The organism is Streptomyces sp. SCPE 10 (assembly GCF_051980735.1).
GTDB classification, from domain to species: Bacteria; Actinomycetota; Actinomycetes; order Streptomycetales; family Streptomycetaceae; genus Streptomyces; species Streptomyces misionensis.
This window is the reverse complement of record NZ_CP197069.1, coordinates 2,029,961-2,086,443: the sequence shown is the minus strand read 5'-3', so window position 1 is coordinate 2,086,443 and position 56,483 is coordinate 2,029,961. Positions and strand designations below refer to the sequence as shown.

At 71.8% G+C, this 56,483-nt stretch carries 52 protein-coding genes and 1 pseudogene (2 of these 53 running past the window's edge); 28 read left to right on the top strand and 25 right to left on the bottom strand.

The window, feature by feature from the left end:
- Positions 1-199: the beginning of a glutamate synthase subunit beta gene (locus ACSP97_RS09835; RefSeq protein WP_355530919.1), read on the bottom strand. It extends 1,289 nt beyond the left edge of the window; only the first 199 of its 1,488 coding nucleotides appear in the window; it begins with the start codon at positions 197-199; its stop codon lies beyond the left edge, outside the window.
- A 173-nt stretch (positions 200-372) separates the two neighbouring features.
- A complete protein-coding gene (locus ACSP97_RS09830) occupies positions 373-1,119 on the bottom strand; it encodes a DUF2293 domain-containing protein (RefSeq protein ID WP_440557165.1) in 747 nt (248 codons plus the stop codon).
- Positions 1,120-1,187: 68 nt separating this feature from the next.
- On the opposite strand from ACSP97_RS09830, the gene ACSP97_RS09825 reads away from it, so the two are divergent.
- Complete coding sequence (locus tag ACSP97_RS09825) at positions 1,188-1,820, top strand: uridine kinase (RefSeq protein WP_440557164.1); 633 nt, start codon at positions 1,188-1,190, stop codon at positions 1,818-1,820.
- Positions 1,821-1,869: 49 nt separating this feature from the next.
- On the opposite strand, the gene corA is transcribed toward ACSP97_RS09825, so the two are convergent.
- Positions 1,870-2,997, bottom strand: a complete 1,128-nt coding sequence (gene corA / locus ACSP97_RS09820) for a magnesium/cobalt transporter CorA (protein ID WP_355143654.1) — start codon at positions 2,995-2,997, stop codon at positions 1,870-1,872.
- A gap of 202 nt (positions 2,998-3,199) precedes the next feature.
- Between corA and ACSP97_RS09815 the strand changes: the two genes are divergently transcribed.
- Positions 3,200-3,994, top strand: coding sequence for a class I SAM-dependent methyltransferase (locus tag ACSP97_RS09815; protein WP_440557163.1), 795 nt, complete (start codon positions 3,200-3,202; stop codon positions 3,992-3,994).
- Positions 3,995-4,195: 201 nt separating this feature from the next.
- Here ACSP97_RS09815 and ACSP97_RS09810 read toward each other — a convergent pair whose 3' ends face one another.
- From ACSP97_RS09810 to ACSP97_RS09795, 4 genes are all read right to left on the bottom strand, one after another.
- On the bottom strand, positions 4,196-5,173 hold the full coding sequence (locus ACSP97_RS09810; protein WP_440557161.1) for a carbohydrate kinase family protein: 978 nt from the start codon (positions 5,171-5,173) through the stop codon (positions 4,196-4,198).
- Entirely contained in the window at positions 5,170-6,078 is a 909-nt protein-coding gene (locus tag ACSP97_RS09805) for a pseudouridine-5'-phosphate glycosidase (RefSeq protein WP_440557160.1), read from the bottom strand. Before ACSP97_RS09805 ends, ACSP97_RS09810 begins: the two co-directional genes overlap by 4 nt.
- A 154-nt stretch (positions 6,079-6,232) precedes the next feature.
- Complete coding sequence (locus tag ACSP97_RS09800) at positions 6,233-6,787, bottom strand: methylated-DNA--[protein]-cysteine S-methyltransferase (RefSeq protein WP_355323314.1); 555 nt, start codon at positions 6,785-6,787, stop codon at positions 6,233-6,235.
- 81 nt (positions 6,788-6,868) lie between these two features.
- Positions 6,869-7,738 carry a glycerophosphodiester phosphodiesterase gene (locus tag ACSP97_RS09795; RefSeq protein ID WP_440557158.1) on the bottom strand — a complete coding sequence of 290 codons (870 nt, stop codon included), beginning with the start codon at positions 7,736-7,738 and terminating at the stop codon, positions 6,869-6,871.
- Between the two features lie 277 nt (positions 7,739-8,015).
- On the opposite strand from ACSP97_RS09795, the gene ACSP97_RS09790 reads away from it, so the two are divergent.
- The 6 genes and pseudogenes from ACSP97_RS09790 (at position 8,016) to ACSP97_RS09765 (ending at position 14,708) form a co-directional block, all read left to right on the top strand.
- A complete protein-coding gene (locus tag ACSP97_RS09790) occupies positions 8,016-8,882 on the top strand; it encodes an MHYT domain-containing protein (RefSeq protein ID WP_355143642.1) in 867 nt (288 codons plus the stop codon).
- Between the two features lie 40 nt (positions 8,883-8,922).
- Positions 8,923-11,064: an excinuclease ABC subunit UvrB gene (gene uvrB, locus ACSP97_RS09785; protein WP_358273311.1), complete on the top strand. Its 2,142-nt coding sequence runs from the start codon at positions 8,923-8,925 to the stop codon at positions 11,062-11,064.
- A 157-nt stretch (positions 11,065-11,221) separates the two neighbouring features.
- Positions 11,222-11,800: a TerD family protein gene (locus ACSP97_RS09780; RefSeq protein ID WP_355143638.1), complete on the top strand. Its 579-nt coding sequence runs from the start codon at positions 11,222-11,224 to the stop codon at positions 11,798-11,800.
- A gap of 54 nt (positions 11,801-11,854) precedes the next feature.
- Positions 11,855-12,049, top strand: a pseudogene (locus tag ACSP97_RS09775) (TerD family protein); the annotation flags it as partial.
- Positions 12,050-12,472: 423 nt separating this feature from the next.
- Positions 12,473-13,471, top strand: a complete 999-nt coding sequence (locus tag ACSP97_RS09770; RefSeq protein ID WP_440557156.1) for a TerC family protein — start codon at positions 12,473-12,475, stop codon at positions 13,469-13,471.
- A gap of 136 nt (positions 13,472-13,607) precedes the next feature.
- On the top strand, positions 13,608-14,708 hold the full coding sequence (locus ACSP97_RS09765) for a calcium:proton antiporter (protein WP_355323300.1): 1,101 nt from the start codon (positions 13,608-13,610) through the stop codon (positions 14,706-14,708).
- Here ACSP97_RS09765 and ACSP97_RS09760 read toward each other — a convergent pair.
- The gene (locus ACSP97_RS09760; RefSeq protein WP_355323297.1) at positions 14,698-15,291 is read right to left on the bottom strand and encodes a TetR/AcrR family transcriptional regulator; all 594 of its coding nucleotides are present in this window, start codon (positions 15,289-15,291) and stop codon (positions 14,698-14,700) included. The two genes, ACSP97_RS09765 and ACSP97_RS09760, sit on opposite strands and share 11 nt — an antisense overlap.
- Before the next feature lie 89 nt (positions 15,292-15,380).
- Here ACSP97_RS09760 and ACSP97_RS09755 point away from each other — a divergent pair, with 89 nt between their 5' ends.
- Positions 15,381-16,301 (top strand): NADP-dependent oxidoreductase, encoded by a 921-nt coding sequence (locus ACSP97_RS09755; RefSeq protein WP_358273306.1) that lies wholly within the window; start codon positions 15,381-15,383, stop codon positions 16,299-16,301.
- A 125-nt stretch (positions 16,302-16,426) separates the two neighbouring features.
- Here ACSP97_RS09755 and ACSP97_RS09750 read toward each other — a convergent pair whose 3' ends face one another.
- The gene (locus ACSP97_RS09750) at positions 16,427-17,731 is read right to left on the bottom strand and encodes an MFS transporter (protein WP_355323291.1); all 1,305 of its coding nucleotides are present in this window, start codon (positions 17,729-17,731) and stop codon (positions 16,427-16,429) included.
- Positions 17,732-17,906: 175 nt separating this feature from the next.
- Here ACSP97_RS09750 and aroQ point away from each other — a divergent pair, with 175 nt between their 5' ends.
- Entirely contained in the window at positions 17,907-18,368 is a 462-nt protein-coding gene (aroQ, locus tag ACSP97_RS09745) for a type II 3-dehydroquinate dehydratase (protein ID WP_355143627.1), read from the top strand.
- A 12-nt stretch (positions 18,369-18,380) separates the two neighbouring features.
- Here the strand turns inward: aroQ and ACSP97_RS09740 are convergent, their stop codons facing one another.
- The 4 genes from ACSP97_RS09740 to ACSP97_RS09725 all read right to left on the bottom strand — a co-directional run bounded on the left by ACSP97_RS09740 (position 18,381) and on the right by ACSP97_RS09725 (position 21,730).
- The gene (locus tag ACSP97_RS09740) at positions 18,381-19,109 is read right to left on the bottom strand and encodes an amino acid ABC transporter ATP-binding protein (protein WP_355323930.1); all 729 of its coding nucleotides are present in this window, start codon (positions 19,107-19,109) and stop codon (positions 18,381-18,383) included.
- Positions 19,110-19,129: 20 nt separating this feature from the next.
- The gene (locus ACSP97_RS09735; RefSeq protein ID WP_440557153.1) at positions 19,130-20,041 is read right to left on the bottom strand and encodes an amino acid ABC transporter permease; all 912 of its coding nucleotides are present in this window, start codon (positions 20,039-20,041) and stop codon (positions 19,130-19,132) included.
- Positions 20,038-20,922, bottom strand: coding sequence for an ABC transporter substrate-binding protein (locus tag ACSP97_RS09730; protein WP_382008058.1), 885 nt, complete (start codon positions 20,920-20,922; stop codon positions 20,038-20,040). Before ACSP97_RS09730 ends, ACSP97_RS09735 begins: the two co-directional genes overlap by 4 nt.
- A gap of 427 nt (positions 20,923-21,349) precedes the next feature.
- Positions 21,350-21,730: a winged helix-turn-helix transcriptional regulator gene (locus ACSP97_RS09725; RefSeq protein ID WP_355143621.1), complete on the bottom strand. Its 381-nt coding sequence runs from the start codon at positions 21,728-21,730 to the stop codon at positions 21,350-21,352.
- A 90-nt stretch (positions 21,731-21,820) separates the two neighbouring features.
- On the opposite strand from ACSP97_RS09725, the gene ACSP97_RS09720 reads away from it, so the two are divergent.
- Positions 21,821-22,750, top strand: coding sequence for an NADP-dependent oxidoreductase (locus tag ACSP97_RS09720; protein ID WP_440557151.1), 930 nt, complete (start codon positions 21,821-21,823; stop codon positions 22,748-22,750).
- 53 nt (positions 22,751-22,803) lie between these two features.
- Here the strand turns inward: ACSP97_RS09720 and ACSP97_RS09715 are convergent, their stop codons facing one another.
- Positions 22,804-23,820, bottom strand: coding sequence for a DMT family transporter (locus ACSP97_RS09715; protein ID WP_440558389.1), 1,017 nt, complete (start codon positions 23,818-23,820; stop codon positions 22,804-22,806).
- Between the two features lie 80 nt (positions 23,821-23,900).
- Here ACSP97_RS09715 and ACSP97_RS09710 point away from each other — a divergent pair, with 80 nt between their 5' ends.
- Positions 23,901-24,806, top strand: a complete 906-nt coding sequence (locus ACSP97_RS09710; protein WP_440557149.1) for a LysR family transcriptional regulator — start codon at positions 23,901-23,903, stop codon at positions 24,804-24,806.
- A 120-nt stretch (positions 24,807-24,926) separates the two neighbouring features.
- Here the strand turns inward: ACSP97_RS09710 and ACSP97_RS09705 are convergent, their stop codons facing one another.
- Both ACSP97_RS09705 and ACSP97_RS09700 read right to left on the bottom strand, forming a co-directional pair.
- The gene (locus ACSP97_RS09705; protein ID WP_355143615.1) at positions 24,927-25,583 is read right to left on the bottom strand and encodes an MBL fold metallo-hydrolase; all 657 of its coding nucleotides are present in this window, start codon (positions 25,581-25,583) and stop codon (positions 24,927-24,929) included.
- Between the two features lie 60 nt (positions 25,584-25,643).
- Positions 25,644-26,330, bottom strand: a complete 687-nt coding sequence (locus tag ACSP97_RS09700) for a maleylpyruvate isomerase family mycothiol-dependent enzyme (RefSeq protein ID WP_355530947.1) — start codon at positions 26,328-26,330, stop codon at positions 25,644-25,646.
- Positions 26,331-26,552: 222 nt separating this feature from the next.
- Here ACSP97_RS09700 and uvrA point away from each other — a divergent pair, with 222 nt between their 5' ends.
- Positions 26,553-29,585, top strand: a complete 3,033-nt coding sequence (gene uvrA / locus ACSP97_RS09695; protein ID WP_355530949.1) for an excinuclease ABC subunit UvrA — start codon at positions 26,553-26,555, stop codon at positions 29,583-29,585.
- Positions 29,586-29,766: 181 nt separating this feature from the next.
- Here uvrA and ACSP97_RS09690 read toward each other — a convergent pair whose 3' ends face one another.
- Both ACSP97_RS09690 and ACSP97_RS09685 read right to left on the bottom strand, forming a co-directional pair.
- Positions 29,767-30,675, bottom strand: a complete 909-nt coding sequence (locus ACSP97_RS09690; protein ID WP_440557147.1) for a carbohydrate kinase family protein — start codon at positions 30,673-30,675, stop codon at positions 29,767-29,769.
- On the bottom strand, positions 30,672-31,793 hold the full coding sequence (locus ACSP97_RS09685) for a LacI family DNA-binding transcriptional regulator (protein ID WP_391869898.1): 1,122 nt from the start codon (positions 31,791-31,793) through the stop codon (positions 30,672-30,674). The genes ACSP97_RS09690 and ACSP97_RS09685 overlap by 4 nt, the downstream gene beginning before the upstream one ends.
- 261 nt (positions 31,794-32,054) lie before the next feature.
- Here ACSP97_RS09685 and ACSP97_RS09680 point away from each other — a divergent pair, with 261 nt between their 5' ends.
- Positions 32,055-32,483, top strand: a complete 429-nt coding sequence (locus ACSP97_RS09680) for a Rieske (2Fe-2S) protein (protein WP_355143605.1) — start codon at positions 32,055-32,057, stop codon at positions 32,481-32,483.
- 70 nt (positions 32,484-32,553) lie between these two features.
- Here ACSP97_RS09680 and ACSP97_RS09675 read toward each other — a convergent pair whose 3' ends face one another.
- Positions 32,554-33,504, bottom strand: coding sequence for a hypothetical protein (locus ACSP97_RS09675; RefSeq protein WP_355323265.1), 951 nt, complete (start codon positions 33,502-33,504; stop codon positions 32,554-32,556).
- 346 nt (positions 33,505-33,850) lie between these two features.
- Between ACSP97_RS09675 and uvrC the strand changes: the two genes are divergently transcribed.
- From uvrC to pgi, 10 genes are all read left to right on the top strand, one after another.
- Positions 33,851-36,112 (top strand): excinuclease ABC subunit UvrC, encoded by a 2,262-nt coding sequence (gene uvrC, locus ACSP97_RS09670; RefSeq protein WP_355530955.1) that lies wholly within the window; start codon positions 33,851-33,853, stop codon positions 36,110-36,112.
- Complete coding sequence (rapZ, locus tag ACSP97_RS09665) at positions 36,109-37,152, top strand: RNase adapter RapZ (protein WP_440557145.1); 1,044 nt, start codon at positions 36,109-36,111, stop codon at positions 37,150-37,152. The genes uvrC and rapZ overlap by 4 nt, the downstream gene beginning before the upstream one ends.
- Entirely contained in the window at positions 37,149-38,240 is a 1,092-nt protein-coding gene (locus ACSP97_RS09660; RefSeq protein ID WP_440557143.1) for a gluconeogenesis factor YvcK family protein, read from the top strand. Before rapZ ends, ACSP97_RS09660 begins: the two co-directional genes overlap by 4 nt.
- Positions 38,231-39,220 (top strand): DNA-binding protein WhiA, encoded by a 990-nt coding sequence (gene whiA, locus ACSP97_RS09655; protein ID WP_030642347.1) that lies wholly within the window; start codon positions 38,231-38,233, stop codon positions 39,218-39,220. The genes ACSP97_RS09660 and whiA overlap by 10 nt, the downstream gene beginning before the upstream one ends.
- Positions 39,221-39,629: 409 nt before the next feature.
- Entirely contained in the window at positions 39,630-40,637 is a 1,008-nt protein-coding gene (gene gap, locus ACSP97_RS09650) for a type I glyceraldehyde-3-phosphate dehydrogenase (protein ID WP_355143595.1), read from the top strand.
- Positions 40,638-40,781: 144 nt separating this feature from the next.
- Entirely contained in the window at positions 40,782-41,993 is a 1,212-nt protein-coding gene (locus tag ACSP97_RS09645) for a phosphoglycerate kinase (RefSeq protein WP_355143593.1), read from the top strand.
- 6 nt (positions 41,994-41,999) lie between these two features.
- Positions 42,000-42,776 (top strand): triose-phosphate isomerase, encoded by a 777-nt coding sequence (gene tpiA / locus ACSP97_RS09640; RefSeq protein ID WP_355143591.1) that lies wholly within the window; start codon positions 42,000-42,002, stop codon positions 42,774-42,776.
- A gap of 125 nt (positions 42,777-42,901) precedes the next feature.
- A complete protein-coding gene (gene secG, locus ACSP97_RS09635) occupies positions 42,902-43,132 on the top strand; it encodes a preprotein translocase subunit SecG (RefSeq protein ID WP_037662719.1) in 231 nt (76 codons plus the stop codon).
- 260 nt (positions 43,133-43,392) lie between these two features.
- Entirely contained in the window at positions 43,393-43,680 is a 288-nt protein-coding gene (locus ACSP97_RS09630) for an RNA polymerase-binding protein RbpA (protein WP_004002138.1), read from the top strand.
- Between the two features lie 649 nt (positions 43,681-44,329).
- Positions 44,330-45,982, top strand: coding sequence for a glucose-6-phosphate isomerase (gene pgi, locus ACSP97_RS09625; protein ID WP_440557141.1), 1,653 nt, complete (start codon positions 44,330-44,332; stop codon positions 45,980-45,982).
- Positions 45,983-46,340: 358 nt separating this feature from the next.
- Here the strand turns inward: pgi and pgl are convergent, their stop codons facing one another.
- The 5 genes from pgl to tkt are packed head-to-tail and all read right to left on the bottom strand — an operon-like array spanning position 46,341 to position 53,068.
- Positions 46,341-47,123: a 6-phosphogluconolactonase gene (gene pgl / locus ACSP97_RS09620; RefSeq protein ID WP_355143587.1), complete on the bottom strand. Its 783-nt coding sequence runs from the start codon at positions 47,121-47,123 to the stop codon at positions 46,341-46,343.
- Positions 47,120-48,277, bottom strand: coding sequence for a glucose-6-phosphate dehydrogenase assembly protein OpcA (gene opcA / locus ACSP97_RS09615; protein WP_440557139.1), 1,158 nt, complete (start codon positions 48,275-48,277; stop codon positions 47,120-47,122). Before opcA ends, pgl begins: the two co-directional genes overlap by 4 nt.
- Entirely contained in the window at positions 48,274-49,812 is a 1,539-nt protein-coding gene (gene zwf, locus ACSP97_RS09610; RefSeq protein ID WP_355143583.1) for a glucose-6-phosphate dehydrogenase, read from the bottom strand. The genes opcA and zwf overlap by 4 nt, the downstream gene beginning before the upstream one ends.
- A gap of 1 nt (position 49,813) precedes the next feature.
- The gene (gene tal / locus ACSP97_RS09605) at positions 49,814-50,932 is read right to left on the bottom strand and encodes a transaldolase (RefSeq protein WP_355143581.1); all 1,119 of its coding nucleotides are present in this window, start codon (positions 50,930-50,932) and stop codon (positions 49,814-49,816) included.
- A 33-nt stretch (positions 50,933-50,965) separates the two neighbouring features.
- Positions 50,966-53,068, bottom strand: coding sequence for a transketolase (tkt, locus tag ACSP97_RS09600; protein ID WP_355143579.1), 2,103 nt, complete (start codon positions 53,066-53,068; stop codon positions 50,966-50,968).
- 426 nt (positions 53,069-53,494) lie between these two features.
- Here tkt and ACSP97_RS09595 point away from each other — a divergent pair, with 426 nt between their 5' ends.
- From ACSP97_RS09595 to ACSP97_RS09580, 4 genes are all read left to right on the top strand, one after another.
- Positions 53,495-54,451, top strand: coding sequence for a heme o synthase (locus tag ACSP97_RS09595; RefSeq protein WP_355145045.1), 957 nt, complete (start codon positions 53,495-53,497; stop codon positions 54,449-54,451).
- 92 nt (positions 54,452-54,543) lie between these two features.
- A complete protein-coding gene (locus ACSP97_RS09590) occupies positions 54,544-54,864 on the top strand; it encodes a hypothetical protein (protein WP_355143577.1) in 321 nt (106 codons plus the stop codon).
- Between the two features lie 87 nt (positions 54,865-54,951).
- Positions 54,952-55,245: a hypothetical protein gene (locus ACSP97_RS09585; protein WP_440557137.1), complete on the top strand. Its 294-nt coding sequence runs from the start codon at positions 54,952-54,954 to the stop codon at positions 55,243-55,245.
- Positions 55,246-55,605 carry a hypothetical protein gene (locus ACSP97_RS09580; protein ID WP_440557135.1) on the top strand — a complete coding sequence of 120 codons (360 nt, stop codon included), beginning with the start codon at positions 55,246-55,248 and terminating at the stop codon, positions 55,603-55,605.
- 54 nt (positions 55,606-55,659) lie between these two features.
- Here the strand turns inward: ACSP97_RS09580 and ACSP97_RS09575 are convergent, their stop codons facing one another.
- On the bottom strand, positions 55,660-56,483 hold the 3' portion of the coding sequence (locus ACSP97_RS09575) for a COX15/CtaA family protein (RefSeq protein ID WP_440557134.1). 187 nt of this gene lie beyond the right edge of the window; 824 of the gene's 1,011 nt are visible here — the last part of the coding sequence; its start codon lies off the right edge, out of view — the gene reads right to left on this strand; it ends in the stop codon at positions 55,660-55,662.

The window sequence follows — 56,483 nt, the reverse complement described above, 5'->3', positions numbered from 1 at the left end:
CGGGGATGAGATTGCCCAGCGGACACGCGTCGTGGCAGAACGGCACCCCGCAGTCCATGCACCGGTCCGCCTGCTTGCCGATGATGGGCAGCAGCGCTCCGGGGACGTACACCTCGTTCCAGTCCCGCACCCGCTCCTCGACGGGCCGCCGCGCCCACTCCTGACGCGGCGTGGTCATGAACCCCCTGGGATTGGCCATGATCATCATCCTCGCGTACGGGCACCGGGGCGCCGGATGTACGACGGGCCATATGCCACAAGGCAGCACATACCGCCACTCTTCCGGCCACGATACGTCCGTGCCGACACCCGTGCAGTACGGGCGCCGACGCAGGTCGCACCGCACCTGACCAGGCGGGGTGCGACCGGCCCTCAGTGCGGGAGCGGCGTTCGCGCGCCCGGGGGCCGACCGTGGCCGCAGCCCTGGTCCTCGCCCTCCCCGGCTCCCCGCCACGCCCGCAGCACGGCCTCCACGGCCGGGACGATCCGGCGCCGGGCCTCCTGGCGTGGCACCCCCTCCATCAGCAGCCGGTCGTACGGCGTGTCCACATGCCGCACCCCGGCCACGACCGCCGAGACCACCGCGGTCCCGGACAGCGCCCGCCCGGCCGCGCTGCGCCCCACCCGACCACTGCCCCGTAGGGAGGCGTGCGCCGCGATGGCCCGGGCCCGCTCCGCCGGGCAGCCGGGAAACAGACGGAGGATCTCGGCCGCGAACGCCGCCGTGAACCGCTCGTCCGCCACCCCCCGGCGCCGCGCGTCCCGCGCCCGCCGCCGACGCCGGGCCTCCGCGTCCGCCAGGCAGCGCTCCTCCGCACGGGTCAGCGCCGCCTCCTCCACGAGCACGCCCTGCCGCTCGTAACGGCTCTTGCGCCGGTTGAACCGCACCACCACGACCGACAGCGCGCTCTCCTCCCGCGACCTGCGGGTCAGCGCCGTGTCACCGCGCGGCAGGAACACCAGATGCCCGAGATCCGCGCAGTCCAGGCAGCGCGGCGCACCGTCCTCCAGCACCAGCAGCGACAGCGGACCTTGCCGGCAGGCGGCACAACGCTTGTGCCGCAGCGGCTGGACGGCGACAAGTCGGCCCGGTGAGTGCGGAGTTACGGGCTGTCCCATACGCCTTTCCTTCCCCGTCCGGCAGGGCTGCGCACCGCCGCTTCACCGCACCCGGCATCATGGGGCCCGTGCGACTCGAAGCGATCACCTGGGAACGGCTCGCCGAGCGGCTCGCCGACCGGCTGGCCGGGCTGGAGACGGCCGACGGCGGAGCCTGGGCGCGCGTCGGTTTCGACGGGGCCCCGGCCGCCCGCCCGGGGGGCCTGGCCGAGCTGGTCGGGGAGGCGCTGCGGGTGCGCGGCCGGCCGTCGCTGGTGGTCGGCACCGAGGGCTTTCTGCGCCCCGCCTCACTGCGACTGGAACACGGGCGGCGCGACGCGGAGTCGTACTACGGCGGCTGGTTCGACACCGGCGCCCTGTGGCGCGAGGTGTTCGGCCCGCTCGACCCCGGCGGCAGCGGGCGCGTCCTGCCCGACCTGTGGGACCCGGCCACCGACCGCGCCACCCGCAGCCCCTATGTCCAACTCCCGCCCGGCGGCGTCCTGTTGCTGCACGGCCCCCTTCTGCTGCGGCACTGGTTCCCCTTCGACCTGACCGTCCACCTCCTCCTCTCCCCGGGCGCCCTGCGCCGTCGTACGCCGGAATCCGATCACTGGACGCTCCCCGCCTTCGAGCGCTACGACGCGGAGACCGACCCGGCCGGCACGGCGGACGTGGTGGTGCGCGCCGACGACCCGCGCCACCCCGCCTGGAGCGGCTGACCCGCACGGGCCGCGCGGAGCGGCGGTGCCGCCTCGGCGGGCTCGGCGGTCAGAGCCAGCCGTTGCGTCTGAAGCCCCGGTACAGCGCCAGGCACGCCAGCGCCATCGCCCCCATGGCCAGCGGATACCCGAACCGCCAGTGCAGCTCCGGCATGTGGTCGAAGTTCATGCCGTACACACCGCACACCATCGTCGGAACGGCGATCACGGCCGCCCACGCCGTGATCTTCCGCATGTCCTCGTTCTGCGCGACCGTCACCTGTGCGAGATGCGCTTGAAGGATGGAGTTGAGCAGCTCGTCGAAGGCGGCTATCTGCTCCGTGGCCCGGATCAGATGGTCGAGCACGTCCCGGAAGTAGGCCTGTATCTCGGGGGCGACGACCCGTATGGGCCGGCTGGCCAGGTCCTCCACGGGACGGGCCAGCGGCATCACCGCCCGCTTCAGCTCCAGCAACTCGCGCTTCATCTGGTAGATGCGCCCGGGATCGAGCCGCGCGCCCTCCTCCGAGAACACGTCGCTCTCGACCTGGTCGATGTCGGCCTGCACCGCGTCCGTCACGCCGAGGTAGTCGTCCACCACATGGTCGGCGATGGCGTGGAGCACCGCCGCGGGTCCCTTCGAGAGCTGGTGCGGGTGGGATTCCAGCTCCTCGCGCAGCGGGCCCAGCGAGCCGTGCCTGCCGTGCCGCACCGTGATGACGAAGTCCTCGCCGACGAAGACCATGATCTCACCGGTGTTCACCACCTCGCTGGTCGCCGTCAGCCGTTCGTGCTCGACGTAGCAGACCGTCTTGAACACCGCGAACAGCGTGTTGCCGTAGTGCTCCAGCTTCGGCCGCTGATGGGCCTCGACCGCGTCCTCCACCGCCAGCGGATGCAGGTCGAACAACTCGGCGACGCCCGCGAACTCGCGGTCCGTCGGTTCGTGCAGCCCCAGCCAGACGAAGCCCTCGCCGGTCTTGCGGACCATCCGCACCGATTCCAGCAGATCGGTGCACTGCGGCACGCGCACGCCGTCCTGGTACGTCACGCAGTTGACCACCGAGGAGCCCAGGGGTGAGCGGGCCGGATGACTCAGGTCCACCCGTGGCCGCCGCCGGGCCAGCCGCGCGACCTTGCGCAGGCCGTCCACCGGGCTCAGCCCCGTGACCTTCCGCAGATTCCCTGCCATGGACATCTGGATCTCCTCGGGTGGATCTCCTCGTGCGACGCTTTCGCGCTGTGATCGAGAGTGTGCCAGGCCAGGGCAAAACGCGGGTAAGCCTGTGGGAACACGGCATTCCGCTTGGTTCCCGCCTGTGGACGACACGCGGGTCGGTACCCGTGCGCGAGCAGGAGCCGACCGGCCGGAGAGGCCGTTCACCTGGGATGATCGCCGCATGACACCATCCGACGGGTACCTCCTGGACAACCGGCAGCGCGAGGCGGGGGAGCGCTTCGACGCCTTCGCCACCCTCTTCGACCCCACGACGTTCCGGCACATCGAGGCGCTCGGCATCGAGCCCGGCTGGCGCTGCTGGGAGGTCGGGGCCGGCGGCACCTCGGTGGTGTCCTGGCTCGCGGAGAAGGTGGGCCCGGCCGGCCGGGTCGTCGCCACCGACATCGACACCTCGCGGCTCGCCCCCGCGGGCCGGCCGCCGGTGGAGATCCGCGTCCACGACGTGGGCGCGCAGGAGCCGCCGGGGGAGGGCTTCGACCTGGTCCACGCCCGGCTGGTGCTCGTGCACGTTCCCGACCGGGACCGGGCGCTGCGGTCCATGATCCAGGCGCTGAGGCCCGGCGGATGGCTGCTGATCGAGGACGCCGACCCCGCCCTCCAGCCGCTGACCTGCCCCGACGAGTCCGGCCCGGAGCAGCGGCTCGCCAACCGGCTGCGCCAGGGCTTCAGGGGGCTGCTCGCCGAACGCGGCGCCGACCTCGCCTACGGGCGCAGGCTGCCGCGACTGCTCCGGGAGGCCGGGCTCCACGAGGTCGAGGCCGACGGCTTCTTCCCCATGACCTCGCCCGCCTGCACAGCGCTGGAGGCCGCGACGGTCCGCCAGATCCGCGACCGGCTCATCGACGCGGGCCTGGCCACCGCCGAGGAGATCGAACAGCACCTGGCCAACGTCGAGGCCGGCGGCATGGACCTGACCACCGCACCGATGATCTCGGCGTGGGGGCGCAAGGCGTGACACCGGGCCCGGCCGCGCTCGGGCGGCGATGCGTGACGCCGGCCCGCGTCCATGTCGTGATGCGCGACACCGGCCCGTACCGCAAGGCGGGACACCCGCGCCCCGGTCCGGCCGCACCGCTTCCCACGTGGCGCGTCTCCGGTTCAGCCGCCCCCTCCCGGCCGGGGCGGTGGCCGGTCGGCGGTGCTTCGGATGCGGTGGTCAGTCCGCGGGCTCCGGATGCGGTGGCCTGTCGGCGGACCCCGGTGGCGGCGGTTCGTCGGCCGGCTCCGGACGCGGCGGTCGGGCGCCGACCAGGCCCACCGCCTCCGCGCCCGCCCGGCACCCCCGTGCCGCCGCTTCCCCCGGGCCCCGGCCCGCCAGGAGGGCGGCGAGGAAGGCACCGGTGAAGGCGTCGCCGGCGCCCGTGGTGTCCCGAGGGGTCGCCGGCACGGCGGGGACCCGGACGGGCGCGCCGCCCGCCCTGGCCACCAGCGCCCCCTCCGCCCCCGCCTTGGTCACCACCAGCGGGACGACCTCGCTCAACTTGGCCGTCGCGTCCGCCGGTTCCGGCAGTCCCGTCAGCAGGCACGCCTCGTCCCGACTGGGCAGCAGGGCGTCCAGCCCCCGCGCGAACGCGAGGAAGCCCTCCACCCCCAGCCGCGCCAGGAAGCCCGCCGAAGCCGGGTCCATGCTGACCGGGACGCCCCGCGCGCGGGCCGCCGCCAGCGCGGTCCGCGCGAGCGCCCGGCTCGACTCGGTGAACAGCAGATAGCCCGACAGATGCAGCCGGCCCACCCCGTCGAGCAACGCGTCCGACCAGTCGGCGGGCTCCAGGCGCAGTGAGGCCCCGCTGTCCGTGAGGAACGTACGCTCGGCCGCCGCCCCCGCGTCGACCAGGCAGACCACCGTCCCCGTCGCCGCCTGCGGATCGGTCACCAGCAGGGGACGGACCCCGGCAGCGCGCAGCTCCCGTTCGTGCCACACCGCCGCGTCCGCGCCCACCCGGCCCAGCAGCCGTACGTCCGGGCAGCCCGAACGCGCCGCCCAGCAGGCCACGTTGGCGCCCGCGCCGCCCGGCAGCGTGCGGATCACCGCCGCGGTGTCGGTGCCGGCCGCGAGCGGGCCCCGGTGCCGGGCCACCACATCCGTGACCACGTCCCCGACGACCAGCAACGCCCCCGCGCGCCCCGTGTTCACCCCCGCGCCCACGCGGTGGCGATCCGCGCCCCCAGCCGCACATTGCCGCGCACCGCCGCCAGGTTGGCGCTCAGCGACGCGCCGTCCGTGTGCCTGACCAGGTAGTCCAGCAGGAACGGTGTCACCGCCTGACCCGTGACACCGCGTTCCGCGCAGGCCGTGAGCGCCTCGTCGAGCACCCGCGCGTGCAGCTCTGGGTCGAGCTGGTCCGCCTCCGGCACCGGATTGGCCACGATCAACGCCGACCGCGCCGCGCCCAGCGCGTCCTGCGCCCGCATCACCGCGGCGACCTCTTCCGGACTGCGCAGCGTCCAGTCCACCGGATGCCCCGAGTCGGACAGATAGAAGCCGGGGAACCGGTCGGTGCGGTACCCGGCGACGGCCACACCCAGCGTCTCCAGCCGTTGCAGGGTCGCGGGCACGTCCAGGATCGACTTCACGCCCGCGCACACCACGGTGATCCCGGTCCGTGCCAGCAGCCCCAGGTCGGCCGACTCGTCCTGGGTCACCGTCCACTCCCGGTGCACCCCGCCCAGCCCGCCCGTGGCGAAGACCCTGATGCCCGCCAGCGCGGCCAGCCGCGCGGTCGCCGACACCGTGGTCGCCCCACTGGCCCGCGCCGCCACGGCGAGCGGCAGGTCGCGGTGGCCCAGCTTGCGGATGCCGTCCTCGTTGGCGACCCGCTCCAGCTGCGCCTTGTCCAGGCCGATCAGCGGGCGCCCGTCGAGCACGGCGACCGTCGCCGGCACCGCGCCCTCGCCGCGCACCGCCTCCTCCAGCTCCCGGGCCACCCGCAGATTGCGCGGGCGGGGCAGACCATGGGCGATGATCGTGGACTCCAGGGCCACCACCGGCCGCCCCGAACCGAGCGCTTCCCGGACCTCTTCCGACACCACCAGCACCATGTGCCCGCCTCCTGTCCGTCGGCCCCTGCCCGTCCCCCCTCATCCCTGGCGGGCACCGGCCACGGCTAAACGCCGGACGGCCCGGCCGGCCCGCGCGGTGGCCGAAGACGGCCGAACCAGGCGGCGACCCCGGCCGGATCCGCGCCTCGACCGGTCAGAACAGCGGCTCGGGGAGCACCCCTTCGAGCGCGAGCAGCTTCCGCTTGGTCTCCAGACCGCCCCCGAACCCCCCGATCCCGCCGTCGCTTTCGACCACCCGGTGACACGGCACGACCACCGGCAGCGGATTGGCGCCCATCGCCGCGCCGACCGCCTGCGCCCCGCCGGGCTGCCCGACGCGCCCGGCGAGATCGCCGTACCCCACCACACTGCCGTACGGCACACCGCAGGCCAGCTCCCGCAGCACCTGCCGGTTGAACCCGGAGATCAGCGACCAGTCCAGCGGCAACTCGAAGTCCTGCCGCTCACCCGCGAAGTACGCCCGCAGCTGACGTATCGCCTCCGCCAGCGGCGGCGCGTCCGGATCCGCGACGGGCGCACCGCCGAACCGGGCCGCCAGCCGCTCCAGCGCCCGCTCGCACACGGCGTCGGTGGCGTGGAAGACGACGTTGACCAGCCCGTTCGCGGTCGCCGCCAGCATCAGTGGGCCGATGTCCGTCTCCACGACGGTCCACACGACCCGCTGCCCGTCCTGCCCATGGCTGTCCATGCGCCCACGGTACGACCCACCACTGACAACGCCCGCCACCACGGACAACGCCGGCCCGGCCGGCTCCTCCGCCCGACCGGCTCACCGCCCGCGCAGCGCCGCCCGGACCACGTCGGCCTTGCTGCTGATGATCCCGTCGACGCCGTACCCCGCCACCTTCAGCGCGGTCGCCTTGTCGTCCACCGTCCACGCGTACACCCCGAGCGGCCGGCCGTGCGCCCCGCGGACGCCGTGCACCGCCGAGACATAGGACTTCGACAGCGATCCGTAGGACGGATTGATCAGATCGGCGAAGCGCGCGTACTGCTTGAGCTGCGACACCGGGGGCGCGCCGAGGTAGGCCGTGGTCAGCGCGGGCTTCAGCTCGTGGACGGTGCGCACGCTGTCGGCGCTGAAGCTCTGCACGACCAGCCGCCTGAGGTGCGGGCGGTCCAGCCAGCCGTCGTTGCCGAGGGTCTTCAGGATCTGCCGCTCGATGCCGGGGTACAGCTCGGGGTTCTTGATCTCCAGGAGCAGGTTCTGGTGGTTGTGCTCGACCCGGCGCATGTACTGGTCCAGCGTCGGCACGCGCGTGCCCTTGTAGGCGGGCGAGAACCAGCTGCCCGCGTCCAGGCGGGCGATCTCGGCGGCGGTGAAGTCCTTCACCTTCCAGGGCGCCCGGCCGGGGAAGACCTTCTTCACGTCCGTGGTGCGCTGCAGGCTGTCGTCGTGGACGACGACCAGCTCGCCGTCCTTGGTGCGCTGGACGTCGTTCTCCACCCAGGTGGAGCCCACCCGGGCCGCCTTGTCGATCGAGGGCAGCGTGTTCTCGGGGGCGTAGGCGGGGGCACCCCGGTGACCGATCACCAGGGGCGTGCGCACCTCGCCCGCCCGGGCGTCGGAGGTGGGGTTCACCAGGGCCATCACCGCCAGGACGGCGACGGCCGAAGCGGCGACCACGCGCGCGTGCATGCGTACTCCTCACGTCGAGCGAAAACCGACAGCACCAGACTGACAGCACCGTGGCCATGGCACGCGGACGCACGAAGGCCACACATCACATGAAGACGTCTCCGCGTGCTCACCGGTGCCTCACAACTGGGGCAAGGGCGTGTTTCTTTGTCGGAAAGTCGTTCGACCATTCCGGTGCGGGTCATACTCTCTGCGACACCCCGGCCGCCCGAGCGGTCCCGGGACGGCGCGCGTTTCCGGGAATTCCGGGACAGACGAGGGCGAAGGGCAGCCGCGGATGCAGGGCACGGTCGACGGTTTCGGCTACGGGGCCGTCACCCCGTTGGTGGCCTTTCTGATGGCCTGCCTCGGCGGCGCCCTGGGGCTGCGCTGCATCACCCGGTCCCTGCTGCTCCCGCACTCCCGGCGGCCCGTCTGGCTGGCCCTGGGCGCCGCCGCGCTCGGCTGCGGCATCTGGAGCATGCACTTCATCGCCATGATGGGTTTCAGCATCGAGCGGACACCGGTCCACTACGACCAGCCGATCACCTACGCGAGCCTCGGGCTCGCCGTCGTCATGGTCGGCGTCGGCGTCTTCATCGTCGGCTACCGGGGTGCCACCGGGGGGCCGCTGTTCACCGGCGGCACCGTCACCGGTCTGGGCGTCGCCTCGATGCACTACCTCGGCATGGCCGGAATGCGCTTCCACGGGCAGTTCGTGTACAGCATCCCCATGGTCGTCGCCTCCGTCGTCATAGGGGTCGCCGCCGCGGTGGCCGCCCTGTGGGCCGCCGGCCGCGCCCGCGGGCTGCTGCCGACCCTCGGCGCCAGCCTCCTGATGGGGGCCGCCGTCAGCGGCATGCACTACACGGCGATGGCCGCGCTCAGCGTCCACCTCGACGGCACCGCCGAGACCACCGCCGACGCCCGGACCACCGCCGCGCTCGTGCCCATGCTGATCGGCCCGCTCGTCATGCTGGTCCTCGTGGGCGTCGTCGTGATCCTCGACCCGATGCTCGTGGTGCGCCGCCCCGCCCCGGTGCCCGTCGAGCGCCGGCCGGGCGTCCCGGCCGCCGCCCGGATCCCGCGCACCGCCCCCCACCAGGGACATCACCCGGTCCGCCGCCCCGTGCGGCAGGGCGCCCGCACCCCGCAGAACCGCTGACCGCGACCGGTTGTCAGTGCGGGGTCGTACGGTTGATGGCATGCGGCCCGTTTCCCACATCGAACGCACGGTGGCGCCCATCGAGGTCGTCAGCCCCTACCAGCCCAGCGGCGACCAGCCGACGGCCATCGCCGACCTGGCCAAGCGCATCAAGGCCGGTGAGAAGGACGTCGTCCTGCTGGGCGCGACCGGCACCGGCAAGTCCGCGACCACCGCGTGGATGATCGAGAAGCTCCAGCGCCCCACCCTGGTGATGGCGCCGAACAAGACGCTGGCCGCCCAGCTGGCCAACGAGTTCCGCGAGCTCCTGCCGAACAACGCGGTCGAATACTTCGTCTCGTACTACGACTACTACCAGCCCGAGGCGTACGTCCCGCAGTCGGACACCTACATCGAGAAGGACTCCTCGATCAACGAGGAGGTCGAGCGGCTGCGCCACTCGGCGACGAACTCGCTGCTCACCCGCCGTGACGTCGTCGTGGTGGCCTCGGTGTCCTGCATCTACGGCCTCGGCACCCCCCAGGAGTACGTGGACCGGATGGTCCCCCTCCGCGTCGGCGACGAGATCGACCGGGACGAGCTGCTGCGCCGCTTCGTCGACATCCAGTACACGCGCAACGACATGGCCTTCACCCGCGGCACCTTCCGCGTGCGCGGCGACACCATCGAGATCTTCCCGGTCTACGAGGAGCTGGCCGTCCGCATCGAGATGTTCGGCGACGAGATCGAGGCGCTGTCCACGCTGCACCCGCTCACCGGCGAGATCATCAGCGACGACCAGCAGCTGTACGTCTTCCCCGCCTCCCACTACATCGCCGGCCCCGAACGCATGGAGCGGGCCATCAACGGCATCGAGAAGGAGCTGGGCGAGCGGCTGGCCGAGCTGGAGAAGCAGGGCAAGCTGCTGGAGGCCCAGCGGCTGCGCATGCGCACCACCTACGACATCGAGATGCTCCGCCAGATCGGCACCTGCTCCGGCGTGGAGAACTACTCGATGCACTTCGACGGCCGCTCGCCCGGCTCCCCGCCCAACACCCTGCTCGACTACTTCCCGGACGACTTCCTGCTCGTCATCGACGAGTCGCACGTCACCGTTCCGCAGATCGGCGCGATGTACGAGGGCGACGCCTCCCGCAAGCGCACCCTGGTGGAGCACGGCTTCCGCCTGCCCTCCGCCCTGGACAACCGGCCCCTGAAGTGGGAGGAGTTCCAGGAGCGGATCGGGCAGACCGTCTACCTGTCGGCCACCCCGGGCGCCTACGAGCTGTCGCGCTCCGACGGCGTGGTCGAGCAGATCATCCGCCCGACCGGCCTGGTCGACCCGGAGGTCGTGGTCAAGCCCACCGAGGGCCAGATCGACGACCTGGTGCACGAGATCCGCAAGCGCACCGAGAAGGACGAGCGCGTCCTGGTCACCACACTCACCAAGAAGATGGCCGAGGACCTCACCGACTACTTCCTGGAGCTCGGCATCCAGGTGCGCTACCTGCACAGCGACGTCGACACCCTGCGTCGGGTCGAGCTGCTGCGCGAACTGCGCTCCGGCGACTACGACGTCCTGGTCGGCATCAACCTGCTGCGCGAGGGCCTCGACCTGCCCGAGGTGTCCCTGGTGGCCATCCTCGACGCGGACAAGGAGGGCTTCCTGCGCTCCGGCACCTCGCTGATCCAGACCATCGGCCGCGCGGCGCGCAACGTCTCCGGCCAGGTCCATATGTACGCCGACAAGATCACCCCGGCGATGGAGAAGGCCATCGAGGAGACCAACCGCCGGCGGGAGAAGCAGATCGCCTACAACAAGGCCAAGGGCATCGACCCGCAGCCGCTGCGCAAGAAGATCAACGACATCGTCGCGCAGATCGCCCGCGAGGAGGTCGACACCGAGCAGCTCCTCGGCAGCGGCTACCGCAAGTCGAAGGACGGCAAGGGCGCCAAGACCCCCGTCCCGACGGCGGACAAGCCCGGCAAGGGCGCCAAGGGCAAGGCGGCGAAGGGCAAGGCCGCGGCCACGGTGCCCACCGACCGTCCGGCGGCCGAACTGGCCGAGCAGATCGAGGAGATGACCGAGCGGATGCGCGCCGCCGCCGCGGAGCTCCAGTTCGAGATCGCGGCCCGGCTGCGCGACGAGGTCTCCGAGATGAAGAAGGAGCTGCGGCAGATGCGGGAGGCGGGCCTCGCCTGACCCGGGCACACCGCCGGACCCCGGCGTACGCGCGCAGTGTTGCAACACCGACACAAAGCGCGGGCCGGGGTTCGGCGCCCTCGGCGCCCCTGCGTAGGGTTTTGGTCAGCCGCGCGGTACGGCGGCCAACAGGGGACCTTCGAGAGGGGATTCAGCCGTGTCCGTCAACTTGAGCAAGGGTCAGGCCATCAGCCTGGAGAAGAACGACGGGGGCTCCCTCACCGCGGTCCGCATGGGCCTGGGCTGGCAGGCGGCGAAGCGGCGGGGCCTGTTCGGCTCGCGCACCAAGGAGATCGACCTGGACGCCTCCGCGGTGCTGTTCGCCGAGAAGAAGCCGGTCGACGTCGTGTTCTTCCGGCACCTGGTGAGCGACGACGGCTCGGTGCGCCACACCGGCGACAACCTGGTGGGCGGCGCCGGCCAGGGCGGCGACGACGAGGCGATCCTCGTGGACCTGGAGCGCGTCCCGGTCCACATCGACCAGATCGTCTTCACCGTGAACTCCTTCACCGGTCAGACCTTCCAGGAGGTGCAGAACGCTTTCTGCCGTCTGGTGGACGAGACCAACGGCCAGGAACTCGCCCGCTACACGCTCGCGGGCGGAGGCGAGTACACCGCCCAGATCATGGCCAAGGTGCACCGGGTCGGCTCGGGCTGGACGATGACCGCCCTCGGCACCTCCGCCAACGGGCGCACCTTCCAGGACCTGATGCCGGCGATCCTGCCGCACCTGTGACCCCGGGCCCCCGGGGCGGGGCACGGACGACGGCACGACACGGGGGCGACGGGGATGACGGCCGAGCTGGTGCGGGGGCAGAACCACCCGCCGGCCCACCTCCGGCTGGAGCTCCGGATCTCGGCCGGGACGCCGGTCGTGGCCGGGGTCACCCCGGGTGACGAGAACGGCACGGTACGCGGCTCCCCGTGGGGCGTCCACCCGGGCGTGCCCGCACTGCCCGGCATCGAGGTCTCCCGGCGGGCCGCGCGGACGCCGTCGACCACGGCCTCGTGCCGGACCCGCCGTGGCGCTCGCTGACACGGCTCACCCCGGTCCCCGACGACCACGTCGTCGATCCCTGGGTGGGCCATGCCTGGACCTGTGAGCCCGCGCCGGTCCCGGTCGCAGACGGGTTCTGGACCGCGTGCTCGGCGGGGTGGCCACCACTCGGTTCAAGGGAAAGTAAAGCTAACGTGATCAGCGGTTTTGGTTTTTCCTTTGCCATTCTCTTTACCGTTGCTTGGTGATTGGGGTACTGTCTTCCGTACGGAGGGGAGTACTCCCTGACTGCGGCGCACCCGTCAGTACGGACCGTTTCCGGTCCCGGGGCGTCGGCCCCGCGCGGGCGGAAGAGACCTCCGGCAGTGACAACGCATATGTGCTTGCCATCTCGACATGCCGGAGGTTGCCGTGGAAGTCTCAACGACCCTGTGGGTCCTGACCGTCCTGGGTCTGGCCGCACTGATCGGAATCGACTTCCTCGTCGGGCGAAAGCCCCATGAGGTGTCGATCAGAGAAGCCGGTGTCTGGACCGTCGTCTGGATCGCCCTGGCCGCACTCTTCGGTGTCGGTCTCCTCCTCTTCGGCGGCGGGCGCCCGGCCGGCGAGTTCTTCGCCGGCTACATCACCGAAAAGTCGCTCAGCGTCGACAACCTCTTCGTCTTCGTCCTGATCATGACGAAGTTCGCGGTACCCACCCTGTACCAGCGGCGCGTCCTGCTCGTCGGCGTCCTCATAGCCCTGGTGCTGCGCACCGTGTTCATCGCCGCCGGAGCCGCCATCGTCGCCAGCTTCTCCTGGGTGTTCTTCCTCTTCGGCGCCTTCCTGGTATGGACCGCCTGGAAGCTCGTCCAGGAGGCCCGCGCCGACCACACGGAGGACGAGTTCGAGGAGAACAAGCTGCTGAAGGCCGCGGAGCGCAGGTTCGGCGTGGCCGACCGCTACCACGGCACCAAGCTGTGGGTCCGGCAGAACGGCAAGCGGATCATGACCCCGATGCTGGTCGTGATGCTCGCCATCGGCACCACGGACGTGCTGTTCGCCCTGGACTCGATCCCCGCGATCTTCGGCCTGACCCAGGACCCGTACATCGTCTTCACCGCCAACGCCTTCGCGCTGATGGGCCTGCGCCAGCTGTACTTCCTCCTCGGCGGCCTGCTGAAGAAGCTGGTCCACCTCTCGTACGGCCTGTCGGTCATCCTCGGTTTCATCGGCGTGAAGCTGGTGCTCCACGCGCTGCACGAGTCGGGCGTCCCGGCTCCCCAGATCAGCATCCCGGTGTCCCTCGGGGTGATCTGCGGCGTCCTGGCCGTCACCACGTTCACCAGCCTCATGGCCTCCCGGAAGCAGGCCGCCGCGGCGGCCTGCGCGGACGCCGAGGGCGAGCGGAAGCACGCCGTGGACGCCTGACCGCGGCGCCGCGCACAAGATCCGGAACGAACACGCGGGGGCCGGCCGAAGCGACGCCGGGCCCCGCAGGGAAAGGTACGGAAGCATCCAGAAGGAACGGAATGCGAATCATGTAGCCGTCTGCGACGATCGCGGCATGATCAGTTGGCTGAGATCACTCGCCCGGCGATGGACCATCCCCGTGCCGGTGATCGCGATCGTCCTGCTGGTCCTGACCTGGCACCGGGCCATGCCCGCCCCGGTCATCGCCCTGGTGACGGTCGTACTCGCCGGGTCCGTTCTCGCGGCGGTGCACCACGCGGAGGTGGTCGCCCACCGGATCGGCGAACCCTTCGGTTCCCTGGTGCTGGCCATCGCCGTCACCGTCATCGAGGTGGCCCTCATCGTCACGCTGATGGTCGACGGCGGCGACAAGAGTTCCACCCTGGCCAGGGATACCGTGTTCGCCGCGGTGATGATCACCTGCAACGGCATCGTCGGCATCTGCCTGCTCGTCGGCTCGCTGCGGCACGGCACGGCGGTCTTCAATCCCGAGGGCACCGGCGCCGCCCTGGCGACGGTGGCGACCCTGGCCACGCTGAGCCTGGTGCTGCCCACCTTCACCACCAGCAAGCCCGGCCCCCAGTTCTCCTCGCTGCAACTGACGTTCGCCGCGCTGTCCTCGCTGATCCTCTACGCCCTGTTCGTGACCACCCAGACGGTGCGCCACCGGGACTACTTCCTGCCCATCACCCGGGAGGGCGAGGTCATCAGCACCGAGGAGCACGCGAGCCCCCCGTCCAAGCGCACCGCGCTGATCAGCCTCGGCCTGCTCGGCCTGGCCCTGATCGGCGTCGTCGGCCTGGCCAAGGGCGTGTCGCCCACGATCGAGGCGGGGGTGGCGGCGGTGGGCCTGCGCCAGGCCGTCGTCGGCGTGGTCATCGCCCTGCTCGTGCTGCTCCCCGAGACGATCGCCGCACTGCGCGCCGCGCGCCGGGACCGGGTACAGACCAGCATGAACCTCGCACTCGGCTCGTCGATGGCCAGCATCGGCCTGACCATACCGGCCGTGGCGCTCGCCTCGCTGTGGCTGCCGGGACCGCTCATCCTCGGCCTCGAACCCGTCCACATGCTGCTGCTCGCACTGACGGTGGTGGTCGCCTCCCTCACCGTGGTACCGGGCCGGGCCACCCCCTTGCAGGGCGGCGTCCACCTCGTGCTCTTCGCGGCCTATCTGGAACTGGCGATCAACCCTTAGGGCGAGGCTCCTGCCGGGCGGGGACGCCGTCGGCGGCGACGGCGAGCAGATCCGCCGCGCTGGTCGACAGCAAACCGGCGAAGTCGGCCTGCTCGTCGGCCATCCACCGTTCGGTGGTCAGGCGGAGCACCGCCATGCCGACTTCGGTGGCCAGCCGCGCCGTCTGCCGGTCGCAGCCGCGGTGCAGCAGGGCGGCGGTGAGGGCGTCAGCCAGGGACGCCAGCTTGATCAGTTCCCGTTCCTGCAACGGCGGATTGGCCGCGATGACCGCCGACCGCTCCCGCAGGAACTCACGGGGACGGAACACCTCCGGCGCGGTGGCGAACGCGGTCAGCAGCGTCGCCAGCGCACCGGCCCGCGCGGGAACGGCGTCGATCGCGGAGACGAGCCGCTGCTCCAGTTCCTCGCTGCCGCCGAACAGCACCTCACGCTTGTCGGCGAACCACCGGTAGAACGACCGCTCGGTGAGGTTCGCGCGCTGCGCGATCTGCGCGATCGTCGTGCGGTCGTAGCCCTGCTCCGTGAACAGATCGAGCGCCGCTCGTTCCAGCCGGCCGCGAGCGTTGCCTTCCCATCGTGCCATCCCGCGAGTATAGCGACAGCAGGTGCTGTCATCACTCTGCTAGCGTGAGTGATGACAGCACCTGCTGTCACAGTCATCAAGGAGGCTCTATGCGCACCCTTCGCTTCCACGAGTACGGGGCACCGCTCGACGTCCTGCGGCTCGAAGACGCCGAACCACCCGACCCGGGGCCGGGCCAGATCCGCGTCGCCGTCCAGACCTGCGGGCTGACCCCGGCGGACTGGGCGCTGTGCGGCGGACTCTTCGCCGGTGAGCTGCCGCGCGGTATCGGGCTCGAGGTGTCCGGCACGGTCGACGCGGTCGGTGACGGGGTGACCGGGGTCGGGCTCGGGGACCCGGTGTTCGGCCCGGCGCCCTACACGGGAGCGACCGCCGGCGCGTCCGAGCAAGCCCTCCTCGACCTCTGGTTCCCGCGTCCGCCGGGACTCGACCCGGTCGACGCCGCCGCGCTGCCGATGGCGGTCGAGACGGCCTACCGAGGTCTGGACGAAATCGGCGTCCGTGACGGCACCACCGTGCTCGTGCACGGCGCCGGCTCCACCGTCGGGTACGCCGCGGTGCAGATCGCGCTCCGGCGCGGGGCACGGGTCGTCGCCACCGCGGGCGAGACGTACGCCGACGCCCTGCGTGCCATGGGCGCCGACGTCACCGGCTACGGCGACGGCATGGCCGAGCGTGTGACGGCACTCGTGGGCGGACCGGTCGATCTCGCCCTCGACGCGGCACCGGTCGGCAACGCGCTGCCGGAGCTCGTGCGCACCGTCAAGGCGCCGGAACACGTGCTGACCCTCAGCGACTTCGCCGCGGCCGAGCAACTGGGCGTGCGCGTCAGCTTCGGCACCGGCACCACCCAGCGCTACGACGTGCTCGGCGCACACGCGGAACTGGCGTCCGAGGGCCGCTTCTCGGTTCCGGTGGCCCGTACGTTCCCGCTGGAGGACTGGCGTGCCGCGGTGGAGCTGAGCCAGTCGGGGCACGCGCGGGGCAAGCTCGTCCTGCGGATCGGCTAGAGCCGTGTGACCGCTTGTCCGTTCGTTTCCAAGCCGCCCCGGCCGCGGGGTCTGCACGGCCCCGCGGCCGGTATCGGCACCGCGGTCCCGGCCCGGCCGCCCGACGACGCCGCAGCCGCGTCGGCTCAGCCCGTGGTGACGGGCTCCACCGCGGGCACTTGCGAGGGCCGGGTCTCTGGAAGCAGCGCGAAGCACCCCATGCTGAACAGCGCCATGACGGTCAGATACACGCCCACACCCCACGGAACGCGCCCGCTGCCCTGGGCCAGCGCGGTGGCCACGACCGGGGTGAGCGCGCCGCCGATGATCCCGCCGAGGTTGTAGCCCACCGAGGCGCCCGTGCAGCGCACCCGCGCCTCGAACAGCTCCGGCAGATAGGCGGAGATCACCGCGAACACGGTGACGAAGGCGAGCAGCGCGCCCAGGATGCCGAAGAACATCAGCAGCGGCTCGCCGGTCGCCAGCAGCGCCACCATGGGCAGCATCCACAGCGCGCAGAGCGCACACCCGGTCAGGCACATCGGCCGGCGCCCGCAGCGGTCGCCGAGGAGCGCCGCCGCCGGGACGAGGGGGGCCTGCACGACGACCGCGGCCATGACGCAGGTCAGCATGACCGTGCGGCTCATGCCGAGCCGTTCCGTGGCGTACGACAGCGACCAGGTCGTCACCGTGTAGAACACCGCGTACCCGGCGGCCATCGCCCCCGCCGCCAGCAGCACCAGCCGCCCGTGGCGCCGTACGACCTCCACCAGCGGCATGCGCACCGGGGCGTCGATCTCCAGGAACCGGGGGCTCTCGGCCAGCGACGCGCGCAGCCACAGCCCCGCCAGCGCGGGCACGGCGGCCACCCAGAACGGCACCCGCCAGCCCCACTGCGCGAACTGCGCGTCCGACAGCCCGGCGGACAGCGCCACCATGACGCCGTTGGCGAGCAGAAAGCCGATCGCGGGGCCGGCCTGCGGGAAACTCGACCACAGGGTGCGCCGCTCGGCCGGCGCGTGCTCCACGGTCAGCAGCACGGCCCCCCACTCGCCGCCGAGCCCCAGCCCCTGCACGAACCGCAGCAGGAGCAGCAGCACGGGCGCGGCCACGCCGATCGAGGCGTACGAGGGCACACAGCCCACCGCGATCGTGGAGCCCCCGGTGAGCAGCAGCGAGGCGACGAGCACCGGCCGCCGGCCGCGCCGGTCGCCCAGGTGCCCGAACAGCACCGAGCCCAGCGGTCTGGCCACGAAGCCCACACCGAAGGTCGCGAACGCCGCGAGCGTCCCGGCGAGCGGCGAGAAGGACGGGAAGAACAGCCGCCCCAGGACCAGCGCCGCCGCGGTCCCGTAGGCGAAGAAGTCGTAGAACTCGACCGCGGCCCCGGCGAGGGAGGCGGCGGCGAGGCGGGGCAGGGAGGCCGAGGCGACCGGACGTACGTCGTGCATGGTGCGTCAACTACCCACCGTGATCAGGGGTTACGGGGGCGTGTGGGGGTGCCGGGGTGACCGCAGCGCGCGCCCGGGGCGAGAGGGCACAGGGCGGGGGTGCGCGCCGGGGCCGTGATAGACCGGGGGCGAGCGGCGGTCGCAGTCGTACCGCCTCGGAACGACCGGAGGAACCGTGCCCCGCACCCTGGCCAACGCCCCGATCATGATCCTCAACGGGCCCAATCTGAACCTGCTCGGCCAGCGCCAGCCCGAGATCTACGGCAGGGAGACCCTCGCGGACGTCGAGGCGCTGTGCGTCAAGGCGGCCGCCGCGCACGGCGGTTCGATCGACTTCAGGCAGTCCAACCACGAGGGCGAACTGGTCGACTGGATCCACGAGGCACGCCTGGACCACTGCGGGATCGTCATCAACCCCGGCGCCTACTCCCACACCTCGGTCGCGATCCTGGACGCGCTCAACACCTGCGACGGGATGCCCGTCATCGAGGTGCACATCTCCAACATCCACCAGCGCGAGACGTTCCGGCACCACTCCTACGTCTCCCTGCGCGCCGACGGCGTGATCGCCGGGTGCGGCGTGCAGGGCTACGCGTTCGGCGTCGAGCGCGTCGCGACGCTGCTGGCCGCCGCGTAGCCCGCGTGCCGCCTACAGGCGGCCCGCCTCGACGACCCGCCGCAGAAAGCGCCGGGTGCGCTCCTCGCGCGGCTCCCCGAACACCTGCTCGGCGGTGCCGCGCTCCAGCACCACCCCGCCGTCCAGAAAGCAGACCTGGTCCGCGACATCGCGCGCGAAGCCCATCTCATGGGTGGCCAGCACCATGGTCATGCCCTCGTCCTTCAGGCCCCGGACCACCTCCAGCACCTCGCCCACCAGTTCGGGGTCGAGGGCGGCCGTGATCTCGTCCAGCAGCAACAGGCGGGGCCGCACGGCGAGCGCCCTGACGATCGCCACCCGCTGCTGCTGGCCACCGCTGAGCCGGTCCGGGTAGGCGTCCGCCTTGCCGGCGAGCCCCAGACGCTCCAGCAGCTCCCTGGCCCGCTCCTCGGCCGCCGCACGGGAGACGCCGTGCACCCGGCGCGGGGCGAGCGTGATGTTGTCCAGCACGCTCATGTGCGGGAAGAGGTTGTACGCCTGGAAGACCACGCCGATCCGGCGCCGGACCGCGTCCTGGTCGGCCCGGGGATCGGTGATCTCCTCGCCGTCCAGCCAGATCGCGCCGTCGTCGATCTCCTCCAGGAGGTTGGCGCACCGCAGCAGCGTGGACTTGCCGGACCCGGAGGCGCCGATCAACGCGGTCACGGTGTGCGGGGCCACCTCCAGGTCGACGTCCCGCAGCACCACCGAACCGCCGAACGTCTTGCGGACCGACTCCATGCGCAGCACAGGCGCGTCGCTCACAGGGCTCCTCCCTGGTCCCGCCGCCGGTCCAGCCGGGCGGTCACCCAGTCCGTGAAGCGCGTCATCGGAATGGTCAGCGCCACGAACACCAGTCCCGCCACGATGTACGGCGTGTAGTTCAGACTGCGGCCCACGATGATGTCGGCCGCCCGTACGGCGTCCACCGCACCGCCGATCGACACCAGGCCGGTGTCCTTCTGCAACGACACCAGGTCGTTGAGCAGCGGCGGCACCTGCCGGCGCACCGCCTGGGGCAGCACGACGTACCGCAATGCCTGGCGGTTGGTCAGGCCCAGCGAGCGTGCCGCCGCGCGCTGTGAGGGGTGGACCGACTCGATGCCGGCCCGGAACACCTCGGCGACGTACGCGGAGTACGTCAGCGTCAGGGCCGTGCCCCCGAGCAGTACCGGATCGACCGTCACCCCCTGGAGCCGCAGCGCGGGCACGCCCAGGACCACGATCATCAGGTTGATGATCAGCGGCAGTCCGCGGAAGAAGTCGGTGTACGCCGCGGCGAGCACCCGCAGCGGGAAGAACACCGGGAGGCGCAGGGTCCGCGCGATCGCGATCAGCATGCCGAGGACCAGCACGGCGACGCCGCAGACCACCAGCAGCCGGATGTTCAGCCACAGCCCTTCGAGCACCTTGGGCAGCGCCTCGCGCGCGTAACCGGCGCTGAAGAACGTCTCCTTGGTGCGCGGCCAGCCCGGCGCGTGGACCACGACCAGGTAGAGCACGGCGGCCGTGACGAGGGTCGACAGCGCGGCCACGGCCGTCGCGCGGCGAGCCCGCGCCCGCTTGTGGCGCTCGCGCTCCAGGCGCCGCTCGGAGGGCACGTAGCCGTCGCCGGGCACGGCCGCCGCACCGTCCGCTCCCTCCGGGACCGACTCGCCCTTGGTGACGGTCACTTGAGCACCGGGGCGCCGACGGCGTCGGACAGCCACCGCTGGTCGAGCCGCGCCAGCGTGCCGTCCTTGCGCAGCGCGTCGACGGCACGGCTCACACAGGGGGTCAGCGCGCTGCCCTTGTCGAGCACCAGCCCGAACTGCTCGGGAGCGCTGCCCCGGTTCTCGAACTGGCCGACGATCTTCGCGTTCGTCACCTCGGCCGACGTGATGTAGAACGCGGTCGGCAGGTCGGTGACGACGGCGTCGACCTGGCCGTTACGCAGTGCCGACTTGGCCTGGTCGTTCTTGGCGTAGACGGCGGGCTGCCGGTCGGGCTTCACCACGTCGGTGATGTAGTCGAGGCTCGTGCTGCCCACCTGGGCGCCCAGGCGCAGGCCGCGCAGGTCCGCGATGCCGGTCGCCTTGGCGGCCTTGCCGCCCTTGAGCGCGATGACGGCCTGGCGCACGTCGTAGTAACCGGAGGAGAAGTCGACGGCCTTCTTGCGCTCGGCGCTGATGGAGACCTGGTTGATGTCGAAGTCGAAGGTCTTCACGCCGGGCGCGAACGCCTTGTTGAAGGGCACCCGCTGCCAGACCACCGCGTCCTTGCCGTACCCGAGTCGCTTCGCCACGGCGTAGGCGACCGCCGACTCGAAGCCCTTGCCGCTCGCGGGGTCGTCGTTCTGGAACCAGGGCTCGTAGGCGGGTTGGTCCGTCGCGATCGTCAGCTTCCCGGGCGTCTTGGTGGCCGCCTTGCCCGTGGCGCACCCGGCGCCGGCCGAACCGGTCGGGCCGGCCGAGGACGTGGCCTCGGGCTGCGGGGCACAGCCGACGGCGGTGGCGAGCAGGGCGAGGGTGACGGCCGCTGCCGCGCGGCGCACTGTGCGAGGAGCGAGATGCATGGCGGGAGAGTGGCAGCCAACTCGGCGATTGTCGAGGTCACGACCACGTGTGTCCGCATAGTGGGAGCGGGTGTTGCCGCCGTGTGAACGGGGACCGGGGACCACGGGGTCCGCGGACACCCGGGCCCGGGCCGCCGGCCGAGGGCGGGATGGGAAGACCGGCGGCCCTTCCGCTCAGGAGCCGTCATCCTGTGCGGCTGCTACCAGTTGACCGCGCGGGGCCGCCCCGGGGGAGCGCGCGCGTGCGCCGGGCGCGCGCGAAACGTTCACACGGGGCGCGCGCAATGGCATTCACGCCGAGCGTGTGTGCCGGTCGTACGCCGGGCGCGTGGTAAGCCCCGGTGTCGGCGCGCTCCTTCGGCATGCCATGGCGAGGGGCGGCCGCCCAGGCAAGCGCCGACGTGGAGGCCCCGCCGGCGACACCCGATCAGTCACCATGGGCGACCGGCTCGGGGGCGGCGTCGAGCGCGTCGAGGACCGCGTCGCCGTTCGCCCTCGCCCACTCGGTCAGCGTGTGGATCGGATCGATCAGCGTCGCACCCAGCGGGGTCAGCTCGTACTCGACACGGCGCGGCGCCTCGGCGCGGGCGTGACGGCGGACGAGCCCGTGCGCCTCCAGCCGTCGAAGCGTCTGGGTGAGCACCTTGCGGGAGATGCCACCGATCAGCCCGATCAGCTCGCCATGGCGCACCGGGCCCTCACTGAGGCCGTAGAGCACGACCACCGTCCACTTGTCGGCGATCAGATCGACCGCCAGGCGCGCCGGGCAGTCGGCGAGGAAGGAATCACCGGGACGGAAACCGCTCATGCGCCCAAGGTACCCGCGCCGCGGTTACCTGCTGGTTCCCATCGGATTCCTAGCGTGGGTCCTCTCCCCTCCGCCAAAACCAGGAGAGTCATGCGAGTCGTCACCCAGTACACACTCGGCGGTCCCGAAGTCCTCACCATCGTGGACGCGCCCGAACCCCGCCCCCTCCCGGGCGAGGTCCTCGTCCGCGTCAGGGCGATCGGGCTGAACCCCCTGGAAGCGCGCCTGCGCGCCGGCGAGTTCCCGCTGCTCGGCCGGCCGCCGTTCGTTCTCGGCTGGGACATCAGCGGCGTGGTCGAGGAGGCACCGGGGACGTGGCGGTTCAGGCCAGGCGACGAGGTGTTCGGGATGCCGCTGTTCCCGCGGGCGGCGCGGGCGTACGCCGAGGTCGTGTCGGCGCCGGCCTTGCACCTGACGCGCAAGCCGGCGTCGCTCTCGCACGTCGAGGCGTCGGCGCTGCCGGTCGTCGGGCTGACGGCGTGGCAGGGCCTCGTGGACCTCGGCGGCGTGACCGAGGGCGACCGCGTCCTGGTCCACGGCGGTGGCGGCGGGGTCGGCCACGTGGCGGTCCAGATCGCCAAGGCGCTCGGCGCGTACGTGATCGCGACCGCCGGCGGGCGGAAGCGCGAGTTCGTCGAGGAGTTGGGCGCCGACGAGGTGATCGACCACACGGCGGTCAACTTCACCGAGGCGGTCCGCGACGTCGACGTCGTGCTCGACACGATCGGCGGCGACACGGCCGAACGGTCGCTCGACGTGCTCCGCCCGGGCGGTCACCTGGTGACGGCGGTCGCCGAGGAGGACCTCGCGCTCGCCGCCAGGTACGAGGCGGCCGGCATGCGCTTCAGCGGCATCGCGGTCGACCCCGATCCGGTCGCCCTGCGGGGTCTCGTCGGTCTCGTCGAACAGGGCAGGCTCCGGGTCCATGTGCAGCGGACCTTCCCGTTCGAGCGCGTCGCCGACGCACACCGGCTGCTCGACGCCGGTCACCTTCAGGGCAAGCTCGTCCTCACCGTCTGATCCCGTCCGCGGGGCCTCGCGCGAGCGGGGCCCCACCAGGGCGTCCGGTCCGCCTACGCGGCACCCTCGCGGGTCCGGCCGCCCCGGAGTTCCCGGCGCCACGCGCGCGGGCGCCCCGCCGGCCTTCTCCCCGCGTGGACGTCACCGTCCTCACCTGGGCCTGTGCCGTCCGCTCTCCCGGTTCCCGCCGTGCTGGTGCGGTGGGTGCGTTCGATGGTCTGGCCCCAGTAGGTTCCGGAGACCATGAGCACGGCGCCGAGAACGGCCCAGGGCGTGAGCCGTTCGCCGCCGACGCCGATCCCGACGGCGGCGGCCCAGATCGGCTCGGTGCCCAGCAGCAGGCTGGCCCGGCTGGCCGAGGTGCCCTGCACGGCCCAGGTCTGGGCGAGGAAGGCGAACACGCTGCAGAACAGGGCGAGATAGATCAGCTGGGCCCAGGTGGTGGCACCGCTGTGGACCAGGTCGGGCAGCCGGGTGGCGGCGGGCGGCAGGAACAGCGCCGAACCGACGACGGTCTGGATGGTCGTCAGGTGCAGCGGGTCCATGGGACGGCCCGCGGTGAGCCGTCCGACGAGAGCGACGTGCCCGGCCCGGACGACCGCGGCGGCGAGCACCAGCACGTCTCCGAGCCGCGGGGCGTGCAGCCCGGTACCGGAGGCGAGCAGGCCGACGGCCACCGCGCAGAGTCCGGCGGCGAGGAAGAACGTCCACGGCAGCCGGCGGTTTCCGGTGCGGTCCAGCAGGGGGGTCAGCACGATGGTCAGGCTGATGATCAGCCCGGCGTTCGCGGCACTGGTGTGCGCCACCCCGTAGGTCTCCAGCACGAGCACGGCCGCCTGGGTCACTCCCAGCAGCGAGCCCGCGCGGACCTCCGCGCGGGTCCAGTGGTGCCTTCGGCGGCGGGACGCGACCAGGAGGGCCCCGCACGCGAGCGCGGAGATCGCGTAGCGGGCGAACAGGACCGCCAGGACCGGGAGCGCGACGGTGGCGGTCTTGGCCGCGAGATAGCTGGAGCCCCAGACCAGCGCGACCAGGAGGAGTACCGCGTCCGTGCGGCGGGCGATGTGCATACCCACACGCTGCCCCACCACCACATTGAAGGCCAGAACCAATTTCTAAAACGAAGGTGTAGCAGCTCTACACTGTCGACGTGGACGAACGGCAGCTGCGCATCCTGCGCGAACTGGGCGACCTGGGCAGCGTCAGCGCGGTCGCCGAGGCACTGCACGTGACGCCTTCCGCGATCTCGCAGCAACTGCGGCTGCTGCAGCGTTCGATCCCCGTTCCGCTCACCGAACGCGCCGGACGCCGCGTGGTCCTGACCGACGCCGGACAGGCCCTGGCCGCGGCGGCCGTCAAGGTCGAGACCGCCCTGGCCGAGGCCCGGAACACCGTCACCGACTTCGCCGGGCAACCCGACGGCGAGGTGTCGGTGGCCGCGTTCCACAGCGCGGCGTCCGCGTTCTTCCCGGTCCTGCTGCGCGGCCTCGCCGGCCCCGGTCTGCCCCGCCTGGCGCTCGGCGACGAGGACGTCGCCCAGGACCGCTTCCCGGCCCTCACCCGGCACTACGACCTGGTCATCGCCCACCGCCTCGACCACGGTCCGCCGTGGCCGCGCGGCGTGACGTCCACGACATTGCTGCGCGAGCCCCTCGACGTCGCCCTGCCGGCCGGCCACCCGCTGGCGTCCAAGGCGCCGCTGACGCCGGGGGACGTGGCGGACCAGCCGTGGATCACGGTGCACGACGGCTTCCCGCTGATGTCGACCATCGAAGCCATCGCGAGCGTCGCCAACCGCAGGCCCGAGATCGTCCATCGCATCAACGACTTCGCCGTGGCCGCCGAGGTCGTCGCCGCGGGCGGCGGCCTCGCGCTGATGCCCCGGTGGACCGCCCGGCCGCACCCCGACGTCGTCCTCAGGCCGCTCGGCGGAGTACATGCCCGGCGCCACATCGACGTCCTGCACCGGCCCGAGCGCACCGCCCGACGGGCCGTCCGGACGGTCCTCGCCGAGTTGCACCGCGCCGCCGCACGGATCCAGGCCCGGGACCACTGAGCGACCCGCCACCGGTCCCGGGGCGCGCGCTCGCCCGCCGTGGCCGACCGGCTCGGCGACGAGGGCCCCGCGGCCGAAGCCGGGGGCCCTCGCGAAAGATCCGGTGTCGTCGCCGACCGGTCACCAGCCCCGCGCGCGCCACTCCGCGAGGTGGGGCCGCTCGTCGCCGAGCGTGGTGTCGTTGCCGTGCCCGGGGTAGACCCAGGTCTCGTCCGGCAGCATGTCGAAGATCTTCGTCTCCACGTCGTGGATCAGGCTGGCGAACGCCTCCGGGTCCTTGAACGTGTTGCCGACGCCGCCGGGGAAGAGGCAGTCGCCGGTGAAGACGTGCGGGTGGCCGTGCGGGTCGTCGTAGACCAGGGCGATGGAACCCGGGGTGTGGCCCACCAGGTGGCGCGCGGTGAGTTCCACTCGGCCCACCCGGATCACGTCCCCGTCGTCCACGAGCACATCGGTGGGGACCGGGATGCCGGGCGCGTCCTCGCGGCCGGCGTGGGTGCGCGCGCCGGTCGCGGCGACGACCTCGGCGAGCGCCTGCCAGTGGTCGCCGTGCCGGTGCGTGGTGACGACGGACGCGATGCCGTCGTCACCGATCATGCCCAGGAGCGTGTGCGCCTCGTTCGCGGCGTCGATCAGGAGCTGCTCGTCGGTGGCCCGGCAGCGCAGCAGATAGGCGTTGTTGTCCATCGGGCCGACCGCGATCTTGGTGATCATCAGGTCCTTGAGCTCGTGAACGTCAGCCGGTCCGCCGACCCTGACCTCTCCCGTGTACGTCATGTCGATCAGCCTATAGCGGGGCGGCGCCCGGCGGGTCGTCCGTGTGGTGCGGGACCGGTCCTACAGCGGCGGCAGCTTGGGCAGCTCGCCGCCCTCCGCGGTCAGACCGGAGCCGTCGCGCCGTCCGGCGAGCCAGCCGACCAGCTCCGCCGCCGGGCCCGAGACGGTCACCTCCGGCTTGTCCGCGGCCCTGCCGGTGTCCCAGGCGTGCGTACCGTCCGTGATCCGGGTGGGGGGGACGTCCGGGTTCCCTGAGAACCGCTCGGCGAGGAAGCCGGTCTCCCGCTCCAGGAACTCCGCGGGGGCGTCCGCCAGCTCGTACCCGATCCCGAGGTCCACGTGGTGCAGCTCCACCTCGACCCACCGCCGGAACGGCAGCCGGGCCGCGGCGTCGGTGACTCCGTTGCGCAGCTCCACCGTGCGCGTCCAGTCCGCGGGCGCGTCCCCCGCGGCCCGGAACCGGTCCGCGCTCTCGCGCAGGTCGGCGAGCTGGACGTCCAGGGGACGGGCCGCGCCGTCCTCGATGTCGGCGTCCCGCGCCGCGGCGCTCGCGTACATGGGACGGCCCTCCAGGACGTTCGCGAGCGCGTCCGCGTTGCGGGCGAGGTGGGCGAGGACGTGTCCGCGCGTCCAGCCGGGAAGCCGTGACGGCTCGGCGAGCGAGGCGTTGTCCAGTCGGGCGACCGCGCGCAGCAGCCGATCGGTCGCGTCACGTACACATGCCAGGTCATGAGCGTGATCAATCATGGGCCCGACCCTAGCGGTGCCACACGTTCGGGTGAAGCTCGTCGAGCTCGTCCGCAAATCGAATGCGCGTGCTATATCGTCGAGGGCGGCGTCGGGCATGCTGGAAGGCCGGGGATTGTTATGCAACCGGGCAATCCGACCGGCGTTGTCAGTGGCTCCCCCTAGTCTGGAGAAGACGGGGGCCCGCCCCTGTCACTTCTCCCAAGAAAGGTGCGGACCGGCGTGGCCGACCGTCTCATCGTCCGTGGCGCGCGCGAGCACAACCTGAAGAATGTCTCGCTCGACCTGCCTCGCGACTCGCTCATCGTCTTCACGGGCCTGTCCGGGTCGGGCAAGTCCTCCCTGGCCTTCGACACGATCTTCGCCGAGGGCCAGCGGCGCTACGTGGAATCCCTCTCCTCGTACGCCCGGCAGTTCCTCGGCCAGATGGACAAGCCGGACGTCGACTTCATCGAGGGCCTGTCCCCGGCGGTCTCCATCGACCAGAAGTCGACCTCGCGCAACCCCCGCTCGACCGTCGGCACCATCACCGAGGTCTACGACTACCTCCGGCTGCTCTTCGCGCGCATCGGCAAGCCGCACTGCCCCGAATGCGGCCGGCCGATCTCGCGCCAGTCGCCGCAGGCCATCGTGGACAAGGTCCTGGAGCTGCCGGAGGGCAGCCGCTTCCAGGTGCTGTCGCCGCTGGTGCGCGAGCGCAAGGGCGAGTTCGTGGACCTCTTCGCCGACCTCCAGACGAAGGGCTACTCCCGCGCGCGCGTGGACGGCACGACCGTCCAGCTGTCCGAGCCGCCGACGCTGAAGAAGCAGGAGAAGCACACCATCGAGGTGGTCGTGGACCGCCTCACGGTGAAGGACTCCGCCAAGCGCCGCCTCACCGACTCCGTGGAGACCGCCCTCGGCCTGTCCGGCGGCATGGTCGTGCTCGACTTCGTGGACCTCCCCGAGGACGACCCCGAGCGCGAGCGCATGTACTCGGAGCACCTGTACTGCCCGTACGACGACCTGTCCTTCGAGGAGCTGGAGCCGCGCTCCTTCTCCTTCAACTCGCCCTTCGGCGCCTGCCCCGAGTGCACCGGCATCGGCACCCGCATGGAGGTCGACCCGGAGCTGATCGTCCCGGACCCCGACAAGTCCCTGGACGAAGGCGCCATCCACCCCTGGTCGCACGGACACACCAAGGACTACTTCGGCCGTCTGATCGGCGCCCTCGCGGACGCGCTCGGCTTCCGCACGGACATCCCCTTCGCGGGTCTGCCGCAGCGCGCGAGGAAGGCCCTGCTGTACGGCCACAAGACCCAGATCGAGGTGCGCTACCGCAACCGGTACGGCCGCGAGCGCGTGTACACCACGCCGTTCGAGGGCGCGGTGCCCTTCGTCAAGCGCCGGCACAGCGAGGCCGAGAGCGACGCCAGCCGGGAGCGCTTCGAGGGCTATATGCGCGAGGTGCCCTGCCCCTCCTGCGAGGGCACCCGCCTCAAGCCGATCGTGCTCGCCGTGACCATCATGGGGAAGTCGATCGCCGAGGTCTCCGCGATGTCGATCAGCGACTGCGCGGAGTTCCTGGGCGAACTGAAGCTGAACGCGCGGGACAAGAAGATCGCCGAGCGGGTGCTGAAGGAGGTCAACGAGCGGCTGCGCTTCCTGGTCGACGTCGGCCTGGACTACCTCTCGCTCAACCGCGCCGCCGGCACCCTCTCCGGCGGCGAGGCCCAGCGCATCCGCCTCGCCACCCAGATCGGCTCCGGCCTGGTCGGCGTGCTGTACGTGCTGGACGAGCCCTCCATCGGTCTGCACCAGCGCGACAACCACCGGCTGATCGAGACCCTGGTGCGGCTGCGCGACATGGGCAACACGCTCATCGTGGTGGAGCACGACGAGGACACCATCAAGGTCGCCGACTGGGTGGTGGACATCGGCCCCGGCGCCGGTGAGCACGGCGGCAAGGTGGTGCACAGCGGCTCGCTGAAGGAGCTGCTCGCCAACACCGAGTCGGAGACCGGTGCCTACCTCTCCGGCCGCAAGGCGATCCCGCTCCCGGACGTCCGGCGCCCCCGCGACCCCTCCCGCCAGCTCACCGTGCACGGCGCCCGCGAGAACAACCTCCGGGACATCGACGTGTCGTTCCCGCTCGGCGTCTTCACGGCGGTCACGGGCGTGTCGGGATCCGGCAAGTCCACCCTGGTCAACGACATCCTCTACACGCACCTGGCGCGCGAGCTGAACGGCGCCAGGACCGTCCCCGGCCGCCACACCCGCGTCGCGGGCGACGACCTGGTGGACAAGGTGGTGCACGTCGACCAGTCGCCCATCGGCCGCACCCCGCGGTCCAACCCGGCGACCTACACCGGCGTCTTCGACCACATCCGCAGGCTGTTCGCCGAGACCACCGAGGCGAAGGTGCGCGGCTACCAGCCGGGCCGCTTCTCCTTCAACGTCAAGGGCGGCCGCTGCGAGAACTGCGCCGGCGACGGCACCATCAAGATCGAGATGAACTTCCTCCCGGACGTCTACGTCCCGTGCGAGGTCTGCCACGGCGCCCGGTACAACCGGGAGACCCTGGAGGTCCACTACAAGGGCAAGTCCATCGCCGAGGTGCTGAACATGCCGATCGAGGAGGCCATGCACTTCTTCGAGGCGGTCCCGGCGATCTCCCGCCACCTGAAGACGCTGAACGACGTCGGCCTCGGCTACGTCCGCCTCGGCCAGTCCGCCACCACCCTCTCCGGTGGCGAGGCCCAGCGCGTCAAGCTCGCCAGCGAGCTCCAGAAGCGCTCCACCGGACGCACGGTCTACGTCCTGGACGAGCCGACCACCGGTCTGCACTTCGAGGACATCAGCAAGCTGCTGACGGTCCTCGGCGGTCTGGTCGACAAGGGCAACACGGTCATCGTCATCGAGCACAACCTCGACGTGATCAAGACGGCCGACTGGCTGGTGGACATGGGCCCGGAGGGCGGCGCCGGCGGTGGCCTGGTGGTCGCCGAGGGCACGCCCGAGGAGGTCGCCGCGGTCCCGGCCAGCCACACCGGCAAGTTCCTGCGCGAGATCCTCGGCGCCGAGCGCATCAGCGACGCGGCACCCGTCAAGGCGCCGCGCGCCACCCGGAAGACGGCCGCGGCCAAGTCGACGGCGAAGAAGACGGTGACGGTCAAGGCCGACAACACGGCGCCCAAGAAGGCCGCCGCGACCAAGAAGACGGCCGTGAAGAAGGCGACGCCCGCGAAGAAGACGACGCGCGCCCGCAAGGACTGACACCGGACCAGGGAACCTGACAGCGGACCAGGCTCCCGGTCCGCCCAGCCGGGACAAGACCTGACATCGGATCAGAAAAACGGCGCCCCGCGGGAACTCCCCGCGGGGCGCCGCTCGTTCTCCCGACAGCCGCACCGACCGGCGGCCGCTCCTTGACAAGAGCAGAGAGGAACCAGACGGTTCACAGATCACCCAGCTCGGCCGCGTACGGCGGCTCCGCCCCCGCCCGCGAGCAGGTGATCGCCGCCGCGCGCGCCGCGAAGCGCAGCAGCCGGGTCCAGCCCTCCGTCCCGAGGGCGGCCAGCGCCTTGGGCGACAGCGCGTCCTGCGCGGCCAGACCGTGCAGCAGGGCGGCGTTCACCGTGTCCCCGGCCCCGATGGTGTCCACGACGTCGACCTTCTCGCCGGGCACGGAGTACTCCCCGCCCTCGGTGAACACGGTCAGACCGTCGCCGCCCCGGGTCACCACCACGGCCGACGGCCCCTCGGCCAGCCATGCGCGCGGAGTGCCGCCCAGCCATGCCGCGTCCTCCTCGGACACCTTGAGCAGCGTCACCGAGGGCAGCCAGCTCGCGAAGCGCGCCCGGTAGGCGTCCGCGTCCGGGATCAGTCCCGCCCGGATGTTCGGGTCGAGCGCGGTGAAAAGACCCTGCCCGGCCGCCCGTCGCAGCAGCTCCTCATAGGCGCTCGCCCCCGGTTCCAGGACGAGCGAAAGGGTGCCGAAGGACACCGCCCGCGTGCCCGCCGGGAGCGAGGGGGGAGCGGTGAAGAGACGGTCGGCGGTGCCGTCGACGTAGAAGGAGTACGCGGCCGAGCCGCCGTCGTCGATCGTGGCCGCCGCGAGGGTCGTCGGCTCCGGCCCGCGCTGCACGCCGGACACGTCGACGCCCGAGCGCCGCAGCCCGTCGAGCAGCGCCTCGCCGAAGGCGTCGCGGGACGTCCGGGAGCAGAAGGCGGTGGGCGAGCCGAGCCGGCCGAGGGCGACCGCGGTGTTGTAGGGGCCGCCGCCGGGCGTCGGCTTCAGGGCCGCCAGGGCGCCGGGGCCCTGCGGTACCAGGTCGATCAGTGCCTCACCGGCGACGACGATCACGAGGAGGTTCCCTTCTCGGACGGGGACTCGGGCAGCGGCTCGGACAGGGCGGGCCTTGCGGTGCGCGGCGCTGCTTCGGGCCGCTCGGGTCCCTCCGGGCAGCCGCAGGAGCCGCGGTGGACGAACGTGCAGGGCAGGCGCACGGTGCGGGGCGGCCGGTCCGGCTCGGCCAGGCGTTCCAGGAGCAGCCGCACGGCCCGGGCGCCCAGCTCCCTGCTGGGCTGGGCGATGGCGGTGAGCCGGGGCGAGAACAGGTCGGCCCAGGGGAAGTCGTCGAAACAGCACAGGGCGAGGTCACCGGGCACGGACAGGCCGTGCCGGGCGAGGGCGCGCAGGGTCCCGAGCGTCATCGCGTTGTTGGCGGTGACGAGCGCGGTGGGCGGATCGGGCAGGGCGAGCAGAGCGGCCGCCGCCCGCTCGGCACCGGCCGACTCGGAGTTGCCCGACACCAGGAGGCGGTCGTCGAGGGCCAGGCCGGCGGCGGCGAGACCGTCCCGGTAGCCCGCGACGCGCTCACGGGTCGTGCTGAGCCCCGGCAGACCCGCGACCAGGCCGATCCGGCGGTGTCCCAGCCCGGCGAGATGGGTGACGAGCCGGGCCGTCGGACCGGCACTCTCGGCGCAGACCTGGTCGAAGCGCGGGGAGTCCGTGCCGGGAGCCGCGTCCACTCCGTCGATCAGCCGGTCCAGGAACACGGTCGGTACGGCGTGCCGGCGCAGATAGCCGACCAGCTCGCCCGGCTGCGCGGACGGAGCGACGATCATGCCGTCCACCCGTCGCTCGTGGAGGAGCCGGGCGACCTTCTGCTCGTGTGCGGGATCGTCGTGCGGGTCCGCCAGGAGCAGCCCGTACCCGGCCTCCAGGGCGGCGGCCTCGACACCCTGGAGGATCTCGGTGAAGTACGGGTTGCTGATCGCCGACACCGCGAGCCCGATGGAACGGGTGCGGGCGGTCACCAGGGAGCGGGCCAGGGTGTTGGGCGTGTACCCGAGGGCGTCCACGGCGTCCAGGACGGCCTGCCGGGTGCCCGGCAGCACCGGGCGGGTGCCGTTGAGCACGTGGGAGACGGTCGCCACGGAGACCCCGGCGCTGCGCGCCACGTCCGCCATGGTGGCCATCGCGTCCCCCTCCCTGCCCGTCCGCCGGCCTTTCCCGCCCTGCCTCCCCACCAGGCATTCCCCGGCGAGTGCGGCCTTCAGGCCGGGAAGGTACCCCATCGCCCGGCCCCGCGTAAACGCTTGCGCAAGCGTTTACGCGCTCCTGTTCGCCGCGCCGCGCACCTCCCCGGGCCCCGCCTCGCGCACCGCACCCCGCCCCCGGACCGGCCCTTCTGCCCCGGTATCGTCGCCCCGTACACCCCTTGACCAGTGGAGTTCGAGATGCCCACGCGACCGTCCGCGAGCCGTCGTACCGTCCTTCGAGGGGCCGCCGTGGTCCCGGTCGCCGGGCTCGGCCTGGCAGCGTGCTCCGCACCGGGAGGGAACGGCGCCTCCGCGTCCACCCCGACCGCTCCGGTGGATCTCGGCGCCGAGAGCGAGGTCGCCAAGGGCGGCGCCAAGCTCTACCGGGACCACAACGTGGTGGTCAGCAGGGACGACAGCGGGGCGCTCAAGGCGTACAGCACGATCTGCACGCACGCCGGCTGCCCGATCAACAAGCTCCAGGGGACGACCCTGATCTGCCCCTGCCACGGCAGCCAGTTCGACGCCATGACCGGCAAGGTGGTCCAGTCGCCGGCCACCGTGCCCCTGACCGAGCTGTCGGTGAAGACCGAGGACGGCAAGATCGTCGCGGGCCCGGCGGCCTGACCCCGGCTGCGAACGACCGGTCCCGGCGACCGACCGGTCCCGGGTCAACCGGCGGGCGCCGCGCCCCCGTTCACCGCTGCCAGTCCCAGGCGATGCCCACGATGCCCGGCCGGATGCGCGGCTCGACCACATGGACGCAGTGGTGCGGAGCGGTGACGGGCAGTTCCTGCCGCCCGCCGCGCGGGGCCGCCGGGGAGTGCTGGGTGAAGCGGTGGCAGCGCACCGGCAGCGCCGCCGCGTCGAAGCGCACCTGGAGCGCGTACTGACCGCCGGGTGTCTCGAAACCGCGCAGGTACTCGCGGGCCGTCTCGGCCGTGCCGTCCTCGACGGCGTACCGGAAGAGGAAGGTGTCCCCGGCGCGCAGCCGGGTGCCGAAGAGCAGCTCGGCCACCAGCACCCCGGTCTCCTGGTCGAAGCGGACCCGCCCGGTGCGGCAGTTCTCCAGGGCCCGCACCCGCATGTGGCGCGGCGCGCAGCCCGGGTCGCCCTGGTGCACCACGAGAAAGCCGTCGACGCCGTCACGGTGGGCGCGCACGATGTGATGGGCCTCGCGGGCCGCCAGCTCGCGCCGGGCGCCGATCCGGACGCATTCGTGGTGGCCGAGGGTGTGCAGCCCGCCGTCCGCCGGGCGGCCCAGCTCGGCCCGGAGCCGGTCCAGCACGGCCGACGCCTCGACCAGGGAGCGGTACGAGCGGGCGGACCGGCGGCCGGATGCCGGATGCCGGTCGGACTCGGCGAGCAGCCGGATCAGGGACTCGTCCGGCAGCTGGAGGATCTCCTCCAGGGCGCGTACCGCGCGCAGCGACTCCGGGCGCTGCGGGCGGCGGGCGCCCTGCTGCCAGTAACTCAGGCTGGTCACCCCGACCTTGACCCCGTGGCGCGACAGATGGTGCTGCACGCGCTGGAGCGGCAGGCCGCGCGCGGCGATCGCGGCACGCAGCGCCACGTGGAAGGGGCCGCCCCGCAGGGCCGAGTCCAGTTCCCCGTCGGGAAGGTCCGCGTGCTGTGTGGCATGCAGCATGCCGAGGGGCCTTTCTGTGAGGTGTCACGACGGCTGGTCGGACCGTCTGCGCGGTGTGCGGGGCCACCCCCGTGGCGTCCTGGTCGCCCATGGCTGCGCACACCGCGCCCCTTCGCACGTGCCGGCCCCGAGTTCCCCCGCATTGAAGCGTGTTGATCAGCACCCGACAACACCTGGGGACCGGTCGCACCGACGTCTGGCCGGACCCCGCCCCTCGTCGGCCGGTGGGCGCCCACGGGCGGCCCCTTCGGGCCCCGGGGCCGGAACGGACCGGTCCGCGCGCCGCGGCACCGGCGTCGTCCACAGGCCCGACGCGGTGTCGGTGCTCGCCAGTAGGGTGTGAGACATGGCCGATCCCTCCAGCTACCGCCCCAGGCCGGGAGACATCCCGGACACCCCCGGGGTGTACAGGTTCCGTGACGAGCACCGCCGGGTGATCTACGTCGGAAAGGCGAAAAGCCTGCGCCAGCGCCTGGCGAACTACTTCCAGGACCTGGCGAACCTGCACCCCCGCACCCGGACCATGGTGACCACCGCCGCGTCCGTGGAGTGGACGGTGGTGTCCACCGAGGTCGAGGCGCTGCAGCTGGAGTACTCCTGGATCAAGGAGTTCGACCCCCGGTTCAACGTCAAGTACCGCGACGACAAGAGCTACCCGTACCTCGCGGTGACGATGAACGAGGAGTTCCCGCGCGTCCAGGTGATGCGCGGTCACAAGAAGAAGGGCGTGCGGTACTTCGGGCCGTACGGACACGCCTGGGCCATCCGGGACACCGTCGACCTGCTGCTGCGGGTCTTCCCGGTGCGCACCTGCTCGGCGGGCGTGTTCAAGAACGCCGCCCGCACCGGCCGGCCCTGCCTGCTCGGCTACATCGGCAAGTGCTCCGCCCCCTGCGTCGGCCGCATCAGCCCCGAGGACCACTGGGACCTGGCCGACGAGTTCTGCGACTTCATGGCCGGCCGCACCGGCACCTACCTCCGCCGTCTGGAGAAGCAGATGATGGAGGCGGCGGAGGAGATGGAGTACGAACGCGCCGCCCGGCTGCGCGACGACATAGGGGCCCTGAAGAAGGCCATGGAGAAGAGCGCGGTCGTGCTCGCCGACGCGACCGACGCGGACCTCATCGCCGTCGCCGAGGACGAGCTGGAGGCGGCCGTGCAGATCTTCCATGTGCGCGGTGGCCGGGTGCGCGGCCAGCGCGGCTGGGTGACCGACAAGGTCGAGGAGATCACCACCGGCGCCCTGGTCGAGCACGCCCTGCAGCAGCTGTACGGCGAGGAGACCGGGGACGCCGTGCCCAAGGAGGTCCTGGTCCCCGCGCTGCCCGAGCCGGTCGAGCCGGTCCAGGAGTGGCTGACCGGCCGCCGCGGCTCCCATGTGTCGTTGCGCATCCCCCAGCGCGGCGACAAGAAGGCGCTCATGGAGACCGTGCAGCGCAACGCCCAGCAGGCGCTCGCCCTGCACAAGACCAAGCGCGCCTCCGACCTCACCACCCGCTCCCGCGCCCTGGAGGAGATCGCCGACGCCCTCGACCTGGACAGCGCCCCGCTGCGCATCGAGTGCTACGACATCTCGCACCTCCAGGGGGACGACGTGGTCGCCTCCATGGTGGTGTTCGAGGACGGCCTGCAGCGCAAGAGCGAGTACCGCCGCTTCCAGATCAAGGGCTTCGCGGGCCAGGACGACGTCCGCTCCATGCACGAGGTGATCACCCGCCGCTTCAAGCGGTACCTCGCCGAGAAGGAGCGGACGGGGGAGTGGGCCGACGGCGAGGACACCGACGGCGCCACCGCCCCCGCGGGCACGACGACAGCGCCCGTCGGCACGGCACCCGCCGACAGCCTGGCCCCGACCTCCACCGCCGTGTCCCCGCTCACCGGCACCGGTGCGGTCACCGAAGCGGACGCCCGCCCCGAAGCCGGTGCGGTCACCGGTACGGGACCCGCCCCGGCCGCCGCCGCCCCGGCCGCCCCCGAACCCGGCGTCGGCCCGGTCGACGGCGCCCTCAAGGACGAGGACGGCCGTCCGCGGAAGTTCGCCTACCCGCCCCAGCTCGTCGTGGTCGACGGCGGTCAGCCGCAGGTCGCGGCGGCCCAGCGGGCGCTGGACGAACTGGGCATCGACGACATCGCGGTGTGCGGCCTCGCCAAGCGGCTGGAGGAGGTCTGGCTGCCCGGTGAGGACGACCCCGTCGTGCTGCCCCGCACCAGCGAGGGCCTGTACCTGCTCCAGCGCGTCCGGGACGAGGCCCACCGGTTCGCGATCACCTACCAGCGCACCAAGCGCGCCAAGCGCTTCCGCGCCGGCCCGCTGGACGACGTCCCCGGCCTCGGCGAAACCAGGAAACAGGCGCTCATCAAGCATTTCGGCTCGGTGAAGCGGCTGCGGTCCGCCACAATCGAACAGATCCAGGAAGTGCCCGGGATAGGCCGCAAGACGGCCGAGACCATCGCCGCGGCCCTCGCCCAGGCGGCCCCGGCCGCACCCGCCGTGAACACGGCGACCGGAGAGATCATGGAAGACGAGGAACCCGAGACGACGGCGGGTTCCTCGGGGGCGCCCGTGACCACGGGTTCCCCGGACGAACGACGGGGGCAGGAGACATGACCGAGCACGACGCAGACCCCACGCAGCGCCGAGATCAGGCGCGCGGCGGCCCGGCCGACGACGCGGCCCGGCGGAGCACGGGCCGGCCCGACGCCCGGCAGCACACGGGCCGGGACGCGGCCGACGACAACGGAGCACAGGTGAGTACGGGCAGCGAGACCCCCGGGGCACCCGAAGCGGCCATCCCCGAGCTGGTGATCATCTCCGGCATGTCCGGAGCGGGCCGTTCGACGGCCGCGAAGTGTCTGGAGGACCTCGGCTGGTTCGTCGTGGACAACCTCCCGCCCGCCCTCATCCCCACCATGGTGGAGCTGGGCGCCCGCTCCCAGGGCAACGTGGCGCGGATCGCGGTGGTCGTGGACGTCCGCGGCCGCCGCTTCTTCGACAACCTGCGCGAGTCCCTGGCGGACCTGGAGGCCAAGCACGTCACCCGGCGGATCGTCTTCCTGGAGTCCTCCGACGAGGCCCTGGTGCGCCGTTTCGAGTCGGTGCGCCGCCCGCACCCCCTCCAGGGCGACGGCCGCATCGTGGACGGCATCGCCGCCGAGCGGGAACTGCTGCGCGAACTGCGCGGCGACGCCGACCTGGTGATCGACACCTCCAGCCTCAACGTGCACGAGCTGCGCGCCAAGATGGACGCCCAGTTCGCCGGCGAGGAGGAGCCCGAACTGCGGGCCACCGTGATGTCCTTCGGGTTCAAGTACGGCCTGCCGGTCGACGCCGATCTCGTCGCGGACATGCGGTTCCTGCCCAACCCGCACTGGGTCCCGGAGCTGCGCCCGTTCACCGGCCTCAACGAGGAGGTCGCCGCCTACGTCTTCAACCAGCCCGGCGCCAAGGAGTTCCTGGACCGCTACGCCGAGCTGCTTCGGCTGATCGCGGCCGGGTACCGGCGCGAGGGCAAGCGGTACGTGACCATCGCCATCGGCTGCACCGGGGGCAAGCACCGCTCGGTCGCGATGTCGGAGAAGCTCGCCGCGCGCCTCGCGGCCGAGGGGGTCGAGACGGTGGTCGTGCACCGGGACATGGGACGGGAATGACGGAACGTACACCGCGGCTGGGCCGGCTGCGCCGGATGGTGCCGGACGCGCGCTCCGGCCGCACCGCCGGGACCGGGGCCGGCCGCCCCGCCGAGGCCCGCGGGGGCCGGCCCCGTCGCCGGGGCGCCCAACCCAAGGTGGTCGCGCTCGGCGGCGGCAGGGGCCTGTCGGCCTCGCTCGCCGCCCTGCGCCGGATCACCGGCGACCTCACCGCCGTGGTCACCGTGGCCGACGACGGCGGCTCCAGCGGCCGGCTGCGCGACGAACTGGGCGTGCTGCCGCCCGGCGACCTGCGCAAGGCGCTGGCCGCGCTCTGCGGCGACGACGACTGGGGCCAGACATGGGCCCGGGTCATCCAGCACCGCTTCGCCTCCCAGGGCGACCTGCACGACCACGCGGTGGGCAACCTGCTGATCGTCGCCCTGTGGGAGCAGCTCGGGGACCACGTCCAGGCCCTGGACCTGGTGGGCAAGCTGCTCGGCGCGCACGGGCGGGTGCTGCCCATGTCCGCCGTGCCGCTGGAGCTCCAGGCCCTGGTCAAGGGGCACGACCCGGAGCGCCCGGAGGACGTGGACACGGTGCGCGGGCAGGCCACGGTCGCGCTGACCCCCGGCGAGGTGCAGTCCGTGCACCTGGTGCCGAACGACCCGCCGGCCGTCCCCGAGGCCCTGGCGGCGGTCCTGGACGCGGACTGGGTGGTGCTCGGCCCCGGCTCCTGGTTCTCCTCGGTGATCCCGCACCTGCTCGTGCCCGAACTGCTGGACGCCCTGACCGAGACCAAGGCGCGCAAGGTGCTGTCCCTGAACCTCGCCCCGCAGCCCGGAGAAACCGACGGCTTCTCCCCGCAGCGTCATTTGGAGGTTTTGGGGCGACACGCCCCTAAACTCGCCCTGGACGTGGTGCTGGCCGACGAGGCCGCCGTGCCCGACCGCGATTCGCTCACCGAGGCCGCCAAGCGGCTGGGCGCCGCGGTCGAGCTGGCCACGGTGGCCCGGACCGACGGAACACCCCGGCACGACCCGGAGCTGTTGGCCGCCGCGTACGACCGTATTTTTCGGATGCATGGAAGGATCGGCCCATGGCGATGACGGCAGCGGTGAAGGACGAGATCTCCCGGCTCCCCGTCACCCGGACCTGCTGCAGGAAGGCGGAGGTCTCCGCCATTCTGCGGTTCGCCGGCGGCCTGCATCTGGTGAGCGGGCGCATCGTGATCGAGGCGGAGCTGGACACCGCGATGGCGGCGCGCCGCCTCAAGCGGGACATCCTGGAGATCTTCGGGCACAGTTCCGAACTGATCGTGATGGCGCCCGGCGGGCTGCGGCGCGGCTCGCGCTACGTCGTCAGAGTCGTCGCGGGCGGCGACCAGCTCGCCCGGCAGACGGGCCTGGTCGACGGCCGGGGCCGGCCGATCCGCGGGCTGCCCCCGCAGGTGGTCTCGGGGGCCACCTGCGACGCGGAGGCGGCCTGGCGCGGGGCGTTCCTCGCGCACGGCTCGCTGACCGAGCCCGGCCGCTCCTCCTCCCTTGAGGTGACCTGCCCGGGCCCGGAGGCCGCGCTGGCGCTGGTCGGCGCCGCCCGCCGGCTGTCGATCGCCGCCAAGGCCCGCGAGGTGCGTGGGGTGGACCGGGTGGTCGTCCGCGACGGTGACGCGATCGGCGCGCTGCTGACCCGGCTCGGCGCGCACGAGTCGGTGCTGGCCTGGGAGGAGCGCCGGATGCGCCGCGAGGTGCGGGCCACGGCCAACCGGCTCGCCAACTTCGACGACGCCAACCTGCGGCGCTCGGCGCGCGCGGCGGTGGCCGCCGGGGCCCGGGTGCAGCGCGCGCTGGAGATCCTCGGGGACGAGGTGCCCGAGCACCTCGCCGCGGCCGGTCGGCTGCGCATGGAGCACAAGCAGGCCTCGCTGGAGGAGCTGGGCGCGCTCGCCGACCCGCCGCTGACCAAGGACGCGGTCGCGGGCCGCATCCGCCGGCTGCTGGCCATGGCCGACAAGCGGGCCTCCGATCTGGGCATCCCGGGCACCGAGGCCAACCTGTCCGAGGAGCTGGCGGACAACCTGGCCGGCTGACCGCTCCGCGCAGCGCGCCGACACGCCGGTGCCGCATCCCCGTCCGAGGGATCCGGCACCGGCTTTTCGTATGCCCTCGCCCGCCGAACTCCCCGGCTCCATACCACAGGTGAGCGGGGCCCCCATCAAGGGTGCGGAACCGGGGTACTCAACAGGTGAGCCGACCCGCTCACGAACGAGTGACAACGACGTCAGTAAGGGGGGACATCGGATAGCAAATCCGGGTGAATCGACTGCCGGTCCAGGGGGGTCCGTACCCCTACTGACGTGTACGGAAGACCTGCCCACGTATGCGCCGTCTCGATGTCACCGAGGGCCCCTCGGAGAGGTAGGGTCGGTGGTGGTCGGGGACATCCCAAACAGAGCTCGCCGGCTCGCATGGCCGGCGTACCAACGAGGAGATCGGTTCGTGACGATCCGCGTAGGCATCAACGGCTTCGGCCGCATCGGCCGTAACTACTTCCGCGCGCTGCTGGAGCAGGGTGCGGACATCGAGGTTGTGGCTGTCAACGACCTGGGTGACACGGCCACCACGGCCCACCTGCTCAAGTACGACACGATCCTGGGCCGCCTCAAGCAGGAGGTCTCCCACACCGCCGACACGATCACCGTCGACGGCCACACCATCAAGGTGCTCTCCGAGCGCAACCCGGCGGACATCCCCTGGGGCGAGCTGGGCGTCGACATCGTCATCGAGTCGACCGGCATCTTCACCAAGCGCGAGGACGCCGCCAAGCACCTGGCCGGCGGCGCCAAGAAGGTCCTCATCTCGGCTCCGGCCAAGGACGAGGACATCACCATCGTGATGGGCGTCAACCAGGACAAGTACGACCCGGCGAACCACCACGTCATCTCCAACGCGTCGTGCACCACCAACTGTGTGGCCCCGATGGCGAAGGTTCTGGACGAGAACTTCGGCATCGTCAAGGGTCTGATGACCACGGTGCACGCGTACACCAACGACCAGCGCATCCTGGACTTCCCGCACAAGGACCTGCGCCGCGCCCGCGCCGCCGCCGAGAACATCATCCCGACCACCACCGGTGCCGCCAAGGCCACCGCCCTGGTCCTGCCGCAGCTCAAGGGCAAGCTGGACGGCCTCGCCATGCGCGTCCCGGTCCCGACCGGCTCCGTCACCGACCTCGTCGTCGAACTCAGCCGCGAGGTCACCAAGGAAGAGGTCAACGCCGCCTTCCAGAAGGCCTCCGAGGGCGAGCTGAAGGGTCTCCTCGACTACACCGAGGACCCGATCGTCTCCTCGGACATCGTCAACGCCCCGGCGTCCTGCACCTTCGACTCCTCCCTGACCATGGTCCAGGAGGGCAAGAACGTGAAGGTCATCGGCTGGTACGACAACGAGTGGGGCTACTCCAACCGTCTCGTGGACCTCACGGTCTTCGTCGGCAACCAGCTCTGATCGCCGAAGACCACAGCAGCACGACCGTGACATGAGAGCAGGGCTCGGCAGGCGCAGCGCGGCGCCCGCCGGGCCCTGTCTCGCGCACGGACCACGTCCTCATACGATCAGGTGCACCACGAGCCCTCCTCAGGAGTCCACTCAATGAAGACGATCGACGAACTTCTCGCCGACGGCGTAAGCGGCAAGCGGGTCTTCGTCCGCGCCGACCTCAACGTGCCGCTGGCCGACGGGACGATCACCGACGACGGCCGCATCCGCGCCGTGCTGCCCACCGTCAAGGCCCTCGCCGACGCGGGCGCCAAGGTGATCGTCGCCTCGCACCTGGGCCGCCCCAAGGGCGCCCCGGACCCCGCCTTCTCGCTGCTGCCCGCCGCCGAGCGCCTCGGTGAACTGCTCGGCGCCCCGGTCGCCTTCGCCCAGGACACCGTCGGCCCCGCCGCCCACGACGCCGTCGACGGCCTGGAGCCCGGCCAGGTCGCGGTCATCGAGAACCTGCGCTTCAACCCCGGCGAGACGGCCAAGGACGACACCGAGCGCGGCGAGTTCGCCGACCGGCTCGCCGCCCTCGCCGACGTGTACGTGGGCGACGGCTTCGGCGCCGTGCACCGCAAGCACGCCTCCGTGTACGACCTCCCGGCCCGGCTGCCGCACTACGCCGGCCACCTCATCGCCACCGAGGTCGGCGTCCTGAAGAAGCTCACCGAGGACGTCAAGCGCCCCTACGTCGTCGCGCTCGGCGGCGCCAAGGTCTCCGACAAGCTCGCCGTCATCGACCAGCTGCTCGGCAAGGCCGACCGGCTGCTCATCGGCGGCGGCATGGCCTACACCTTCCTCAAGGCCAAGGGCTACGAGGTCGGCATCTCCCTCCTCCAGGAGGACCAGATCCCGGCCGTCACCGAGTACATGCAGCGCGCCGAGAAGCAGGGCGTGGAACTGGTACTGCCCGTCGACGTCCTCGTGGCCCGGGAATTCCCGGACCTCAAGACCAAGGCGCCCAGCCGGTTCACCACCGTCGACGCGGACAAGATCCCCGCCGACCAGGAGGGCCTGGACATCGGCCCCAAGACCCGAGAGCTGTACGCCTCGAAGCTCGCCGACGCCGAGACCGTCTTCTGGAACGGCCCCATGGGCGTCTTCGAGCACCCCGACTACGCCGAGGGCACCAAGGCGGTCGCCCAGGCCCTCGTCGACTCGGACGGGTTCACCGTCGTCGGCGGCGGTGACTCCGCCGCGGCCGTGCGCACGCTCGGCTTCGACGAGAACGCATTCGGCCACATCTCGACCGGTGGCGGCGCCTCCCTCGAATACCTCGAGGGCAAGACGCTCCCCGGCCTCGCCGCACTGGAGGACTGACCCCGTATGACCACCCGCACGCCGCTGATGGCGGGCAACTGGAAGATGAACCTCAACCACCTCGAGGCCATCGCGCACGTCCAGAAGCTCGCCTTCGCCCTGGCCGACAAGGACTACGAGGCCGTCGAGGTCGCCGTCCTGCCGCCCTTCACCGACCTGCGCTCCGTGCAGACCCTGGTCGACGGCGACAAGCTGAAGATCAAGTACGGCGCCCAGGACATCTCGCAGCACGACTCCGGCGCCTACACCGGTGAGATCTCCGGCCCGATGCTGGCCAAGCTGAAGTGCACGTACGTGGTCATCGGCCACTCCGAGCGCCGGCAGTACCACCACGAGACCGACGAGGTGGTCAACGCCAAGGTCAAGGCCGCCTACAAGCACGGCCTGACCCCGATCCTGTGCGTCGGCGAGGAGCTGGACGTCCGCGAGGCCGGCAACCACGTCACCCACACCCTCGCCCAGGTCGAGGGTGGTCTGAAGGACCTCCCGGCCGAGCAGGCCGAGACGATCGTGATCGCCTACGAGCCGGTGTGGGCCATCGGCACCGGCAAGGTCTGCGGCGCCGACGACGCCCAGGAGGTCTGCGCCGCCATCCGCGCCAAGGTCGCCGAGCTGTACTCGCAGGACGTGGCCGACAAGGTCCGCATCCAGTACGGCGGCTCCGTGAAGTCCGGCAATGTCGCCGAGATCATGGCCAAGGCCGACATCGACGGCGCCCTGGTCGGCGGCGCGTCGCTGGACACCGACGAGTTCGTCAAGATCGTGCGTTTTCGCGATCAGTGACGGTGCGGTGACGCCGCTCATGAGTAGGCGGTAGCCGCGATACGTCGTACTCTTGCGGGGGCACGGCCCGTGTGCTGTGCCCCCGTCGTCCATCCGATTCCGAGGAAGTTGGTCCAGCCGTGGTTTTGGGGTTCTCGATCGCCCTGATCGTCTTCAGCCTGCTGCTGATGCTGCTGGTGCTGATGCACAAGGGAAAGGGCGGCGGCCTCTCCGACATGTTCGGTGGCGGCATGCAGTCCTCCGTCGGCGGCTCCTCGGTCGCCGAGCGCAACCTCGACCGGATCACCGTCGTGATCGGCGTGCTGTGGATCGCGTGCATCGTGGTCCTCGGCATCCTGATGAAGACGAACAGCTGATCCCGGGCCGCACGGCCCACACATTCCGTACGTTGAGCCCCATGTTCGGTTACGCGCTCCCATGCGCGGCCTATCATGGGGCTTGCGTCTGGATGTGGGGGGCGGTAACTCCAATCACTGGACGCGCGTTGGGCCTTACGTAGACTGAGGCGCTCGCGGCGAAGCGGAACGCCGACTCGCTTCGCGGCACCATCACGCAGGGAGTTACGACCGTGGCAAGTGGCAACGCGATCCGAGGAAGCCGGGTCGGGGCGGGGCCGATGGGCGAGGCCGAGCGCGGCGAGTCCGCACCGCGGCTGCGCATCTCCTTCTGGTGCTCCAACGGGCACGAGACGCAGCCGAGCTTCGCCAGCGACGCGCAGGTTCCCGACACCTGGGACTGCCCGCGCTGCGGCTTTCCGGCCGGCCAGGACCGGGACAACCCCCCGGACCCGCCGCGCACCGAGCCGTACAAGACCCACCTCGCCTATGTGCGGGAGCGGCGCAGCGACGCGGACGGCGAGGCGATCCTCGCCGAGGCGCTCGCCAAACTGCGCGGCGAGATCTAGGAGTTGACGACCGGCCGGGCCCCTCGGGTGCCTGGCCGGAGCCGTATCCATACGCTCGCGTACGGCCCGTTGTCAGTGGCACCCCCTACGGTTCTCGTGAAGGCGACGACCGCGAGGGGGAGTTGTGGCGACGACGGCGGGGGAGACGCGCGTGCCCGCATGGCGCGGGGGCTTCGGGCGACTGTGGAGCATCGTCATGCCGTCCCGCTCCGGCGGCGCGCCGCGCCGGGCCGCGCCGCGGTCGGCCGCCGCCCGTCGCCGCCGTGACCGCCCGCGGCCGTCCCGGCAACGTCTCCATCGCCCAGCCGCCCCCGGGTCCTCGGCGGCATCGGCCGCACCCGCGCGTTCCTCGTCATCGGCCGTGTGCGCCGCCTGGCCGCCCTGGTGGGCGCCCTCGCCGTCCCCCGGCTCAGGGGCGGGCTCCGGAGTGCCCATGCCACCACCCCGATGCAGCAACGCACCCTCGCCGACGTCCCCGGCCGGGAGGGTGCCGCCTTCCACCTACCGTCCGTCGGCTCGCCGAGGCGGACCCGCGCGCCGGCCGGGCCCTCGTCCCGCCCGAGGACGGCGCGACAGCGGCCCACACCAGGCGGTGATCAATTAGGTTGGAACCCGCTGGGACAGGCACGAAAGAAGGCGGAAGTCGGAAATGAACGCAGACGGCCGTACCAGGCTCAACCAGTCGCCCGAGTGGACCGCTCTCGCCAAGCACCGGGAGGAGCTGGCCGGCACCCATCTGAGGGACCTGTTCGCCGCCGACCCCGAGCGTGGCGCCGGGTACACCCTGCAAGTCGGCGACCTCTCCATCGACTACAGCAAGCACCTGATCACCGGCGAGACCCTGCGGCTGCTGCGCGAGCTGGCCGCGGCGAGGGACGTGGCCGGGCTGCGGGACGCCATGTTCCGCGGCGAGAAGATCAACATCACCGAGGACCGGGCGGTGCTGCACACCGCGCTGCGCGCCCCGCGGGACGCGGTGATCGAGGTCGACGGCGAGAACGTGGTGCCCAAGGTGCACGCGGTGCTCGACAAGATGTCCGACTTCGCCGAGCGGGTCCGCTCCGGCGCCTGGACCGGGCACACCGGCAAGCGCATCCGGAACGTGGTCAACATCGGCATCGGCGGCTCCGACCTCGGCCCCGCCATGGCCTACGAGGCGCTGCGCAGCTACACCGACCGCGAACTGACCGTCCGCTTCGTGTCCAACGTGGACGGCGCCGACCTGCACGAGGCCACCCGCGACCTGGACCCGGCCGAAACGCTGTTCATCATCGCCTCCAAGACCTTCACCACGATCGAGACGATCACCAACGCGACCTCCGCGCGCACCTGGCTGCTGGCCGCGCTGGGCGACGAGGCCGCGGTGGCCAAGCACTTCGTGGCGCTGTCCACCAACGCCGCCAAGGTCGCCGAGTTCGGTATCGACCCGGCCAACATGTTCGAGTTCTGGGACTGGGTCGGCGGTCGCTACTCGTACGACTCCGCGATCGGCCTCTCCCTGATGATCGCCATCGGGCCGGACCGGTTCCGCGAGATGCTGGACGGCTTCCGGCAGATGGACGAGCACTTCCGCACCGCGCCCCCGGAGGCCAACGCCCCGCTGCTGCTCGGCCTGCTGGGCATCTGGTACGGCAACTTCCACGACGCCCAGTCGCACGCGGTGCTGCCGTACAGCCACTACCTGTCCAAGTTCACCGCCTACCTCCAGCAGCTGGACATGGAGTCCAACGGCAAGTACGTGGCGCGGGACGGCAAGCAGGTCGACTGGCAGACCGGGCCGGTGGTGTGGGGCACCCCGGGCACCAACGGGCAGCACGCGTACTACCAGTTGATCCACCAGGGCACCAAGCTGATCCCGGCCGACTTCATCGGCTTCGCCGAGCCGGTCGCCGAGCTGAGCGACGAACTGAAGGCCCAGCACGACCTGTTGATGGCCAATTTCTTCGCCCAGACCCAGGCGCTCGCCTTCGGCAAGACCGCCGAGGAGGTCCGCGCGGAGGGCGTGCCCGAGGAACTGGTGCCCCACAAGACCTTCCCGGGCAACCGGCCCACGACCACCATCCTCGCGAGGGAACTCACCCCCTCCGTGCTCGGCCAGCTGATCGCCCTCTACGAGCACAAGGTGTTCGTGCAGGGCGCGGTGTGGGACATCGACTCCTTCGACCAGTGGGGCGTGGAGCTGGGCAAGGTCCTCGCCAAGCGCGTCGAACCCGCCCTCACCGAGGGCGCCGAGGTCCCCGGCCTCGACGCCTCGACCAAGGCGCTGGTCGCCCGCTACCGGGAGCTGCGCGGCCGCAGCTGAGACCGTGCGCCGAGCGGCCGGAGCCGAGACCGTGCGCCGAGGCCGGCGCGCGGGCGTCCTCCGCGCGTCCTCCGTGTCCCGTACCCCCGGTGATCACGGACGACGCGACTCGGGGGAGTGCGCCGTGGCACGGTGGATCCGCAGGCCGGGAGAACGGCGCGAGCCGAACCGGCTGAACGCCCGTCACGCGGTCCGGGCGTGGAGCGGCGCCACGGCATCCGGCTGACCGGCCGTCCGGCGCCGCACGTCCGCCGGGCACCGGCCGACGCGCCGTGCTCCCAAGGGCGTTGAGCCCGGATACGCGAGACGGCGGGGATGGTGGCCATCCCCGCCGTCTCCTCGTTCTGCCCGTCGCGCGTCAGGGGGACGCCGGCGGATACAGCGACCGGGGCAGCTGGGAGGCCGCCGCCGAGTCCAGCAGCCACAGAGTGCGGCTGCGGCCGCGGGCACCCGCCGCCGGGGCCTGGATCTCGCCCGCGCCGGACAGGGCGATGGCCGCGGCCTCCGCCTTGTCCTCGCCGGCCGCGAGCAGCCAGACCTCGCGGGCCGAGCGGATCGCGGGCAGGGTGAGCGAGATCCGGGTCGGCGGCGGCTTGGGCGCGCCGTGCACGCCCACCACCGTGCGCTCGGTCTCCCGTACGGCCGGCAGCTCCGGGAAGAGCGAGGCCACATGGGTGTCCGGGCCGACGCCCAGCATCAGCACGTCGAAGGTGGGCACCGAGCCGTGGTTCTCCGGCCCGGCCGCCTTCGCCAGCTCCGCCGCGTAGGCCTCGGCCGCCGCCTCGACGTCCGTGCCGTACGGCCCGTCGGAGGCGGGCATGGCGTGCACGCGCTCCGGGTCCAGCGGGACGGAGTCCAGCAGCGCCTCGCGGGCCTGGGTGACATTGCGCTCGGGGTCGCCCTCGGGCAGATAGCGCTCGTCGCCCCACCACAGGTCGAGCCGGGTCCAGTCGATGGCGTCCCGGGCCGGTGCCGCCGCCAGCGCGGCCAGCAGGCCGTTGCCGTTGCGGCCGCCGGTGAGGACCACGGACGCGGTGCCCCGGGAGGCCTGCGCGTCCACGATCTTCGTGATCAGCCGGGCCGCGGCGGCCTGGGCCATCAGTTCCTTGTCGCGGTGGACGACCAGCTGTGGGGTGTTCACTTCGCCGTCGCCTTCCTCGAAGGGGCCTTCTTCGCGGTCCTGGCCGCCGCCTTCTTCGCGGGCGCCTTGGCCGCCTGCTCGACGGGCTCCGGCTCGGCGACCGCCGCCCCCTGCGCGGGGGCCTCGGCCTTCGCCGGCTCCTCGGAGGCCCCGGCGTCCGGGGTTCCCTCACGGGAGGACCCGGAGGACCCGGAGGACTCGGGGGCCTCGCCGGCCGCCTGTCGCGGAACCGTGTCCAGCCGGTCCACCCCGTAGCGCAGCGCCGACGCGTAGGTGTCGTCCGGGTCCAGCCGGCGCAGCTCCTCCGCGATCAGCTCGGCGGTGTCCCGCCGCTTCAGCGCCACCGCACGGGCCGGCTGGCCCTCGATGGACAGCGTGGCGAGGGAGCCGTCCGCCCGGTCCAGGGTGATCGGGCCGCAGGTGGTGTCCATGCGGACGGCCGTCAGGCCCGGCCCCGCGGACGGGGACAGGCGCACCGGCACGTCCAGCCGGTCCGCCAGCCACATCGCCAGCAGCTCGCAGCTCGGGTTGAACTCCTCGCCCTCCACCTCGACCGCCTGCACCTTGCAGGTGACCTGGTCCAGGGCGGCCGCCAGCATCGAGCGCCAGGGCGTGATCCGGGTCCAGGACAGATCGGTGTCGCCGGGGGTGTAGGCCGCGGCGCGGGCGGTCAGCTCGCGCACCGGCTCCTCGGCGGCGTAGGTGTCGGTGACCCGGCGCTGGGCGAGCGCGCCCAGCGGGTCCTTGGCGGGGTCCAGCGGGGCGTTCACCGGCCACCACACGACCACCGGGGCGTCCGGCAGCAGCAGCGGCAGCACGACGGAGTCGGCTTGGCCGACGACCTCGCCGTACAGCCGCAGCACGACCGTCTCGCCGGTGCCCGCGTCCGCGCCCACCCGCACCTCGGCGTCCAGCCGCGAGGAGGTGCGGTCGCGCGGGGTGCGCGAGACCCGCTTGACGACCACCAGCGTGCGCGAGGGGTGCTCGCGCGAGGCGTCGTTGGCGGCCTTCAGCGCGTCGTAGGCGTTCTCCTCGTCGGTGACGATGACGAGGGTGAGGACCATGCCGACGGCGGGGGTGCCGATGGCCCGGCGGCCCTGTACGAGCGCCTTGTTGATCTCGCCGGCGGTGGTGTCGGTCAGGTCTATCTTCATGGCCGGCGCCAGCTCCGTCCGTCTCGTGCGAGCATCTCGTCCGCCTCGGCGGGGCCCCAGGTGCCCGACTTGTACTGCGCGGGCCTGCCGTGCTTGTCCCAGTACTCCTCGATCGGGTCGAGGATCTTCCAGGACAGCTCGACCTCCTCCGTGCGCGGGAAGAGGTTGGCGTCGCCGAGCAGCACGTCCAGGATGAGCCGCTCGTACGCCTCCGGGCTGGACTCCGTGAACGACTCGCCGTAGGCGAAGTCCATGGACACGTCCCGGATCTCCATGGAGGTGCCGGGCACCTTGGAGCCGAAGCGGACCGTGATGCCCTCGTCCGGCTGGACGCGGATCACGATCGCGTTCTGGCCCAGCTCCTCCGTCGCCGTGTGGTCGAAGGGGGAGTGCGGGGCCCGCTGGAAGACGACGGCGATCTCCGTCACCCGGCGGCCCAGCCGCTTGCCGGTGCGCAGGTAGAAGGGGACGCCCGCCCAGCGGCGGTTGTCGATCTCCACCTTGATCGCGGCGAAGGTGTCGGTCTTCGACTTCGGGTCGATGCCGTCCTCTTCGAGGTAGCCGATGACCTTCTCGCCGCCCTGCCAGCCCGCCGCGTACTGACCGCGCACGGTGTCCTTGCCCAGGTCCTTCGGCAGCCGTACGGCGCCGAGCACTTTGGTCTTCTCCGCGGCCAGCGCCTGCGCGTCGAAGGAGGCGGGCTCCTCCATCGCGGTCAGTGCCAGCAGCTGGAGCAGGTGGTTCTGGATGACGTCCCGGGCGGCGCCGATGCCGTCGTAGTAGCCGGCCCGGCCGCCGATGCCGATGTCCTCGGCCATGGTGATCTGCACGTGGTCCACGAAGGACCGGTTCCAGATCGGCTCGAACATGGTGTTGGCGAAGCGCAGCGCCAGGATGTTCTGGACGGTCTCCTTGCCGAGGTAGTGGTCGATCCGGAACACCTGGTCCGGCTCGAACACCTCGTGCACGACCTTGTTCAGCTCCTCGGCCGACTTGAGGTCGTGCCCGAACGGCTTCTCGATGACCGCGCGCCGCCAGGAACCGCCGGACTGGTCGGCCAGACCGTGCTTCTTCAGCTGCTGGATGACCACCGGGAAGGAGCGCGGCGGCACCGACAGGTAGAAGGCGAAGTTGCCGCCCGTGCCCTGGGCCTTGTCCAGCTCCTCGATGGTGGCGCGCAGCCGCTCGAACGCCTCGTCGTCGTCGAAGGTGCCCTGCACGAAGCGCATCCCCTGGATGAGCTGCTGCCAGACCTCCTCGCGGAACGGCGTACGGGAGTGCGCCTTGACGGCGTCGTGGACCTCCTGGGCGAAGTCCTCGTTCGCCCACTCGCGGCGGGCGAAGCCCACCAGCGAGAAGCCCGGCGGCAGCAGACCCCGGTTGGCGAGGTCGTACACCGCGGGCATCAGTTTCTTGCGCGACAGATCGCCCGTGACCCCGAAGATGACCAGACCCGACGGCCCCGCGATGCGCGGGAGCCGTCGGTCGGCCGGGTCACGAAGCGGGTTCGCCCCGGAACCGGAAACGGATGACAACTCAGTCCTCCGAGGGGGCGAGGCGTTCGAGCTCCGCCTGAGTGGACTTCAGCAGGTCGTTCCAGGACGTCTCGAACTTCTCGACGCCCTCGTCCTCCAGCACCTGGACGACCTCGTCGTACGAGATGCCGAGGCGCTCCAGCGCGTCCAGGTCGGCGCGGGCCTGCTCGTAGGTGCCGGTCACCGTGTCGCCACGGATCTCGCCGTGGTCTTCGGTGGCCTCCAGGGTGGCCTCCGGCATGGTGTTGACCGTGTTCGGCGCCACCAGCTCCTCGACGTACATGGTGTCCTTGTACGCCGGGTCCTTCACACCGGTGGAGGCCCACAGCGGACGCTGCTTGTGGGCGCCCGCCTTCTCCAGGGCGTTCCAGCGGTCCGAGGAGAAGACCTCCTCGTACGCCTGGTAGGCGAGGCGGGCGTTGGCGACGCCGGCCTTGCCCCGCAGCGCCTTGGCCTCGTCGGTGCCCAGCTTCTCGATGCGGCGGTCGATCTCGGTGTCCACCCGGGACACGAAGAAGGACGCCACGGAGCGGATCTTCGACAGGTCCAGGCCGCGCTCCTTGGCCTTCTCCAGGCCGGAGAGGTACGCGTCCATGACCAGGCGGTAGCGCTCCAGGGAGAAGATCAGCGTGACGTTGACGCTGATGCCCAGGCCGATGACCTCGGTGATCGCCGGCAGACCCGCCTGGGTGGCCGGGATCTTGATCAGGGTGTTGGGGCGGTCCACCAGCCAGGCCAGCTGCTTGGCCTCGGCGACGGTCGCCTTGGTGTTGTGCGCGAGACGCGGGTCGACCTCGATGGAGACCCGGCCGTCCTGGCCGTCGGTGGCGTCGAAGACCGGGCGCAGGATGTCGGCGGCGTCCCGGACGTCCGCCGTGGTGATCATCCGGATGGCCTCTTCGACGGTGACCTTGCGGGCGGCGAGGTCCGAGACCTGGAGGTCGTAGCCGTCGCCCTGCGAGATCGCCTTCTGGAAGATCGTCGGGTTGGTGGTGACGCCCACGACGTGCTGCTGGTCGATCAGCTCGGCGAGGTTGCCGGACGTGATCCGCTTGCGCGACAGGTCGTCCAGCCAGATCGCGACGCCTTCGTCGGAGAGGCGCTTGAGTGCGTCTGTCATGGAATTACATCTCCTACGTGTCGTATATGAGCGTCAGCGCTGGGCGGCGGCGATGGATTCCCGGGCCTTGGCGGCCACGTTCTCCGCGGTGAATCCGAACTCCTTGAAGAGCACCTTGGCGTCCGCGGACGCGCCGAAGTGCTCCAGGGAGACGATGCGGCCGGCGTCCCCGACGTACTTGTGCCACGTCAGGCCGATACCCGCCTCCACGGCGACCCGGGCCTTCACGGACGGCGGCAGCACGGAGTCCCGGTACCCCTGGTCCTGCTGCTCGAACCACTCGACCGACGGCATGGACACCACGCGGGTCGCGATCCCGTCGGCCTGGAGCTGCTCACGCGCCTCCACGGCCACGTGCACCTCGGAGCCGGTGGCGATCAGGATCACCTCGGGCTCGGTGCTCCGGCCTTCGGGCCCTTCGGCCTCGAACAGGACGTAACCGCCCTTGGCCGCGTCCTCGTTGGGCTCGTAGGTCGGCACGCCCTGGCGGGTGAGGGCGAAGCCGTGCGGCTGGCCCTTGCCGAACTCCTTGGTGTACCGCTTCAGGACCTCGCGCCAGGCGATCGCGGTCTCGTTGGCGTCCGCCGGGCGGACGATGTTCAGGCCCGGGATGGCGCGCAGCGAGGCCAGGTGCTCGACCGGCTGGTGGGTCGGGCCGTCCTCGCCCAGACCGATGGAGTCGTGCGTCCACACGTACGTCACCGGCAGGTGCATCAGGGCCGACAGGCGCACGGCGTTGCGCATGTAGTCGGAGAAGACGAGGAACGTACCGCCGTAGACACGGGTGTTGCCGTGCAGCGTGATGCCGTTCAGCTCCGCGCCCATGGAGTGCTCGCGGATGCCGAAGTGGATCGTGCGGCCGTACGGGTCGGCCTCCGGCAGCGGGTTGCCCTCGGGCAGGAAGGAGCTGGACTTGTCGATCGTGGTGTTGTTGGAGCCGGCGAGGTCGGCGGAGCCGCCCCACAGCTCGGGGATCACCGGGCCGAGCGCCTGGAGGATCTTGCCGGAGGCGGCACGGGTGGCGAGCGACTTGCCGGGCTCGAAGACCGGGATCTTCTCCTCCCAGCCGGTGGGCAGCTCGCCCCGCGCGATGCGGTCGAACTCGGCGGCGCGCTCGGGGTTCTCGTCCCGCCACACCTGGAACGACTTCTCCCACTCGGCCTTCGCGCGGGCGCCGCGCTCCAGGGCCTTGCGGGTGTGGCCGATCACCTCGTCCTCGACGGCGAAGGACCGCTCCGGGTCGAAGCCGAGGACGCGCTTGGTGGCCGCGACCTCGTCCTCGCCCAGCGCCGAGCCGTGCGCGGCCTCGGTGTTCTGGGCGTTCGGGGCCGGCCAGGCGATGATCGAGCGCATCGCGATGAAGGAGGGCCGGTCGGTGACGGCCTTGGCCTTCTGGATCGCGGCGTAGATCGCCGCCGGGTCCAGGTCGCCGTCCGCCTTGGGCTCCACGCGCTGCACGTGCCAGCCGTAGGCCTCGTACCGCTTGACCGTGTCCTCGGAGACGGCGGTCTCGGTGTCGCCCTCGATCGAGATGTGGTTGTCGTCCCACAGCAGGATCAGGTTGCCCAGCTTCTGGTGCCCGGCCAGCGAGGACGCCTCGGCGGAGATGCCCTCCTGGAGGCAGCCGTCACCGGCGATGCAGTAGATGAAGTGGTCGAACGGCGACTCGCCCTGCGGCGCCTCGGGGTCGAACAGGCCGCGCTCGTAGCGGGCGGCCATCGCCATGCCCACCGCGTTGGCCACACCCTGGCCCAGCGGGCCGGTGGTGGTCTCGACACCCCTGGTGTGGCCGTACTCCGGGTGGCCCGGGGTCTTCGAACCCCAGGTGCGGAAGGACTCCAGGTCCTCCAGCTCCAGGCCGAAACCGGCCAGGTAGAGCTGCGTGTAGAGGGTCAGGGACGAGTGGCCGGCGGACAGCACGAAACGGTCGCGCCCCACCCACTCCGGGTCGGCCGGGTCGTGCCGCATCACCTTCTGGAAGAGGGTGTAGGCGGCCGGGGCCAGGCTCATGGCCGTACCGGGATGGCCGTTGCCGACCTTCTGTACGGCGTCGGCGGCCAGGACGCGGGCGGTGTCCACGGCCCGCTGGTCCAGGTCGGTCCACTCAAGGTCTGTGGTGGTCGGCTTGGTGCTCACCCTGGGTCAGGGCTCCTCTCCACATGTCGGTCGCCGGTCTTCGGGGCATGCGCCCACCCGGCCGCCGGCGTGCTTCTGCCCGCCGGCCGCTGACGAGCCTACCCCCGTAAGGACGTGCGTTTTCGCGGGTGATTCCAGACTGCCGGGCATCCGCGGGATCCGCCTCCCGACCGGCCGATACGGCATTCGGCACATGAATAAGGAGGCGCTCATCTGACCGCTCAAAAGAGTGGTGGGGACCCTCTTATGGGGCCTCTGATAAGGCGGTGCCGGAAGGGGACCGCAAAGCGCCGTCCGGGCCCTGCGCCAACACGACCCCACCCCCGCGAATGCCGGGGTATGGGCAACGTCTAAAGTGGCGTGGTACGCGCGAGCCCCAATCAAGACCTCATCCGGGGGAGGCTCGCTGGGATGTCTCTGTCAGGGGTGTGCGTGACGGCCGTCGAATCCCGTCCAGCGGGGGTGCTCGGTGGTACGAGCCCGAGCCCGGTTCACCGGCCGTTCGGGGCCCGTGCCAAGGCGTTCGTGGCACTGACCAAGCCGCGGATCATCGAGCTGCTGCTCATCACCACGGTGCCGGTGATGTTCCTGGCCCAGCAGGGTGTGCCCTCCCTCAAGCTGGTGGTGCTCACCTGCCTGGGCGGGTATCTGTCCGCGGGCGGCGCGAACGCGCTGAACATGTACATCGACCGGGACATCGACGCCCTGATGGACCGCACCTCGCAGCGGCCGCTGGTGACCGGCATGGTCAGCCCGCGCGAGTGCCTGGCCTTCGGCATCGGCCTCGGGGTCGTCTCCACCCTGCTGTTCGGGCTGACGGTCAACTGGCTCAGCGCCTGGCTGTCGCTCGGCGCGCTGCTCTTCTACGTCGTCGTCTACACGATGATCCTGAAGCGGCGCACCGCGCAGAACATCGTGTGGGGCGGCATCGCCGGCTGTCTGCCGGTGCTGATCGGCTGGTCCTCGGTGACGAACTCGATGTCCTGGGCGCCGATCATCCTCTTCCTGGTGATGTTCTTCTGGACGCCGCCGCACTACTGGCCGCTGTCCATGAAGGTCAAGGACGACTACGCGCGCGCGGGCGTGCCGATGCTCCCGGTGATTGCCTCCAACAAGGTCGTCGCCCGGCAGATCGTCATCTACAGCTGGGTGATGGTCGTCGTCTCGCTGCTGCTCACCCCGCTGGGCTACACCGGCTGGTTCTACACGGTGGTCGCCCTCGCCGCCGGCGGCTTCTGGCTGTGGGAGGCGCACGGGCTGCAGAACCGGGCGAAGGCGGAGGTGACCGGCGCCAAGCTCAAGGAGATGCGCCTGTTCCACTGGTCGATCACCTATGTGTCGATCCTCTTCGTCGCCGTCGCGGTGGACCCGTTCCTGCGCTGACGTGACTCTCTTCCCCGACGGGAGGGGCGCGTGGTCAAGGCCACGCACCCCTCCCGTCGCCGTTTCATCTACTCGTCGGTAGCATCCTGGCCATGGCAGACACGCAGCAGGTTGACGCGAAGGCCGAGCGCACGGCGGCCCGGCTCGCCCGGAGGATCGGCGCCTTCTCCAAGGCCCACGGCGGCGCGGAGGGGCAGGTGGCCTACATCGGGGAGCGCGGGGCGCGGATCGTGCTCGTCGGCGCGGACGGCGGCTGGGGCGACGTGGTGGCCCCCACGTACGCCATCGCGGAGCAGGCGGTGGCCAAGGCCGGGATCACCGTGCACGAGTCCTTCGACGGGGAGTTCGCGGCGAAGGTGCGGACCGGGCCGTACGAGTGGAAGCGTATGGCGGGGATCCAGGTCGGGGGCTGACCCCGGCGATCCGCCCGCGCCGGGGGCGGGAGCGACGGGGCCGTCCGCACGGTCCCCCGCGCGTCGTCGGTGCGCCAGGCTGACGGCATGCAGACCGATGCACTGCCCGGACGTTTCCTGGACGCGCTCGCCCTGTTGCGCCCCCGCGCCGTCCGGGCGCACGGCTCGCCGGCCGGAGGTGACCGCCAGGAGGGCCGCGGCGACCTCGATCCGATCGCGGTGCTGCCGGAACGCCCCGGCCCCACGGCCGCGCCGCGCGTCGTGGCGCCGCACCGGCGGCTGCGCGACGCGCCGCCCGCCGCGAAGCCGCACTGCGGCTGTCTCGCCCCGGCCACCCTCGCGGACCCCGGCCGGGCACATCTCACCTGGGCGCACGGGTAGGTGCTGCGCCGCCCGGTCACCTCCGTCACCCGACGCGAGCCGCACACCTCCGGCCGGGTGCTGCACGGGGAGCCGCCCGGCGGCCTGTTGCCGCCGGTGCCGCACCGGGACCTGCGCGCATTCGTCGTGCGCGACCAAAGGCCCGCCTGTGGCGGCAGGACGTCCGGCTGCACCTCGGGTTTGGCCTTCGCCAGGGCCACCGTGACGCTGCGCGAGGGGCGGCTGATCGGCAGACGCCCATCCCTGGCGGAGCTGCCGGGGATGGGCGCGCCGGCCGAGGTGGTCGAGGACGTCACCCGTCGGCGGTACGCGGACCCCGCCCCGGCGGACGGACCTGGCTCGGCCGTCGCGCGGGGCTGACCCGGGCCTGCCTGGGCCCGGCGATCGACGCGCTGGTCACCGCGTACGGGTGCGTCAGGCGTTCGTGGGGACCGTGACCTCGGCCGCGGGGCCGGGCAGGCCCAGTTCCGCCTCCGGGCGTTCGCGCAGCGACAGCAGGACCCGCAGCACGCCGATCCACACCAGGCAGGAGCCGAGCATGTGCAGGCCGACCAGCAGCTCGGGCAGGTGCGTGAAGTACTGGACGTAGCCGATGACGCCCTGGGCCAGCAGGATCAGGAACAGTTCGCGGGTGCGGACCAGCGGCCCACGCGGGGCGTCGACGGCCTTGAGGATGAACCACAGGGCGAAGGTCAGCGTCACCACGATCCAGGCGAGCACCGCGTGCAGCTTGGCCACGGTCTCCCAGTCGATCGGGATGCGCTTCACGTCGCTGGAGTCGCCCGCGTGCGGCCCGGCGCCGGTGACCACCGTGCCCGCCGCGAGGAGCAGCACGGACGCGAGCACCAGGAACCACACCAGCTGGACCACGGCCTTGCCGACCAGCGGCCGGGGCGCGGCGTCGCCCTCGCGGGTGCGCTGCCACATCACCACCGCGACCGTGGTCAGCGCGGTCGCCAGCAGGAAGTGCGCCGCGACGGTGTACGGGTTCAGGCCGACCAGCACCACGATGCCGCCGAGCACCGCGTTGCCCATCACCAGCCAGAACTGGGCCCAGCCGAGCCGGGTCAGGCTGCGCCGGCGGGGCTTCTCGGAACGGGCGGCGACGATCGCCCAGCCGACCGCGGCGCACAGCACGTAGGTCAGCATGCGATTGCCGAACTCGATGGCGCTGTGGTAGGTCAGCGCCTGCGTCGGCGTCAGCGAGCCGTCGGTGCACTCGGGCCAGGTCGGGCAGC

Coding starts and splice junctions, on each gene's coding strand:
- ACSP97_RS09830 (WP_440557165.1), bottom strand. CDS start 1,119: ATGGGACAGCCCGTAACTCCGCACTCACCGGGCCGACTTGTCGCCGTC.
- corA (WP_355143654.1), bottom strand. CDS start 2,997: ATGTCCATGGCAGGGAATCTGCGGAAGGTCACGGGGCTGAGCCCGGTG.
- ACSP97_RS09815 (WP_440557163.1), top strand. CDS start 3,200: ATGACACCATCCGACGGGTACCTCCTGGACAACCGGCAGCGCGAGGCG.
- ACSP97_RS09805 (WP_440557160.1), bottom strand. CDS start 6,078: ATGGTGCTGGTGGTGTCGGAAGAGGTCCGGGAAGCGCTCGGTTCGGGG.
- ACSP97_RS09800 (WP_355323314.1), bottom strand. CDS start 6,787: ATGGACAGCCATGGGCAGGACGGGCAGCGGGTCGTGTGGACCGTCGTG.
- ACSP97_RS09795 (WP_440557158.1), bottom strand. CDS start 7,738: ATGCACGCGCGCGTGGTCGCCGCTTCGGCCGTCGCCGTCCTGGCGGTG.
- ACSP97_RS09790 (WP_355143642.1), top strand. CDS start 8,016: ATGCAGGGCACGGTCGACGGTTTCGGCTACGGGGCCGTCACCCCGTTG.
- uvrB (WP_358273311.1), top strand. CDS start 8,923: ATGCGGCCCGTTTCCCACATCGAACGCACGGTGGCGCCCATCGAGGTC.
- ACSP97_RS09765 (WP_355323300.1), top strand. CDS start 13,608: ATGATCAGTTGGCTGAGATCACTCGCCCGGCGATGGACCATCCCCGTG.
- ACSP97_RS09760 (WP_355323297.1), bottom strand. CDS start 15,291: ATGGCACGATGGGAAGGCAACGCTCGCGGCCGGCTGGAACGAGCGGCG.
- ACSP97_RS09755 (WP_358273306.1), top strand. CDS start 15,381: ATGCGCACCCTTCGCTTCCACGAGTACGGGGCACCGCTCGACGTCCTG.
- ACSP97_RS09750 (WP_355323291.1), bottom strand. CDS start 17,731: ATGCACGACGTACGTCCGGTCGCCTCGGCCTCCCTGCCCCGCCTCGCC.
- ACSP97_RS09740 (WP_355323930.1), bottom strand. CDS start 19,109: ATGGAGTCGGTCCGCAAGACGTTCGGCGGTTCGGTGGTGCTGCGGGAC.
- ACSP97_RS09730 (WP_382008058.1), bottom strand. CDS start 20,922: ATGCATCTCGCTCCTCGCACAGTGCGCCGCGCGGCAGCGGCCGTCACC.
- ACSP97_RS09725 (WP_355143621.1), bottom strand. CDS start 21,730: ATGAGCGGTTTCCGTCCCGGTGATTCCTTCCTCGCCGACTGCCCGGCG.
- ACSP97_RS09720 (WP_440557151.1), top strand. CDS start 21,821: ATGCGAGTCGTCACCCAGTACACACTCGGCGGTCCCGAAGTCCTCACC.
- ACSP97_RS09715 (WP_440558389.1), bottom strand. CDS start 23,820: ATGCACATCGCCCGCCGCACGGACGCGGTACTCCTCCTGGTCGCGCTG.
- ACSP97_RS09705 (WP_355143615.1), bottom strand. CDS start 25,583: ATGACGTACACGGGAGAGGTCAGGGTCGGCGGACCGGCTGACGTTCAC.
- ACSP97_RS09700 (WP_355530947.1), bottom strand. CDS start 26,330: ATGATTGATCACGCTCATGACCTGGCATGTGTACGTGACGCGACCGAT.
- ACSP97_RS09685 (WP_391869898.1), bottom strand. CDS start 31,793: ATGGCCACCATGGCGGACGTGGCGCGCAGCGCCGGGGTCTCCGTGGCG.
- ACSP97_RS09680 (WP_355143605.1), top strand. CDS start 32,055: ATGCCCACGCGACCGTCCGCGAGCCGTCGTACCGTCCTTCGAGGGGCC.
- ACSP97_RS09675 (WP_355323265.1), bottom strand. CDS start 33,504: ATGCTGCATGCCACACAGCACGCGGACCTTCCCGACGGGGAACTGGAC.
- uvrC (WP_355530955.1), top strand. CDS start 33,851: ATGGCCGATCCCTCCAGCTACCGCCCCAGGCCGGGAGACATCCCGGAC.
- rapZ (WP_440557145.1), top strand. CDS start 36,109: ATGACCGAGCACGACGCAGACCCCACGCAGCGCCGAGATCAGGCGCGC.
- ACSP97_RS09660 (WP_440557143.1), top strand. CDS start 37,149: ATGACGGAACGTACACCGCGGCTGGGCCGGCTGCGCCGGATGGTGCCG.
- whiA (WP_030642347.1), top strand. CDS start 38,231: ATGGCGATGACGGCAGCGGTGAAGGACGAGATCTCCCGGCTCCCCGTC.
- ACSP97_RS09645 (WP_355143593.1), top strand. CDS start 40,782: ATGAAGACGATCGACGAACTTCTCGCCGACGGCGTAAGCGGCAAGCGG.
- tpiA (WP_355143591.1), top strand. CDS start 42,000: ATGACCACCCGCACGCCGCTGATGGCGGGCAACTGGAAGATGAACCTC.
- ACSP97_RS09630 (WP_004002138.1), top strand. CDS start 43,393: ATGGGCGAGGCCGAGCGCGGCGAGTCCGCACCGCGGCTGCGCATCTCC.
- pgi (WP_440557141.1), top strand. CDS start 44,330: ATGAACGCAGACGGCCGTACCAGGCTCAACCAGTCGCCCGAGTGGACC.
- opcA (WP_440557139.1), bottom strand. CDS start 48,277: ATGAAGATAGACCTGACCGACACCACCGCCGGCGAGATCAACAAGGCG.
- tal (WP_355143581.1), bottom strand. CDS start 50,932: ATGACAGACGCACTCAAGCGCCTCTCCGACGAAGGCGTCGCGATCTGG.
- ACSP97_RS09590 (WP_355143577.1), top strand. CDS start 54,544: ATGGCAGACACGCAGCAGGTTGACGCGAAGGCCGAGCGCACGGCGGCC.
- ACSP97_RS09585 (WP_440557137.1), top strand. CDS start 54,952: ATGCAGACCGATGCACTGCCCGGACGTTTCCTGGACGCGCTCGCCCTG.